Origin of the sequence: Brachybacterium sp. AOP24-D1-21 (assembly GCF_052378665.1) — a bacterium.
GTDB lineage: Bacteria > Actinomycetota > Actinomycetes > Actinomycetales > Dermabacteraceae > Brachybacterium.
In genome coordinates this window covers 2430762-2487499 of sequence record NZ_JBQSXX010000001.1, presented here as the reverse complement: position 1 = coordinate 2487499, position 56738 = coordinate 2430762, and the positions used below count along the sequence as shown (strand labels likewise).

General features: G+C 70.9%; 50 protein-coding genes (2 of these 50 cut by a window edge). 21 read left to right on the top strand and 29 right to left on the bottom strand.

Features of this window, described 5'->3' with window-relative positions; all coding sequences use genetic code 11:
• The 3 genes in view from ACT3UF_RS11095 to ACT3UF_RS11085 are tightly spaced (each overlapping or abutting the next) and all read left to right on the top strand, a layout consistent with a single transcriptional unit that may run on beyond the window.
• Positions 1-305, top strand: partial view of a substrate-binding periplasmic protein gene (locus tag ACT3UF_RS11095; protein WP_442332664.1) — the 3' portion only. It extends 736 nt beyond the left edge of the window; only the last 305 of its 1041 coding nucleotides appear in the window; its start codon lies off the left edge, out of view; the stop codon is at positions 303-305.
• Positions 298-1629, top strand: a complete 1332-nt coding sequence (locus tag ACT3UF_RS11090; RefSeq protein WP_444599610.1) for a hypothetical protein — start codon at positions 298-300, stop codon at positions 1627-1629. The genes ACT3UF_RS11095 and ACT3UF_RS11090 overlap by 8 nt, the downstream gene beginning before the upstream one ends.
• On the top strand, positions 1626-2810 hold the full coding sequence (locus ACT3UF_RS11085) for an MFS transporter (RefSeq protein ID WP_442332662.1): 1185 nt from the start codon (positions 1626-1628) through the stop codon (positions 2808-2810). The genes ACT3UF_RS11090 and ACT3UF_RS11085 overlap by 4 nt, the downstream gene beginning before the upstream one ends.
• 33 nt (positions 2811-2843) lie before the next feature.
• On the opposite strand, the gene ACT3UF_RS11080 is transcribed toward ACT3UF_RS11085, so the two are convergent.
• Positions 2844-3785, bottom strand: a complete 942-nt coding sequence (locus ACT3UF_RS11080; protein WP_444502489.1) for a phosphoglycerate dehydrogenase — start codon at positions 3783-3785, stop codon at positions 2844-2846.
• A 104-nt stretch (positions 3786-3889) separates the two neighbouring features.
• Between ACT3UF_RS11080 and ACT3UF_RS11075 the strand changes: the two genes are divergently transcribed.
• Positions 3890-5695, top strand: a complete 1806-nt coding sequence (locus ACT3UF_RS11075; RefSeq protein ID WP_444502488.1) for an alpha/beta hydrolase — start codon at positions 3890-3892, stop codon at positions 5693-5695.
• A gap of 45 nt (positions 5696-5740) precedes the next feature.
• On the opposite strand, the gene ACT3UF_RS11070 is transcribed toward ACT3UF_RS11075, so the two are convergent.
• Complete coding sequence (locus tag ACT3UF_RS11070) at positions 5741-6589, bottom strand: sulfurtransferase (RefSeq protein WP_444502487.1); 849 nt, start codon at positions 6587-6589, stop codon at positions 5741-5743.
• 65 nt (positions 6590-6654) lie between these two features.
• Positions 6655-7875, bottom strand: coding sequence for an endonuclease/exonuclease/phosphatase family protein (locus ACT3UF_RS11065; RefSeq protein WP_442332659.1), 1221 nt, complete (start codon positions 7873-7875; stop codon positions 6655-6657).
• A gap of 111 nt (positions 7876-7986) precedes the next feature.
• On the opposite strand from ACT3UF_RS11065, the gene ACT3UF_RS11060 reads away from it, so the two are divergent.
• Complete coding sequence (locus ACT3UF_RS11060; RefSeq protein WP_442332658.1) at positions 7987-8853, top strand: NAD(P)-dependent oxidoreductase; 867 nt, start codon at positions 7987-7989, stop codon at positions 8851-8853.
• A 32-nt stretch (positions 8854-8885) separates the two neighbouring features.
• Here ACT3UF_RS11060 and ACT3UF_RS11055 read toward each other — a convergent pair whose 3' ends face one another.
• The 5 genes from ACT3UF_RS11055 to ACT3UF_RS11035 all read right to left on the bottom strand — a co-directional run bounded on the left by ACT3UF_RS11055 (position 8886) and on the right by ACT3UF_RS11035 (position 14257).
• Complete coding sequence (locus ACT3UF_RS11055; RefSeq protein ID WP_444608330.1) at positions 8886-9428, bottom strand: AAA family ATPase; 543 nt, start codon at positions 9426-9428, stop codon at positions 8886-8888.
• A 9-nt stretch (positions 9429-9437) separates the two neighbouring features.
• The gene (locus ACT3UF_RS11050) at positions 9438-11141 is read right to left on the bottom strand and encodes an FAD-binding dehydrogenase (RefSeq protein ID WP_444592430.1); all 1704 of its coding nucleotides are present in this window, start codon (positions 11139-11141) and stop codon (positions 9438-9440) included.
• A gap of 1 nt (position 11142) precedes the next feature.
• Positions 11143-11463 (bottom strand): hypothetical protein, encoded by a 321-nt coding sequence (locus ACT3UF_RS11045; RefSeq protein ID WP_345080905.1) that lies wholly within the window; start codon positions 11461-11463, stop codon positions 11143-11145.
• A gap of 51 nt (positions 11464-11514) precedes the next feature.
• Complete coding sequence (locus tag ACT3UF_RS11040) at positions 11515-12831, bottom strand: TFIIB-type zinc ribbon-containing protein (protein ID WP_444599608.1); 1317 nt, start codon at positions 12829-12831, stop codon at positions 11515-11517.
• A gap of 211 nt (positions 12832-13042) precedes the next feature.
• Positions 13043-14257: an SHOCT domain-containing protein gene (locus tag ACT3UF_RS11035; protein ID WP_444599607.1), complete on the bottom strand. Its 1215-nt coding sequence runs from the start codon at positions 14255-14257 to the stop codon at positions 13043-13045.
• A 96-nt stretch (positions 14258-14353) separates the two neighbouring features.
• Here ACT3UF_RS11035 and ACT3UF_RS11030 point away from each other — a divergent pair, with 96 nt between their 5' ends.
• Positions 14354-15313 carry an arsenic resistance protein gene (locus tag ACT3UF_RS11030; RefSeq protein WP_442332862.1) on the top strand — a complete coding sequence of 320 codons (960 nt, stop codon included), beginning with the start codon at positions 14354-14356 and terminating at the stop codon, positions 15311-15313.
• Here ACT3UF_RS11030 and ACT3UF_RS11025 read toward each other — a convergent pair.
• The 8 genes from ACT3UF_RS11025 to ACT3UF_RS10990 form a co-directional block, all read right to left on the bottom strand.
• The gene (locus ACT3UF_RS11025) at positions 15279-15989 is read right to left on the bottom strand and encodes a class I SAM-dependent methyltransferase (RefSeq protein WP_441445293.1); all 711 of its coding nucleotides are present in this window, start codon (positions 15987-15989) and stop codon (positions 15279-15281) included. The genes ACT3UF_RS11030 and ACT3UF_RS11025 overlap by 35 nt on opposite strands.
• A 74-nt stretch (positions 15990-16063) precedes the next feature.
• Entirely contained in the window at positions 16064-16636 is a 573-nt protein-coding gene (locus ACT3UF_RS11020; RefSeq protein ID WP_444599606.1) for a GrpB family protein, read from the bottom strand.
• A 34-nt stretch (positions 16637-16670) separates the two neighbouring features.
• Positions 16671-18575, bottom strand: a complete 1905-nt coding sequence (locus tag ACT3UF_RS11015; protein WP_444599605.1) for an ABC transporter ATP-binding protein — start codon at positions 18573-18575, stop codon at positions 16671-16673.
• A 144-nt stretch (positions 18576-18719) separates the two neighbouring features.
• Complete coding sequence (locus ACT3UF_RS11010) at positions 18720-19658, bottom strand: Na+-dependent transporter (RefSeq protein WP_442332891.1); 939 nt, start codon at positions 19656-19658, stop codon at positions 18720-18722.
• A gap of 33 nt (positions 19659-19691) precedes the next feature.
• Complete coding sequence (locus tag ACT3UF_RS11005) at positions 19692-20327, bottom strand: response regulator (RefSeq protein ID WP_442332890.1); 636 nt, start codon at positions 20325-20327, stop codon at positions 19692-19694.
• Positions 20324-21478, bottom strand: coding sequence for a sensor histidine kinase (locus ACT3UF_RS11000; protein ID WP_442332889.1), 1155 nt, complete (start codon positions 21476-21478; stop codon positions 20324-20326). The genes ACT3UF_RS11005 and ACT3UF_RS11000 overlap by 4 nt, the downstream gene beginning before the upstream one ends.
• Before the next feature lie 13 nt (positions 21479-21491).
• On the bottom strand, positions 21492-22313 hold the full coding sequence (locus ACT3UF_RS10995; RefSeq protein WP_441445262.1) for an ABC transporter permease: 822 nt from the start codon (positions 22311-22313) through the stop codon (positions 21492-21494).
• Positions 22314-22369: 56 nt separating this feature from the next.
• Complete coding sequence (locus tag ACT3UF_RS10990; protein WP_442332852.1) at positions 22370-23338, bottom strand: ABC transporter ATP-binding protein; 969 nt, start codon at positions 23336-23338, stop codon at positions 22370-22372.
• Positions 23339-23435: 97 nt separating this feature from the next.
• On the opposite strand from ACT3UF_RS10990, the gene ACT3UF_RS10985 reads away from it, so the two are divergent.
• Positions 23436-24953, top strand: coding sequence for an amidohydrolase (locus ACT3UF_RS10985; RefSeq protein WP_442332853.1), 1518 nt, complete (start codon positions 23436-23438; stop codon positions 24951-24953).
• A 74-nt stretch (positions 24954-25027) separates the two neighbouring features.
• Positions 25028-25327: a hypothetical protein gene (locus ACT3UF_RS10980; RefSeq protein WP_442332858.1), complete on the top strand. Its 300-nt coding sequence runs from the start codon at positions 25028-25030 to the stop codon at positions 25325-25327.
• 9 nt (positions 25328-25336) lie between these two features.
• Here ACT3UF_RS10980 and ACT3UF_RS10975 read toward each other — a convergent pair whose 3' ends face one another.
• The 5 genes from ACT3UF_RS10975 to ACT3UF_RS10955 form a co-directional block, all read right to left on the bottom strand.
• Positions 25337-26131, bottom strand: coding sequence for an MFS transporter (locus ACT3UF_RS10975; protein WP_442332854.1), 795 nt, complete (start codon positions 26129-26131; stop codon positions 25337-25339).
• Positions 26132-26158: 27 nt separating this feature from the next.
• Positions 26159-26572: a hypothetical protein gene (locus tag ACT3UF_RS10970; RefSeq protein WP_444502482.1), complete on the bottom strand. Its 414-nt coding sequence runs from the start codon at positions 26570-26572 to the stop codon at positions 26159-26161.
• Between the two features lie 8 nt (positions 26573-26580).
• The gene (locus ACT3UF_RS10965; protein WP_444502481.1) at positions 26581-26943 is read right to left on the bottom strand and encodes a DoxX family protein; all 363 of its coding nucleotides are present in this window, start codon (positions 26941-26943) and stop codon (positions 26581-26583) included.
• Positions 26940-29288 carry a hypothetical protein gene (locus ACT3UF_RS10960; RefSeq protein ID WP_444502480.1) on the bottom strand — a complete coding sequence of 783 codons (2349 nt, stop codon included), beginning with the start codon at positions 29286-29288 and terminating at the stop codon, positions 26940-26942. Before ACT3UF_RS10960 ends, ACT3UF_RS10965 begins: the two co-directional genes overlap by 4 nt.
• Before the next feature lie 88 nt (positions 29289-29376).
• Positions 29377-29556 carry a hypothetical protein gene (locus ACT3UF_RS10955; protein WP_441445256.1) on the bottom strand — a complete coding sequence of 60 codons (180 nt, stop codon included), beginning with the start codon at positions 29554-29556 and terminating at the stop codon, positions 29377-29379.
• Between the two features lie 313 nt (positions 29557-29869).
• On the opposite strand from ACT3UF_RS10955, the gene ACT3UF_RS10950 reads away from it, so the two are divergent.
• Positions 29870-30763 (top strand): serine protein kinase RIO, encoded by an 894-nt coding sequence (locus ACT3UF_RS10950; protein ID WP_444502479.1) that lies wholly within the window; start codon positions 29870-29872, stop codon positions 30761-30763.
• A gap of 58 nt (positions 30764-30821) precedes the next feature.
• On the opposite strand, the gene ACT3UF_RS10945 is transcribed toward ACT3UF_RS10950, so the two are convergent.
• From ACT3UF_RS10945 to ACT3UF_RS10930, 4 genes are all read right to left on the bottom strand, one after another.
• Entirely contained in the window at positions 30822-31319 is a 498-nt protein-coding gene (locus tag ACT3UF_RS10945) for a J-domain-containing protein (protein ID WP_441445254.1), read from the bottom strand.
• A 62-nt stretch (positions 31320-31381) separates the two neighbouring features.
• Positions 31382-31849: an SRPBCC family protein gene (locus ACT3UF_RS10940; RefSeq protein ID WP_441445253.1), complete on the bottom strand. Its 468-nt coding sequence runs from the start codon at positions 31847-31849 to the stop codon at positions 31382-31384.
• 14 nt (positions 31850-31863) lie between these two features.
• Positions 31864-33081, bottom strand: a complete 1218-nt coding sequence (locus tag ACT3UF_RS10935) for a YncE family protein (protein ID WP_441445252.1) — start codon at positions 33079-33081, stop codon at positions 31864-31866.
• A 90-nt stretch (positions 33082-33171) separates the two neighbouring features.
• Complete coding sequence (locus ACT3UF_RS10930; RefSeq protein WP_442332697.1) at positions 33172-34203, bottom strand: GNAT family N-acetyltransferase; 1032 nt, start codon at positions 34201-34203, stop codon at positions 33172-33174.
• Positions 34204-34358: 155 nt separating this feature from the next.
• Here ACT3UF_RS10930 and ACT3UF_RS10925 point away from each other — a divergent pair, with 155 nt between their 5' ends.
• Positions 34359-35462 (top strand): MerR family transcriptional regulator, encoded by a 1104-nt coding sequence (locus ACT3UF_RS10925; protein ID WP_441445250.1) that lies wholly within the window; start codon positions 34359-34361, stop codon positions 35460-35462.
• A gap of 10 nt (positions 35463-35472) precedes the next feature.
• On the opposite strand, the gene ACT3UF_RS10920 is transcribed toward ACT3UF_RS10925, so the two are convergent.
• Both ACT3UF_RS10920 and ACT3UF_RS10915 read right to left on the bottom strand, forming a co-directional pair.
• Positions 35473-35970: a DUF1648 domain-containing protein gene (locus ACT3UF_RS10920; protein WP_441445249.1), complete on the bottom strand. Its 498-nt coding sequence runs from the start codon at positions 35968-35970 to the stop codon at positions 35473-35475.
• A 44-nt stretch (positions 35971-36014) separates the two neighbouring features.
• Complete coding sequence (locus ACT3UF_RS10915; protein ID WP_441445248.1) at positions 36015-37226, bottom strand: ATP-binding protein; 1212 nt, start codon at positions 37224-37226, stop codon at positions 36015-36017.
• A gap of 647 nt (positions 37227-37873) precedes the next feature.
• On the opposite strand from ACT3UF_RS10915, the gene ACT3UF_RS10910 reads away from it, so the two are divergent.
• Positions 37874-39598 carry an HNH endonuclease signature motif containing protein gene (locus ACT3UF_RS10910; RefSeq protein WP_444608329.1) on the top strand — a complete coding sequence of 575 codons (1725 nt, stop codon included), beginning with the start codon at positions 37874-37876 and terminating at the stop codon, positions 39596-39598.
• A 1-nt stretch (position 39599) separates the two neighbouring features.
• Here the strand turns inward: ACT3UF_RS10910 and ACT3UF_RS10905 are convergent, their stop codons facing one another.
• Positions 39600-40217, bottom strand: a complete 618-nt coding sequence (locus ACT3UF_RS10905) for an isochorismatase family protein (RefSeq protein ID WP_441443819.1) — start codon at positions 40215-40217, stop codon at positions 39600-39602.
• A 91-nt stretch (positions 40218-40308) separates the two neighbouring features.
• Between ACT3UF_RS10905 and ACT3UF_RS10900 the strand changes: the two genes are divergently transcribed.
• Positions 40309-42372 carry an oxidoreductase gene (locus ACT3UF_RS10900; RefSeq protein WP_444502752.1) on the top strand — a complete coding sequence of 688 codons (2064 nt, stop codon included), beginning with the start codon at positions 40309-40311 and terminating at the stop codon, positions 42370-42372.
• Here ACT3UF_RS10900 and ACT3UF_RS10895 read toward each other — a convergent pair whose 3' ends face one another.
• On the bottom strand, positions 42373-44250 hold the full coding sequence (locus ACT3UF_RS10895) for a penicillin-binding transpeptidase domain-containing protein (RefSeq protein ID WP_444502751.1): 1878 nt from the start codon (positions 44248-44250) through the stop codon (positions 42373-42375).
• Between the two features lie 30 nt (positions 44251-44280).
• Between ACT3UF_RS10895 and ACT3UF_RS10890 the strand changes: the two genes are divergently transcribed.
• The 9 genes from ACT3UF_RS10890 to ACT3UF_RS10850 all read left to right on the top strand — a co-directional run.
• Positions 44281-45192, top strand: a complete 912-nt coding sequence (locus tag ACT3UF_RS10890) for a PfkB family carbohydrate kinase (protein ID WP_441443816.1) — start codon at positions 44281-44283, stop codon at positions 45190-45192.
• A gap of 79 nt (positions 45193-45271) precedes the next feature.
• On the top strand, positions 45272-45763 hold the full coding sequence (locus tag ACT3UF_RS10885) for a glutathione peroxidase (protein ID WP_441443815.1): 492 nt from the start codon (positions 45272-45274) through the stop codon (positions 45761-45763).
• Positions 45764-45813: 50 nt separating this feature from the next.
• A complete protein-coding gene (locus tag ACT3UF_RS10880; protein WP_441443814.1) occupies positions 45814-46983 on the top strand; it encodes an SPFH domain-containing protein in 1170 nt (389 codons plus the stop codon).
• 146 nt (positions 46984-47129) lie between these two features.
• Complete coding sequence (locus ACT3UF_RS10875; protein WP_441443813.1) at positions 47130-48107, top strand: zinc-binding dehydrogenase; 978 nt, start codon at positions 47130-47132, stop codon at positions 48105-48107.
• A gap of 75 nt (positions 48108-48182) precedes the next feature.
• Positions 48183-49241, top strand: coding sequence for a hypothetical protein (locus tag ACT3UF_RS10870; protein ID WP_441443812.1), 1059 nt, complete (start codon positions 48183-48185; stop codon positions 49239-49241).
• A 104-nt stretch (positions 49242-49345) separates the two neighbouring features.
• Positions 49346-50365, top strand: a complete 1020-nt coding sequence (gene glsA, locus ACT3UF_RS10865) for a glutaminase A (protein WP_441443811.1) — start codon at positions 49346-49348, stop codon at positions 50363-50365.
• An 87-nt stretch (positions 50366-50452) separates the two neighbouring features.
• The gene (locus tag ACT3UF_RS10860) at positions 50453-53200 is read left to right on the top strand and encodes a PD-(D/E)XK nuclease family protein (RefSeq protein WP_441443810.1); all 2748 of its coding nucleotides are present in this window, start codon (positions 50453-50455) and stop codon (positions 53198-53200) included.
• A complete protein-coding gene (locus ACT3UF_RS10855; RefSeq protein WP_444502749.1) occupies positions 53197-56484 on the top strand; it encodes a UvrD-helicase domain-containing protein in 3288 nt (1095 codons plus the stop codon). Before ACT3UF_RS10860 ends, ACT3UF_RS10855 begins: the two co-directional genes overlap by 4 nt.
• Positions 56474-56738: the 5' portion of a hypothetical protein gene (locus ACT3UF_RS10850; protein ID WP_444608328.1), read on the top strand. It continues 227 nt past the right edge of the window; 265 of the gene's 492 nt are visible here — the first part of the coding sequence; it begins with the start codon at positions 56474-56476; the stop codon falls past the right edge of the window. The genes ACT3UF_RS10855 and ACT3UF_RS10850 overlap by 11 nt, the downstream gene beginning before the upstream one ends.

Here is a 56738-nt window from a genome sequence, read left to right as displayed (position 1 = left end):
ACTTCAATACCTCGCTCGCCGCCTACCGGGAGACCTCTGAGTACACGGATCAGCTGCTCTCGCTCGAGCAGACCTCCGCCGCGGTGACGCTGCAGGGCGGGACCGCAGGCATCGAGCTCTTCGACGACGACGACCCCGGGCTGCGGCTCGGCGTGACCCCACCGGGCACCCATGGCACGGTCCTGGGATGGCCGGAAGCACCGGACGATGAGGAGGCACGGGTGCAGGTGAAGCTCCTGGACGGACCATGGCAGGGCAAGATCGTCAGCGTACGGCTGGGGGACGTGGTGATCGCTGATGCATGAGTTCCGCTGGTTGGCTCCGGCACTGATCGGGGTGACATCGGTGCCCGGCATCCGGGACCGCGAACCCACCCGTGATCGCGCCTTCTGGGCCCGTGTCGCACGTGACTTCCCGGGCGAGACCTGGAAGTTCCCCAGAACCCAGGAGTTCGACGGCGAGCTCGAGTACTCCGAGGCCACCGGGGACCGGCTCCCCCAGCCGCTCGAGCTGGTGGAGGCGCAGATGGATCCCGCCACCCTGGCCGGGCTGGTCACCGAGGAGGGGATGGCGCCCACCGCGCTGAAGTGGACTCTGTTCGACCATGGCGTGGTGCTCTTCGAGGGAGTCCTGAGTGCAGAGATGCTGCCCGGGGAGCGCACCTCCGAGGCGGCGAAGCGGCTTGAGGTCTCGGTGCAGGCGATCGCCAAGCGCTTGTCCCGGAAGATCCTCGAGGAGGATCTGACGCGGTTGACGGACGTGCTCGACACCGCCCCGGACTCCGCCGAGCATGTGGTGATCGATCGGAACGAGGAGGCGGCCTCCGAGCTCAGCCGCGGGCTCTGGGAGGGGCCGCTGTGGGTGGCTCGGGCACTGCGATTCACCGGCCTGGACACCGCCAAGGTGGAGTTCGCCCGGGCGTGGATCGCCGGGATCGGCGAACACGCCAGCGATTACATCGGTGAGCTCCTGGCCGGGGAACGCACAAACGTCACCGAGTGGATGAACTACGTCTACGCCGAGAACGATTCCACCGAGGTGCTGTGGGAGGCGCTGCGGCGCGCCCAGTACTTCTACGCCGCGATGAGGGGCGTGGACTCGACGCTGCGCAACATCCTCTCCTGGTCCATGGCCGAGCGTTCCGAGGTCTCGCTGACGTTGCTGCGCTCCCAGCTCGAGGACTCGATGAACCAGGCCCAGGAGCTGCTGCTGGTCCAGGCCGAGGTCGGTAAATATGCCAACCGGATCGGCCGCACCGAGATGAAACGGATCCTCGCGGGCTGGGACTATGACGAGATCCTCGGCGCGCCGGTGCGCGAGAAGCTGCGGATCTGCCGCGAGCGTCTGGACTCGCTCGCGGAGGACCGATCCGCCCGCAGCGCGATGTTCACCGACGTCATCCTGATGACCATCGGTGTCACGTCGGTGCTGGCCACCGCGATCGAGATGGTGCAGTTCGGCCGCGCTGCCAGCTCCGATCCCGGCCAGTCCGCCTTCGACCTCGGGCGCGGCCGGATCACCTACTGGTTCTCGTCCCAGTCGATCGACACCATAGTCCTGGTCAGTGCGATCATCTCGCTGGTGCTGGTGCTCGTCTTCGTCTGGAAACGGCGCCAGAGCATCTCATGAGTCCGCTGGTCCGTCTGGGCGCGGTCAGGCTCCTGCTCGATGTCCAGTTCTGGTTCCCGGTCTGGCTGATCCTGCTGCTGGACCGGGGCTTCAGTCTCGGCGAGGCGGCACTCGTGGATGGCCTGTTCCGGGTGGTGGTGGTCGCCGCCGAGCTGCCGATGGGCAAGTTCGCGGACCGGCTCGGGCGCAAGCGCACCGTGATCCTGGTCTGTCTGGCCACCAGCGTCGTGTTCACGGCGATCGGCCTGGTCAACACCCTGCCGGTGCTCGTCATCACCTGGATCGCGTGGGGCCTGCTGTGGGCGCTCGCGTCCGGGGTGGACACCGCCTACTCCTGGGAGCTGGCCCAGCAGGAGCGGCCCGGTCACGCCCAGCGCTACCTGGGCAGGACCCGTGCGATCACCGGCACCGCCGGCGTGATCTCCCTGCTGACGGCTGGCTGGCTGTACGACATCGCACCCGGGCTGCCGTTCTGGGCAACCGCCGCCCTGGCGGCGCTGGCACTGCTGATCGCGCTCACCCTGCCGGACATCGATCCGGAGCGCGTGGGCACTGCGGCCGCCACCGCCACCTCGAGCCTGCGCATGGCGCTGAGCGACCCGTCCCTGCGCAACGCGGTGGCCCTCGCCGCCGTCGTGCTCGCGACGGGCTGGTCGCTGCAGATCCTGGTGCAGCCGCTGGCCCTGCAGCTCGGGCTGGCCCCTGCCTCCACCGGCGTGGTCTATGCGGTGTTCGCGGTGGCCGGTGGGCTGGGCGGGGTGCTCGGTGCCCGCTCGGCGCGGGTCTCCCAGCCATGGGTGCCGCTGTCGATGCTCGGCCTCGCCCTGGCCTGCGTCGGGATCGGGCTGCTGATCCGTTCGGAGCTCGCGATCCTGTCGATCGTGGTGCTGCTGCCGATCATCGGCATCCTCCACGCCCTCGCCAAGACGGTCACCGACATCTGGGTCGCGCAGATCTCGGGGCCGCGGGTGCTGGCCTCCGTGTTCTCCGTGGTCTCGCTGATCGGTGGGCTGGTGATCGCCGTCGCCCGGCCCGGGCTGGTGGTGCTGTCCGGGGTGATCGGCGCCGGCGAGGCCTTCGCCGTCTGGGGCGCGGTGAGCATGGCCGGGATGGCTGCCTGCCTGCTGCTGTGGCGGCGGCGGGCCCGGGCCGCCGTCGCGGCATCGCACCCGTACGGCTGAGCGGACCCGGCGACCCAGCTCCACCGCACGGGCTCAGCGCTCCGTCGAGTGCAGGATCTCCGTTCCCGCCGCGAGCGCTCCGAGGTTCTCGCTGATCCGTTCGTCGGCACCCACCGGACGCCCACCTGCGGCGTGCGGGGTGATCAGCAGGCGCGGGGCGTCCCACAGCGGATCCTCTGCGGGCAGCGGCTCCGGATCGGTGACGTCCACGGCGGCGCCGCCGAGGGTTCCGGCCTCGAGCGCCTCACGCAGTGCGACCTGGTCCACGGTGGCGCCCCGGCCCACGTTGATCAGCAGCGCATGGTCGGGCAGCGCGGCCAGCACCTCGCGGCCCACGATCCCGGCGGTCTGCTCCGTCGCGGGCAGGATGTTGATCAGCACATCCACCTCGGGCAGTGCGGCGAGCACCGTCTCCTCGGCGATCACCTCGAAGCCTGCCCGGGTGCCGGCGCTGCGGGCGGCTCCCCGCACCTCGGCGCCGAGCGCCTGCAGGGTGGGGGCGAGGGTCTGCCCGATCTGTCCGAAGCCCCAGATCAGCACCCGGGCACCGATCAGGGTGGTGAGTCGGCCCTCGGGGTGGAGCGGCTGCAGGCCACCGAGCTCGGTGGACCACTCGTGGCGCTGCTGCGCCTCGCGGCTCTCCGGCAGGCGCCTCACCAGGCTCAGCAGCAGGGCGAGGGCGTGCTCGCTGACCGTGAGGGAGTGCAGCCCAGCCCCCGCGGCGATCACCACGTCCTCCTTGAAGCCGGCGGCGAGGATACCATCCACCCCCGCTGAGAGCGACTGCACCAGCTTCAGATCTGGCAGCTGCTCCGCCGCGGAGGCGAGATGGCGGCGGGAGGCTCCCCAGACCACCAGCACGTCCGCATCATGATGTGCGGCCGGGATCTCGGCACGGGCGTCGATCGTCACCGCCTCCCAGCCCTCGGGCAGAGTGGGGTCCAGCGGGACGGTGTCGGGCAGCAGGATCTTCATGACCCCAGACTACGGATCCGTGCTGCTCCCGGCGCCGCACCGCCGCTCTCCGGACCGACGATTTCCGGATGCCGTGCTGGGGGCTGGTCCGATAGCCTGCGGGCATGCGTTCCGGCCCCGCACGATCCCTGTTCAGCTTGACCAGACTGGCGGGCGGTGCCCGCGCGATGCTGCGCTCGGCGACCCGCGGTACGGGGCAGCGGGCCCGCCGGGTCGCGGTCGCGGCTCCGCTGGACACCGGTGGCTTCCTCGGCGCGTCGGTCGCCGCCTGGATCTCCACCTCCCCGAGCCTGCTGCCGCGCACCTGGTGGATGTGGGGCGTGAACATCGGGCTGTCCGAGGTCTACGGCTACGCGAGCGGCGTGCTGGCGAGGAAGCTGGTGCGTCGGATCGCCAGCGAGATCGGTCTGCAGGTGCAGATCGCTCCCGGTCATCGCGTCCGGGCTCGCTGGGCCGGAGCGGCCGCACTGGTGGGCATCTCGTCCTACTCCTGGGTGCGAGGGGTGCTGCGTCAGCGGGAGATCAGCCATCGGGTGCAGCAGGAGCCGAAGAACCTCGCGACCCACGTGGTGGGCAGCGCGGCTGGCCTCGGCGCCTCTCTCGGCGCACTGGTGCTGGCCCGCTCGGTGATCGCGACCGCGCACCTGTACCGCGCGATGCTGCGTCCCTACCTCCCACCCCGGACCGTGCGCGTGCTCTCCCTGCTGCTCACTGCGGCGACCGTCGCGGTGGTCACCGACCGGCTGCTCCGCGGCCGTGTGCTGGAGAACATGCTGGAGCGGGCCGAGGCCGCGAACCTGCTGATCTCCCCGGATGTCCCCCGCCCCACCTCGCCGCTGCGCTCGGGTGGTCCCCAGTCGCTCGAGACCTGGCAGTCGCTCGGTGCACCCGGCCGCAAGATCGTCGCCGGCGGCGCGGACCGCCGCCTGATCACCCGGACCGTCGGCCGGGAGGCGCTCGAGCCGATCCGCGTCTACGCCGCGAGTTCCACCTCCCGTTCGCTCGAGGACACCACCGCCGCGTTGATCGCTGAGCTGGACCGCACAGGGGCCTGGGACCGCAAGGTGCTGGTGCTGTTCACCGGCACCGGCACCGGCTGGCTGCAGGAATGGTCGCTCTCGGCGATCGAGTTCCTCACCGCCGGGAACTGCGCCACCGCCTCGATCCAGTACTCGTTCTACCCCAGCCCGCTGACGTATCTGGTGGACCGTCGTTCCCCCCAGCGGGCCGGGCGCCTGCTGCTCGAAGCGGTCCGTCGCCGGCTGGCCGAGCTCCCAGCGGATCGTCGGCCCGCGCTCTATGTGGCCGGGGAATCCCTGGGCTCCTATGGTGGCCAGGCCGCCTTCCGGGACGTCCCGGAGATGCTCTCCACGGTCGACGGCGCGGTCTGGACCGGGACCCCGAGCATCACGCCGCTCTGGCAGCAGCTCACCGCGCACTCCCGTCCCGGCTCCCCCGCCGTCGCCCCGATCATCGACAGCGGGCGCAACATCCGTGTGGTCACCCGGCCGCGGGACCTGGTGCGCAACTACTGGGGCGGCCTCTACGCGCCGTGGGAGCATCCGCGGGTGGTCTACGCCCAGCACCCCTCCGACCCGGTGGTCTGGATGGATCTCTCGCTGCTCTGGCGGGAACCTGCCTGGCTGCGGGAACGGGTGGGGCACGATGTCACCCCCGCGATGCGCTGGTTCCCCTGGATCACCTTCTGGCAGATCGCGGCGGACATGCCGCTGTCGATCAAGGTCAGAGGAGGTCACGGCCACTCCTATCACGAGGAGATGGTGCCGATCTGGGCCGCGGTGCTGGGCCAGGACGGCGCCGGGACCGGCACCGAGGCGCAGCAGATGGCGCAGCGGCGCAGGCTCCGCGCGATCGTCGACGCGATCCGCGAGATCACCCCACAGCCGTGAGAGCAGCCGTGAGCGGTGCTCCTGTGTGCAGGAGACCGCGGCCGCTCAGGGAAGGGGGCCGACGGCCACGGGACGGGAGGCCTCCGCGCTCCACTGCGACCACGATCCCGGGAACAGGCGCACCCGGGTGAAGCCTGCACGCTCCAGAGCCAGCAGGTCATGGGTCGCGGTGACGCCCGAGCCGCAGTACACGATGGTCTCGCGGTCCTCGCGCACCCCAGCGGCCTCGAAGCGGCGACGCAGCTGGTGCGGGGACAGGAAGCGACCCTCCGGATCCAGGTTCTCGGCAAAGGGCAGGTTCACGGCGCCCGGGATGTGCCCGGCGCGGGGGTCGATCGGCTCGACCTCCCCGCGGTAGCGCTCGGCGGCGCGGGCATCGATCACCAGGGCCGCCCCGGCGGCGACCTCGTCAGCGGTGGCGATGCGGCTCGCGGGCCAGTCCCGCACCGGCACGTCACCGGCTGCGGGACGCACGTCCGTCGTCTCCAGCGGCCCGTCCCAGGCATCCAGACCGCCGCTGAGCACCGCGGCGTCGTGCCCCAGCGCTCGCAGCATCCACACCAGGCGACCGGCCGGGGCCCCGTTGCTGTCGTCGTACGCGACCACGGTGGAGCCTTCCGTGATGCCGGCGCTGCGCAGCGACGCCGCGAAGTCTGCCGCCGCAGGAAGGGGGTGGCGCCCCGCCTCGGGCCGGGCGGGGGCGGCCAGCTCGGTGTCGAGGTCGAGGTAGACCGCACCCGGCAGATGACCCTCGAGATAGGTGTGATGGCCCTTGGAACCATCCAGCGCCCAGCGCACGTCGAGCAGCTGGACCTGGCTGTCCCCCGCAGCGGCTCCCGTGAGCAGCGTCTGCAGGTGGGCGATGTCGATGATCGGAGGCAGTGCGGAGGTCATGTCAGAAGCCTACGACTCCACAGAGCGACACCACAGCACGACTCCACAGTGCGTTTACGCGGCGCTCAGGACTTGAGCTGGAGGTCCACCCGCACCAGGCGATGATCGGAGGTCGGGAACGGGTACACGCCGGTCAGCTCGCTGCCGGGGTGTCCCTGCGACGGCCAGAACACCGCGGAGGAGACCACCTGGAGCGGCCGAGAGGGGAGCACATAGTCCACCCGGAGGTTGCCCGGGGCGGGATCGTCGCCGAAGTCGGCGGTGTCGAACTGGGGGTCCCCGAGATGTTCGCGGTTCGCCGCCCCCTGCGTGGTCGCAGCCTCCACCGCGCCCGAGCTGCGGGGCTTGGTGTCCTGCACCCGCGCATGGGAGAGCAGCCGATCGATAGCACCGGGCCATGAGTCGCCGTCGAGCGGATCGGAGTTGTAGTCGCCCAGGATCACGAACTGCTCCTGGGGTGCGAGCCCTCCGCGAATGCCGGCATCATCGACGATCCAGCTCGAGCGTCGGCCGGGACTGAGGTAGTCGGCCCACAGGCGGATCTCGTCGCTGTTGCGGCGCTGGTTGCGCTTCTCGGGCCCGTCGAAGCTCGGCGGGGTGGGATGCGCGGCCAGCACATGCAGGGTGCTCGGACCGACCTGCACCGGCACATCCCAGTGCGACTTCGAGCTCAGGCGCAGCCGGGCCGCGATCTCCGGGCCGTAGAACTCGGTGGGCAGCAGGTTGCTGGGCATGTCCGCCCAGAGCAGGTTCTGGAAGGTGCGCACCTGATCCGTGAGGATGGGGAAGCGGGAGAGGATCGCCATCCCGTACTGGCCGGGGAACTCCCCGAAGCCCCAGGCATCATCCGGCCCGCCCACGGTCCCATCACGGTTCAGATCCATCCCGCTGGGCACCCCGGTGTTCACCGGGGCGGTGAAGACGTAGGGGTAGAAGACCGCGCTCTTGCCGTTCTGCGGCACCTCGAGGTACTTCTCGCGGAAGAGGTCCAGGCCGGCACCGGCCTCGTCGTGGTCGAACTCGTTCAGCAGCAGCACGTCGGGGTTGTTGATCTGGATGACCTCGGCGACCGCGCGGATCTGCGGGTCCTCACCGGTGGCGAGGTCCTCGAGCAGCTGCCCGGCCCGGCCCCGATTGAGCGAGGCGTTGAAGGTCGCGACTCGCAGGTTCTGGAAGCGGCCGCTGTGACGAGCAGGTGCCGGGGCGGCCTCCGCCACGGCGGGCAGACCGAAACCGGCGGCAGCAGCCGCGACGAGTGCTCGACGACGGGTTACGCGAGGAGTCATACCCCCATTGTGCACTCTCCGGAGAGCGCACGACAGTTCGCTGTGGACGGCCCGCCTGCACCCCCTCCCGTGAGCCGCGCCAGATGCGCGCCAGATGACAGACTGGGGAGCATGAGAATCGCATTCCTGGGAACCGGCCGCATGGGCACCGAGCTCGCCCTTCACCTGGTCAAGGACCATGAGCTGACAGTCTGGAACCGCACCGCGGAGCGCACCGCGCGGCTGGCCGACGCGGGTGCCGCGGTCGCCGCCACCGCCGCTGCGGCCGTCGACGGTGCCGAACTGGTCATCACCTCCCTGTTCGGACCCGACGCGGTGCGCGAGACGGTCATCGCGCCCGCGCTGATCCCCGGGGGCATCCCCTGGGTGGACACCACGACCGTCTCCCCCGCCGATGCGGACGAGTTCGCCGCCGCAGTCCCCACCTATGTGGGTGTGCCGGTGGTCGGCTCGCTGGGCCCCGCCCGCCACAGCGCGCTCGGCGTCTACGTCGGCACCCCTGACGCCGCCCTGCGGGCCCGGGTGATGGAGCTGGTGGCCCCCTGGGCCGATCCGACGCGGCTGATCGGGGTGGATTCCGGCCGGAAGGCCGCCGTCGGGAAGCTGCTTGCGAACCTGGCCCTTGCGATCAGCGCGCAGGGCCTGCGCGAGGCGCTCGCCCTCGGCGAGGCGACCGGCGCCTCCGCCGAGGAGACCCTCGAGATGCTCGGCGGGACCGGTCTCGCCTTCATCGCCACGATGAAGGGCCCCTTCGTCCGCGGCGAGCGCACGACCGAGGGCGGAGACTTCACGGCGAATGCGATCGCGAAGGATGCCCGGCTGATGATCGACAGCGTTGAGGGCACGGCGCGTCCGGGTGCTGACCTGCCCGCCCTGCATGGCGCGCTGGCCTCGTTGGATGCTGAGATCGAGGCGGGTCACGGCGAGCATGACTTCTCGACGATGCTGCTGCCGGGAGCCGAGCCGACGACCCGCTGAGAGGCTGACTCCCTCCGCTCGCCGCTTCGGGGTCAGATACCGACGGCGGCGAGCACGGCGCGCGCGGTGGCCTGCGGGTCAGCTCCGACCTCGACCTGGACGTCCTCGACCGCCGCGGCGTCGAGGATCGCAGTGAGCTCGCCGAAACGGTCCAGGTGCCAGGCGAGTCCTGTTGGGTCGTGCTCGTGCCGACGGCGCAGACGGGCGCGCACCAGATCCCGCGGGGCGCTCAACCGCACCACGGTGAGCGGGCTGCCGAGCGCCGCCTGGTACTCCTGCCGCACTGTGCGCTCCTCGAGCACCCCAGCCGCGACCAGCACCCGGGCGCCGGCCGCGCGATAGTTCGCCGCGACGGCGGTGAGGTTCCGGTGTTCGAGGGCGGAGTGGAACCTGTCGCCTGCGGGGGCCGGCCAGGCCAGACGCAGCTGGTCCAGATCGATCACCGCACCGGGGATGTCCCGCGCCCGGAGCTCGTCACCGATCGCGTGCGCGGTGGTGGTCTTGCCGACGCCGACCGCGCCGCTGAGCAGCAGCGCGTGCGGCGACGCTCCGAGGTCATCAGCCCAGTTCATCATCAGCCCCGCTCACCGCAGGTCCACCAGGATTCCGCGGGCCGCCTGGCGTCCGGAGAAGAGGCAACCGCCGAGGAAGGTGCCTTCGAGGGCGTTGTGCCCGTGCACGCCGCCGCCCCCGAACCCGCTCGCCTCCCCGGCCGCGTACAGCCCGGCCAACGGCTCGGTTCCCGCGACCTCTGTGCCAGCGGCCGTACCCGCCTCGCGCTGCACTCTCCCGCCGAGATCGGTCTCGAGACCGCCGAGGGTCTTGCGCAGCAGCACGTGCAGGCGCACCGCGATCAGCGGACCGGCCTTCGCATCCAGCAGCCGATGCGGGGCGGCAGTGCGGATCAGCCGGTCACCCACGTACTTCCGCGTTCCGCGCAGGGCCGTGATCTGAGCGTCCTTCGAGAACGGGTTCCGCACCTCTGCGTCCCGGGCGCGGATCACGCGCTCGAGCTCCTCAGCCTCGATCAGCTCCTCACCTGTCAGCGCGTTCATCTGGCGGACCAGGTCGGGAACGGAATCCGCCTGCAGGAAGTCCTCGCCGTGGTCGAGGAAGGCCTGCACCGGGCCGGGCGCGCCGGGCTTGACGCGGGAGAGCACCTGGCGCACGTCCCTGCCGGTGAGGTCCGGGTTCTGCTCGCTGCCGGAGAGCGCGAGCTCCTTCTCGATGATCTTCCGGGTGAGCACGAACCAGGAGTGATCATGGCCGGTGGTGCGCAGGTGGCGCAGCGTCGAGGTGGTGTCGAAACCGGGATAGGCGGGCGCCGGCAGCCGGTTACCGCGGGCATCGATCCAGAGCGAGGACGGACCGGGCAGGATCCGGATCCCGTGCCCCCGCCAGACGGGGTCCCAGTTGCGGATCCCCTCCGTGTAATGCCACATCCGATCCTGGTGGATCCAGTGGCCGCCGGCCCGCGCCGCGGCGAGCATCCCCGTCCCGTCGACGCTCGTCGGCACCCCGTGCACGAACTGCTCCGGCATGGTCCCCAGCTCGGCGGGCCACAGCTGACGCACCAGCTCCTCGTTGCCGCCGATGCCACCGGTGGCGACCAGCACCGCGGCAGCCCGCTCCTCGAACTCCCCGGCCACCTCGCGGCTCGAGCCGACGCCGCGCGGGGTGGCGTCGGCCGCGAGCACACTGCCGCGCACCCCGGTGACGCGCCCGCCCTCGACCAGCAGCTCCTCCACCGCGTGCCGGGTGCGCAGCACGATACGACCGGCCGCGCGATGTGCGGCGAGCTTCTTCACGAAGGGCTCCACGATCCCCGGACCGGTGCCCCAGGTGATGTGGAAGCGCGGCACCGAGTTGCCGTGCCCCTCGGCGCGGCCGTCACCCCGCTCCGCCCAGCCCACCACCGGAAAGCTGCGGTGGCCGAGCCGGTGCAGCCAGTCCCGCTTCTCGCCCGCGGCGAACTGCAGGTATGCCTCAGCCCAGCGGCGTGGCCAGTGGTCGGCGGGACTGTCGAAGGCCGCGGAACCCAACCAGTCCTGGCGGGCCAGGTCCAGGCTGTCGCGGATCCCCAGTCGGCGCTGCTCCGGGGAGTCGATGAAGAACAGCCCGCCGAAGCTCCACCAGGCCTGGCCGCCGAGATCCTGCTCCCCCTCGCGCTCGAGCAGGAGCACACGTCGGCCGCCGTCGGCGATCTCGGTGGCGGCGACCAGCCCCGCAAGGCCCGCGCCGATGACGATCGCGTCCTGGCCACCGGCGGAGCTCGAGCGGGCGGTCATCTCACTGGACTTTGATGCGGCGCACGCGCTGGAGGTGCTCGGTGCTGTTGCGCCCGGACATGGAGCGGCTCTTCTGGCGGTTGTTGGAGCCGACCTTCCGGTCGCCCTGACGGAGGTTGCCGACGGCGACCTCCGTCTCCTTCTCGTACTCGTGGCGCTTGTCGGTGTTGCGGTAGTAGCGGTAGATCCCGCCGTAGACCGCCGCGAACACCGCCGGACCGGCGATGAAGGGGAAGGCGATGCCGATGGCACCGGAGTCGGAATCGGCCAGCAGCATCGTGGTCGTCGGATCGGCGGCCAGCTCAGCGAGCAGCGGGAGCATCGCATCCTCCTCGGGGGCGGGGATCACAGATCAGGGGCGTCATCGCGGGTCTCATCCGGCCAGGAACCAGCCGAAGCCGACGACGGCCCCGATCACGGCCGCCACGGACCCTGCAGCGCAGGCCACGGCGAAGATCTTCGGATGGGAGACGGGGACCGAGCCCATGGTGTTGCCGTTGCGGGCGTTGACCGCGATGTAGTGCACGAGGGAGCCCTCGCCCTTCGCGGAGTCGGCATAGCTGTACAGCCACACCGGCACGTACACCGAGACCCAGCGGGTGCCGCGGACGGCGACCCCCTCTTCCTCCCAGCGCACCCCGCGGTCGTAGCGGCCGATGGTGGGGCCGGCCTTCGCGCGGGCGATCGCCAGGAATCGGTTCTCGACCTCGTCGTCCACGTCGCGCACGTTCAGGTCACGGCGCTCCGAGGTGAAGTTCTTGAGGTAGTTCGAGTTGTAGGCGACGGCGTTCTGGGTGTCATACGGCTGCACCGCATTGAGGATGTTGTTCGTGGCCTGCTTGTTGTCCTTGACATCGAAGCGCTCGGCGGACTCCACGGTGAGGTCGTCCACCAGCAGGTCGAAGGCACGCTGGACGGAGTAGACGTCCGCGTCGTAATAGGTCTCGGTGACGTAGTTGTCCTTCCCGACCTTCCGCCGCACCGTGTACTGGCGGGTGGTGACCTCACCGGTGCCCTGGAGGACGGCATGCATGTTCCCGTCCACCACCATGTACGGGATGTACACGCCCATCACGTTGTCGGGGACGAACTCCGATTTGAAGCGGGCGTGCGCGAAGGCTTTGCGCTTGCCCGCGAAAGCACTGATGCGCTCGATCGCCTCTTCGCGGGTGAGCTGGAAGGGCAGCACCGCATCGGGGATCGCGCCGTTGGGGATCTGGGTGTTGATCGAGAGGGTCTGCCGACACCAGTGGCAACGGGCCTGCAGCTGCTGCTCGACGTTGATGACCACCTCGGCGCCGCAGCCCTGGCACTTCAGGGTCACGGTGGTGAGGTCCTCGCGGATGTCCGCTGTGCCCGAGGCCAGGGTGTGGCCGCGCAGCTCCGCGATCGAGGAGTCCAGCCCGAAGGCCCGCTCCGCGTTCTCCTCGTTCCAGGTGTGTCGGCAGTAGGAGCAGAACAGCGCCTTCGCGCTCAGCGAATAGTGGATGTCCGAACCACCGCAGCGGGGACACTTGTTCAGCCCGTCGTCCTTGCCCGAGCTGGTGTCGATGATCCGGTTCGAGGAGTGCTTCAGCGCCGCCTCTGCCGCGCCGGAGACCGCCTCATCGCCGAGCATCTGCTCCGGGGGCTGCTGGCTGCCGCCCTGCTGGGCACCACCCTGCTGAGCGCCGCCGGGCCACTGGGGCATCGCCTGCGGCCCAGCGCTCGGAGCGCCCGACGGGGTGAACCGGGGGTCCCCGGCGGACGGGTCCCCCTGTCCGGGCTGTCCGGGACGCAGCGGCTGCCCGGTCGGGGCGGGCGGGACCGGCCCGCCAGGCTGAGAAGGCCTGGCGGGCTGGTCCGGTCGCGCCCACGGCGGGCGCTCAGGAGGCACTGTCATCGCTTTGCGGGGTGCCGGCTCAGAGGCCGAGGGCGGCCTTCTTCGCCGCCTCGTAGTCCTCGTCGGAGATCAGGCCCTGATCCAGCATCTGCTTGTACTGGGCGAGCTTGGCCACCGGGTCGTCCTGCGCCGGCGCCGCCTGCTGCTGAGGTGCACCCTGCTGAGGCGCGGCCTGCTGCGGGGCGCCCTGCTGGCCCGGCGGGGCCCAGGGCTGGACGGGGTTGACCATGCCGCCGGCCGCACCCATACCCGCCCCGAACATCGCCAGACCCGCACCGCCACCGGTCTCCCCGGCGGCCTGCACGCCGCGCGCGGCGGCCTGATTCATGAACGACTGCGAGCGGGCGCCGGAGAGGGCATCGGCCTTCTGCACGTCCTTGAGCAGCTCACGGGTGTGCTGGTCGTACTCGATCGAGACGATCGCGGTCTTCACGATCGCGAGGCCGCGGTCGCTGGACCAGCGGTAACCCTCTTCGACGGCGGCGGAGAGCGACTGGGCGAAGCCCACCGAGTCGCCCTGGATCTTGGAGATCCGGTTGCCCTTGTCGGGATCGTTCGTGTAGCGGGAGAACGCCTGTGCGAGGGAGCCGACGACCTCCTGGAACAGCTGGCTGCCAGCCTTGTTGTCGACATCGGCGAAGTCGAACACCGGGGCGTTCGCGGAGATGAAGGTGGCCGGCACGAAGTTATGGACGAACAGCAGCGGGTCGATGATCCGCAGCGTGTACGAGCCGCGGCACACGGCGCCGACCTGCGAGTTGAGGTACGCGTCGTCCCAGTAGATCTCCGACTGGGTGCCGAAGCGGTTGTCCGGGATCTCCTTGAGGCTCACGTAGAAGGCGAGCTGCTGCGAGGAGGGGCGGCCGCCGAACTTGAACCGCTCCCAGGAGGTGCCGACGGTGGAGGCGAGGATGTCGTCACCGGCGAAGACGGAGCGGGAATCCGGGGAGGAGTCGTTGAACTCGTAGCCGCCGGCCTCCGTGATCAGGCCGGTCGCACGGCCGTCGACCACGGTGATCAGGCCGTAGCCCTGGGGCACCAGGATCTTCGACCCGTTGGAGATGACGTTCTCGCTGCCGCGGGTGTTCGAGCCGCGACCGGCGTTGGTGCCCTGGGGGACCGCCGGGAACAGAGCCGCCGTCTGCGGCAGACCGTTCGGAACGGTGAGGAAGTCCTTCCACTGATCGGCGAGCATCCCGCCGACCGCGCCCTTGAATGCCTGGATGAATCCCATGTCAGCTCCTTCGTTCCCCCGCGACTGTGTGATCGGAGCCATGCTATCGCGAAGCACCCGAATGCTCGCTGGATCCGCGGGCTACCGTCGCTGGGTATGGAGCGTGAGCAGAGCCGGCGGTGGGCCGAGCGTCATCAGGTCGCGATCTACCTGCTGGCGATCGGGGCGGGCGCGGTGCTCGGGGCGCTCCTGCCCGGGGCGGCACCGGCCCTCGAGCTCGCGGTGGAACCGGCGATCGCCGCCCTGCTGCTGGTGACCTTTCTCGGGGTGCCGCTGCGCGGGATCGGGGCGGCGCTGGCGGATCGCCGTTTCCTGCTGGCCCTCTTGGCAGTCAACCTCCTGGCAGTCCCCCTGATCGTCTGGGCTCTCACCCGGCCGCTCGCCGACTCCCCTGAACTGCTGATCGGCGCCCTGCTGGTGCTGCTGGCCCCCTGCATCGACTACGTCATCGTGTTCACCGCGCTCGCGGGCGGCGCTCACCAACGGCTGCTCGCGGCGACGCCGCTGCTCATGCTCGCCCAGATGCTGGCCCTGCCGGTGCTGGTGCCGCTGCTGAGCGGCGGCGGGGCGGCGGGGCTCATCGACCCGGTCCCGTTCCTGCGCGCGCTGGTGCTGCTGGTGCTGCTCCCCCTGCTGGTGGCCGCCCTGATCCAACGCTTCGCCCCGCGGTGGGACCTCTCCCCCGCGATGGTGCCGCTGATGGTGCTGGTGCTGGTCACGGTGGTGGCGTCCCAGACTCCGCGCGTGCTCGGCGCGGGCACGGCGCTGCTGGCCCTGGTGCCGATCTACGCCGGATTCCTGGTCCTGGCGACGGCCGCCGGGATCCTCGTCTCCCGGCTCGCGAAGCTCGGGGTCGGTGAATCCCGCGCCCTGACCTTCTCTGCGGCGACCCGCAACTCCCTCGTCGTGCTGCCGCTAGCTCTCGCGATGCCGTCCCCGCTCGTCCCGGCCGCCGTCGTCACCCAGACCCTTGTCGAGCTGCTCGGCATGGTGGTGCTGGTGCGGATCCTGCCTCGGCTGCTCAGGGACGGACCGCAACCACCAGCACTGCGGTGACCGGGAAGGTGAGGACGCCGCCATCGGCGGAATAGTGCGCCCACAGCCCTCGTACCCGTTCCTCGATCTTCTCCCGCACCGCCTCCGTCTGCGCCTGATGGATTCGGCCGGGCCCTGCGATGCCACCGGCGATGCCGGCGAACAGATCGTCGGCTGTGACCCGCCAGGTCCAGTGCACCTCCCCCGCGTGCTCGGTGCGCAGCCCCGCGTCCTCTGCCAGCTCGGCGAGCCCCGCAGGGCTGCGCTCGAAGTCCCGCTCAGGAGCCAGCCGAGAGCTCGGAACTGGGACTGCGTCGGCTCCCTCAGCTGCGCTCGCATAAGCGGCGAGATGCGGCCCCGGAGATGCGGGCCAGATCGTCATCGCTACCCGGGCCGACGGTGCGGCCACCCGGGCAAGGTCACGGACGCTCGCGCGAGGATCGGACACATGGTTGATGACGAAATTCGCGGTGACGGCATCAACCGAGCTGTCGTCCAGCGGAAGTGACGGTGCTCCCGCGCCGAAGACATCGACGTCGAGTCCCGAGGTGCTCACTGCCCTGCGGGTCACGGCGACCATGTCCGGGTCTGGATCGACCGCGATGGCCCGTCGGCCCTGACGCGCAGCAGCGAGCGCGAGGCTACCTGTCCCGCACCCGACGTCGAGATGGACGTGCGCCGGCCCTGTCGCCTCCACAAGAGTGTCATCGGTCCCGGCACACAGAGTCGCGAAGGACCGTCGATATGCCTCCGCCACGCCGTTCCAGGTGCTCACTCAGCGACCCCACGGCGCTGGCGTGCACGGCTCAGAATCGCGGCGATCACCTCGGTCTTGGCGTCCGCGTAGTCGTTCATGTCCTCCCAGACCCTGGTGGCGAGCTCTCGCTTGGTCTCCTCGTAGAGCTGACGGTCTGCGGCGTCGGTCCGCAGCCGATCGCGCAGCAGGAGGTACGCCTCGATGCCCGGGTCACCCCGCTCGAGCAGATGGACATGGACGTCACGTTCCGGAGTGCGCACCAGACGATGCCCCGGCTCACGAACCCGCAGTTCGTAGCCGGCCCGCACGAGCGGCTCGGCATGGTCCTCCTCGGCGGTGATGTGCTCGACCACGACCAGGACGTCGAGGATCGGCTTCGCGGCGAGGCCGGGGACGGAGGTCGACCCGATGTGCTCGATCTGGATACCGGCGCCGGCGAGCGCGTCGCGGATCCGCTGCTCGTGGGCGAGATACCAGTCGGGCCAGCGCTCGTCATAGTCGACGATCTCGATGGTGCGCTTCTCCACGCCTCCGATGAGCTGGGTCTCCGTAACGTCCGGACGGACAGGGGCAGGGTGGGAGGTCATGAAGCGATCCTCTCACCGGTCAGCGACAACCGCCTCAGCCGGTGATGTCGAACGTCGCGAGCTTCTTCGTGTTCCCCGAGCTCTGCAGGTCCAGCAGCTGGGCGTAGATGCCACCGCTCGCGGCGAGCTCGGCCGGGGAGCCGATCTCGTCGATGCGCCCGTCGCTCAGGGTGATGATCCGATCCACCCCGGCGATTGTGGAGAGGCGGTGGGCGATGATCATCGAGGTGCGCCCGGTCATCAGCTCCTCGAGCCCCTTCTGCACCTGGATCTCGGCCTTGGTGTCCAGGGCGGAGGTGGCCTCGTCGAGCACGAGCACGGGGGCGTCCTTGAGCATCGCGCGGGCCACCGCGATCCGCTGGCGCTGCCCGCCGGAGAGCTTGAGCCCGCGCTCCCCGATCACCTGCTCGTAGCCGGCCGGGAAGCGGCGGATGAAGGTGTCGGCGTTCGCGCGACGGGCCGCGTCGACGACCTCCTCCTCGCTCGCCTCGGGCCGCCCGTAGGAGATGTTGTCGCGGATGCTGCCGGAGAACAGGGAGGCGTCCTGGAAGACCACCCCGATACGGGAGCGCAGCTGGTCCAGCGGCAGGTCCGCGCTCGGGTGGCCCACCACCTCGATGCTGCCCCGGCGCGGCTCGTAGAGACCCAGCAGCAGGTTCACGATGGTGGACTTGCCGCCGCCGGACTCCCCCACCAGGGCGATCTTCTCGCCGCGCTCGACCGCGAAGTCGATCTCGTGCAGCACATCCTCGCCGTCCTCATAGGCGAAGGACACCTCCCGGAAGGCGACCACGGGAGCGCCCGGCACCGACTCGATCTCCGGGGAGACGGTGAGCACGGGGGCGGGAGCGCTGTCGTCGGCTCGCTCCTCGACCCCCTCCTCGGCGGAGGCGGTGCCGCTCGCGTGGCCCGCATCCGCAGCATCCGTCGGCCGCGCCGCCATCACCGCGGCGGTGCGGGGATCCACGGGGGTCTCCATCACGCGGAAGTAGTCCTTGGAGCCGGCGATCGCGCGCTGGGCGGAGTCGATCACCCAGCTCATCGACTCCACCGGGGCCTTGGCCATGGCCATCAGCTGGATCAGCAGCACCATCTCGCCGAGGGTGAACTGCCCCTGGACGGTGCGCACGAAGATGATCACGTAGATGCCGAAGAAGATGAGGTTCAGGAACGCCCGACGGATCACGTCCATCCGGTGCCAGTGCGTGGACTGCGCACGCGTGGTGGCGTCGGTGGAGCGGAAGCGGCGGGAGAAGTCCGCGAGCTCCCCGCGCTCGCGCACGAAGGACTTCACCACCCGGATCTGCCCGACCACCTCGGCGAAGCGGCCCGAGGCGATGTCGATCTGCTCGTTCTTCTCCCCCTCCAGGCGCTGCCACTTCACCGAGGTCAGCGAGGTCAGCCACACGTAGACGGGGAACACGATCAGCAGCAGCACCGTGAGCGGCCAGGCGTAGTAGGCGCTGATCGCGAGCACCGCGGCGGTGGTGATCAGCATCGACGCGAAGGAGTTCGACATCATCTTCGTGAAGTTCGTGATCTCGGTGATCGAACGGTTCAGCCTCGCCACGATCGTGCCGGTGATCTCGCCGTCGAACCAGCGCTGCGGCAGGTGGAGCAGCTTGTCGTAGTAGCGCACCGAGAGGATCGTGCGCATCCGGTTGCTCATCACGTCGCCGAACCAGCCGCCGACGTTCGAGATCACGGTGACGGCCAGCTCGGCCACCAGCACCGCCACGGCGATGAGGATGACGGTGCGCACGGCGGTGCCGGTCGCGCCCTGCCCGCCCACGGCGCCCGCGACGGTGTCGGTCGCGTGACCGATCAGGAAGGGGACCGCGAGGCCCGCGACCGCGGTGAGCACGGAGCAGGCGATGATCGCGATGTACAGCGGGGCGAGAGCACGGGTGAAGCGGACGATGCGCAGCAGGGATGTCACCCGGTCAGCCTAGGCGGGGTCCCGAGCGCTGACCACGTGCTTCTGCTCTCCCCTTCCTCGCAGGTATCCCCTCTGAGCTGTCGCTGCGACCTCTCCCAGGCGACAGCTCAGAGGGGATACCGAGGAGTACGTGACCGCTCAGGCTCAGTCCGATTTCGGGCCCACCACGCCCAGCAGCACGCCGAGGGAGGTCCTCTCCCCCGCTCGCCGTCGTCGCAGCACGCCGCTTGCCAGCGCGTAGGGCACCAGCATCACGAAGCCGACGGCGCTGAGCAGCAGGATCGCGACCACGATCGAGCCGTCGCCGTCGGACCCTTCGGCGCCGGTGCGGGCCACCAGCAGGGCGGCGGCGATATTGCGCTGGGAGGTGAGGATCGCGGGTCCGTCATGGACGGTCAGGGTGTCCCCGGCGAGGTCTCCGGCGATGCGGCCGGTGAGGAAGGCGAGCGCCACCAGGCCTGCCGCGACCAGCAGCACCGGTGAGAGCAGCAGATCCAGCACCAGGTGGCTGTTGGCTCCGAAACCGGAGAGGAACATCAGCACCGCGGAGATCGCGGCGACGCCGCCGGCGGTGCGGGCGAACCGGTCGGCCCACCCCGGCCAGACGGCCGCGATGACAATGCCCGCGATCATCGGGGAGAGCATGGTGCCCAGCAGCAGCTGCGCCACCGCCCAGCCCTGCACGGTCACGTCCTGGAGCAGGAAGGGCACCACCAGCGGCATGAACAGGATCGAGCCGAGCAGCAGCACCGCCATCGGGCCAGCGGTCTCGCCATAGGGGATGCGGGCCATCGCGCCGAGCTGCAGCACGAAGGGGGCTCCGGCGGCGCACAGAGCGATGATGAAGCCCTCCCCGGTCTGGTGCGGAAGCAGGTCCTTCAGCAGCCAGATCAGCAGCGTGCCCACGGCGGGGACCACCACGAAGTTCGCGCCGAGCACCGCAAAGACGGTGCGGCGGTCCCGCAGCTGCTTGCGGAAGGCGCGCAGCGGGGTGCGCAGGCCCATCGACAGCATCGAGGCGATCGCGAAGATCGGCACGCTGATCTGGATCAGCAGGCCGAACAGGGATTCGATCGTGTGCACCCCGAAAGGCTACGCGGGCTGACTGGACAGGGGTCAGATCCAGCCGTTGTCCGAGGCGGTCCTCACGGCTTCGGCCCGGTTGGTGATCCCGAGCTTCCCGATCACGGCGGAGAGGTGGTTGCGCACGGTGCCCTCGGAGAGGAAGAGGCTCCGCGCGATCGACGCGGTGGTGCCGCCGGCGGCGACAGCCTGCAGCACCTCGGTCTCCTTGGCGGTCAACGGGCTCGCGCCGACGGCGAGGGATTGCGCGGCGAGCTCGGGGTCCACCACCCGCAGCCCCTGGTCCACGCGGCGCACCGCGTCGACGAGCTGCTCGACGCGGGTGTCCTTGACCATGAAGCCGTGTGCCCCGGCCTCCATGGTGCGGCGCAGGTAGCCGGCCCGGCCGAAGGTGGTCAGCACGATGATCCGCGGTGCGCCGTCGCTCCCCCGCAGAGCCTCGGCGACCTCGATCCCATCCGCGGGACCCTCCTCGCCCTCGGCCGTGACGCCGGCGGGCATCTGCACGTCCAGCAGCAGCACATCGGGGCGGTGCTCGGCCACCGCCGCGAGGGCGCCCGCCCCGTCGGCCGCCTCCCCCACCACCTCGAGGTCGCTCTCCAGGCGCAGCAGCGCGACCAGGCCCGAGCGCAGGATCGCCTGATCGTCGGCGACCACCAGGCGGATCATGCCGCCGCTCCCATGGTCGCGGTGAGGCGGGTCCCGGTCTCGGAGGAGCGGACCTCGAGGCGCCCGCCGGCGAGCGCGATCCGTGCCTCGAGGCCGCGCAGCCCGGAGCGGTCCGCTCCCTGGGGGATGCCGACGCCGTCATCCTCGATGCTCACGGAGTCCTCGCTGACGCTGATCTCGGCTCGGGTGGCGCGGGAGTGGCGCACGATGTTGGTGACCCCTTCGCGGATCACGTAGCCGAACAGTTCGGCGAGGTCGTCGTGCAGCGGGGGCAGGGCGGTGGGGACCTCGGCCTGGATGCCGACCGTGGACAGCACGGTGCGGGCCGACGCGATCTCGGTTGCGGCGCGGACGTGCTGCATGCCGGAGGCGGTGGCGCGGACATCGGCGAGGGCCTGGCGCACCGTGGTTTCGATGTGGACGAGCTGCTCGCGGGCCGCCTCGGGATCGGAGTCCAGGAGCCTGCGGGCGAGCTGCGCGGAGATGGTGAGGGAGGTCAGAGAGTGACCGACGAGGTCGTGCAGGTCACGGCCGATGCGTTCGCGCTCTGCAGCGACGGCGAGCACGGCGTTGCGGTGCTGGGCGGCCTCGAGCTGCCCTTGCAGGAGCTCCTGGCGGATGCCGTAGCCGATGCCCCAGGACATCAGCATGCCCGTCAGGGCGAGGCCGGCGGCCACGTACACCCCGGTGACGATCGCGAGCACCATGACGGCGAGGCTCATCGCCACCATCGTCGGCACCGCCCACTTCCACGGCAGCAGAAGCACATGCGTCATGGCCTGGAACATCACCATGAACAGCACGTTCAGGCCGAGGAACGGGATGAGCACGAGCAGCAGCCCGGTACACAGGGCGAACCAGGCCAGCCGCACCCGCAGCGGGTACAGGCTGATGCCGCAGCAGTACACGAAGACCACGGCGTAGACCAGCAGCAGCCCGGTGACGACGGCGGCTCCGGGGCCCGGGTTCTGGATCCAGGCGAAGGCGACCGGGATCGCGATGAACAGGACGGGGGCGAGGGCGTAGGTGAGCCCGCCGGATTCGAGCGCGGCCCGGTGGAGCGCACGCGGGGTGAGGAGACGGGACGCCGGATCCTGCTCCTGGCTGCCGCGCACGCCGGTGCCCCACGTCGTCGCCTCGAGAGTTCCCATGGCGGCCATTGTGTCAGCGACGCTTCAGCCCCACGGCGCGGCGCAAGCTGAACGCGCACAGCACGCCGAGCACCAGGGTCCAGGCGCCGATCACAAGCAGGCCGGTCGCCGGCAGCTCCCCGCCGTACATCGACCACTGCCCGAGTCGCGAGATCCAGTAGGTGGGCATGGCGTGCCCGATCTGCTGCATCCAGCTCGGGAACGTCTCCAGCGGCATCCACAGCCCGCCGAAGATCGCCATCGCCATCATGGTGACCACGCCTCCCGCCATCGCCGCGCCGCCCTTGAGGACCATGCCCAGCACAAGGCCGATGAGGATGGTGGGCAGCAGTCCCAGCCACAGCACCACCAGGGTGGTGAGGAAACTTCCGGGCGCCACCTCGACGCCGGTCGCGATCCCGACCACGCCCACCGCGAACAGCGCGGGGAGGATCACGGCGCTGGCAGCCATCACCGAGCCGGCCAGGAAGGAGCGCGGGGACAGCCCCGCGACGATCAGCTGACGCAGGAAGCCGTTGCGCTGGTCCTCCTGGATCTGGGTGCCGGCGGTGACGGCAGCGCCGAGCCCGCCGTAGGCGGCCATGTTGACCATGATCATCCCGCGGGCGGTCCCTTCGGCCTCATCGCCGAACATCATCCCGAACAGCAGGTACATCCCCACCGGCATCGCGATCGTGAACACCATGAACATGACGTTGGTGACGGTCATTCGCGTGGTGTGCAGCGCGTAGCGCACGGTGCGGGTCGCGGCCGACGGGGCGGCGGCGGTGCGCGGCGCTGGCATCCCGGCGGCGGCGGTGGAGGTGAGCGTGGTGGCGATGGTCGGCGAGGTCATGACGGAGCTCCGTTGATCGGTGATGGTTCGGGCGGCCGACGTGGCGGCGGCGTGGCTCATCGCTGGTCTCCCTCGTGGTCGGTGATGCGCAGGAAGGCTTCCTCGAGCCCGGGTGCGGAGACCAGGACCTCGTGGACATCGGCGGCGAGGGGCGAGGTGAACAGCGCCCTGAGCACGGCGTCGGAGTCGGAGCAGACGGCACGCACGCGGCGGGGATCCGTCTCGTCGGCCGTGGCGCTCTCGACGCCGGGCAGTGCGGCGATCTGTGCGGGCTCCGCACCGCGCAGGGTGATCACCCGGCCTGCGACGACGGCGCCGATCTCGGCGCCGGTGCCGTCGGCGACCACCCGGCCGCGGTCCATGACGATCACGCGGCGAGCCTCGCGCTCGGCCTCGTCGAGGTGGTGGGTGGCGAAGACGACGGTGCGACCGGTCGCGGCGACGTCCCGCATCTGGTCCCAGAAGGCGCGGCGAGCGCCGACGTCCATCCCGACGGTCGGTTCGTCCAGCAGCAGCACCTGCGGGTCTCCGAGCAGCGCGATCGCGAAGCGGACCCGCTGAGCCTGCCCGCCGGAAAGCGCCCCCATCTTGCGCTTCACCAGGTCTTGGATGTCGGCCTGGGCGATCACCTCGGCCATGGGCATCGGGTGGGCCTGCAGGGAGTGGAGCATCCGCAGCATCGAGCGGACGGACTGGTCGGGCAGCAGCGCGCCGGCCTGGAGCATGGTGCCGATCAGTCCGGTGCGGGTGGCGGTCGCGGGTTCGGTGCCGAGCACGCCCACGGTGCCGGCGTCGGGCGTGGCGAGGCCGACCATCATCTCCATCGCCGTGGACTTGCCGGCGCCGTTGGGGCCCAGCAGGGCGACGATCTCCCCGGGTTGGATCTCGAGGTCGAGGCCGTCGAGAGCGCGGACGCGCCCGTAGTGCTTGGTGAGCCCGCGCAGGCTGATCGCAGCGGTGGCGGCAGCGGCGGGGGTGGTGGAGGCGGGTTCGGCAGCCGTGGCGGAGGCGGTGGTCGTGGTCATGGCTCCAGGCTTCCGCAGCGGCGGCCCCCGCCCCAGTCCCCGCGGTCATGACCGGGCCATGACAGTCGTCATGACCTCGTGCGGCTAGTCTGGATCGGTGCTGATCAGACAGGTGCGGCCCTTCAACGCCGCCACGGGAGAGGCGCCGGCCCGCCCGGTGGACCTGCGGCTTCGCGACGGGGTGATCACCGAGCTCGCCACCGACCTCCGAGCTGCTCCCGGCGAGGAGATCCACGAGGCCGCCGGCGCCCTCGCGATCCCCGGCCTGTGGGACCAGCATGTCCATTCCGGCCAGCTCGCCCAGGCCCATGCCCGCCTGGACACCTCCGGGGCGGGCAGCGTGGGCGTGATCCTCGAACTGGTGCGGGCCGAGCTCGCCGCACGTCGTGACTCCGCCCTCGATCCCGCGCAGGCGCTGATCGGCTTCGGGCACCGCCTGGTGGACTTCGCGGTGCAGCCGACGGTGCCGGCGCTCGATGAGGCCACCGGCGCGGTGCCGACCGTGCTGATCGGCGGGGATGCGCACCATGCCTGGCTGAACTCCGCCGCGCTGCGTGCCCTGGGGATGCCGCCGCGGGACGGGATCGTCGCGGAGGAGGAGTGGTTCGTGATCGCCCCGCGCCTGCCCGAGCTGCCAGGGGTCGCCGAGTCGGTGGCCACGGGCGCGGCGATGCTGCAGCGTCAAGCCCTGCAGCGCGGCGTGGTGGGCATGACGGACATGGAGTGGGGCCGGCCGTGGGAGGAATGGCTGCACCGCGCAGCCCGGATGCGGATCCGCACTGCCGTCTACCCCGAGGAGCTCGCTGCGGCACCCGGCCCGACGGGCACGGTGCTCGATGAACTGGGCCTGGTGACGATGGGGCCGCTCAAGGTGATCGTGGATGGTGCCCTCGGCTCGCATTCGGCCTACACCCGTGACGCCTACACCGACGGCCACGGCTATGCGGGGCGCGGTGTCCTCAGCGTCGGCCCCGAGGCGCTCCGCGAGGTGCTGACCAGGGCGACGTCGCAGGGTCTAGCCGCCGCGGTCCATGCGATCGGGGACGCCGCCGCGCAGGTCGCGCTCGATGCGATCAGGAGCGTCGGCGTCGAGCGCGCCCGGATCGAACATGCGCAGATGCTCACCGATGACGACATCGACGCGATGGCCGCGCTAGGCGTAATCGCCTCCGTCCAGCCCGCGCATCTGCTGGACGACCGGGACGCGACCGAGGCGATCTGGCCCGGGCACGGCACCCAGGCCTTCCGGCTGCGGGACCTGCTGGACGCCGGAGTGCCGCTCGCCCTCGGCTCCGATGCGCCCGTCGCACCGCTGGATCCCTGGCTCGCGATGGCCGCCGCCGTGCACCGCAGCGCAGACGAGCGCCCGGGCTGGCATCCCGGCCAGCAGCTGCAGCCCCGCGAGGCCCTCGCCGCCTCCACCGACGGGATCACGTCCCTGCAGGTGGGCGGCCCAGGAGACATCGTGCTGCTCGAGCACTCACCCTTCGCCGACGTCCCACTCGGCGCCGACGGGCTGATGGTCGACGCCGCCGCTCGAGAGGCCTCCGAGCTGTTGCAGGAGACCACGGTGCTCGCGACGATCGTGGCAGGACGGCTCGAGTCCCAACTCTGAACCGCCGGGAGGTCACCTCCGCGCGATCACTGCCCGATCAGCATCGCGGCGGCCAGCAGTAGGTCGACACTGTCATCCTGGTCGGCTACATGACCAACAACTGCATCCTCGCCTCCGCCGTGGAGGGTGAGGGCCTCGGGTTCACCACCGAGGTGCTGTCCGACGCCACCAGCGCGATCAATATCGCCAACGACGCGGGCTTCGCCTCCGCCGAGACGGTGCACCGCACGATCATGGCGGTGCTGAACTCGAACCTGGCCGCGGTCGTGACCACCGAGGCCTGGACCGAGGCGCTCTCCGCTCAGCAGCCGCTGCCCAACAGCGACCTGGGCACCTCCGCCGTCATGGGCGCCCAGCAGGCCGCCGGCGCCTGAGCCCTTCGCTCAGCGGCGCCTCCGCAGCTGGTCCGCGGTCACGATCACCACCGGCACCAGCAGGACCAGTGCCAGGCCCGAGAATCCGATCCCGGCGAGGATCAGCCCGGCGAGCGCGCCGCCGGTCGCCCCGGCAAGGTTCATCAGCAGGTCCGAGGTGCCCTGCACGGCCGGGCGCTGCGCAGTGGGGACGGCGCCGCTGACCAGGGTCGACCCGGCCACGTTCGACGCGGACCAGCCGAGGCCCAGCAGTGTGAGCGCGACCGCGACCAGCGCGTTGCTCTCCGCGCCGACCGCCGCGATGAGCATCGCGGCGGCGAGCATGGCCTGACCGCCGAGGATCACGGCACGCCCGCCGATCTTGTCGGTGAGGATCCCGAACACGGGCGAGAGCCCGAACATCCCCGCGACGTGGAGGCTGATCGTGATGCCGACGATCGACAGGGACCCGCCGTGGCCCATGAGGTGGATCGGCGTCATCCCCATCAGTGCCACCATCACGGCGTGACCGAGGGCGACGGCGAGCACGGCGCTGCGGGCGGTCGGGTTGGCGCGCAGAATCGCGAGACCGCGCGCCGCCCGACGCTCCGGCCCGGCGGGCACCACTCGGTGCGGGCCGAGCGCCAGCAGCAGCGGATCCGGCCGCAGCGCGATCGCATACAGCAGCGCACCCGCCAGCTGAGCTGCAGCGGCGATGACGAACCCTCCGCTGAGCGCAGGCAGCCCGAGGGCGATGCCGAGGGCGTCGCTGGGCTCGGCGAGGTTCGGGCCGATCACCGCGCCGAGGGTCGTGGACCAGACCACGAGGGACAGGTCCCGGCCGCGGGTCGCCTAGGTCGCGAGGTCGGTCGCGGCGAAGCGCGACTGGAAGTTCAGGGCGGAGCCGATGCCCATCACGGCCATGCTGAGCAGCAGCAGGGCCGGGCTGTCGAGCGCCGCGGCGACGGTGACTGCGAGGGCGCCGAGCGCGGCGAACAGGGCGCCCGTGGTCAGCGAAACCCGTCGGCCGCGACGGCGCGCGAGCATCGCGAGCGGGATCGCGAAGACCGCGGCGCCGAGGGTGTTCATGGTCGCGGCCATCCCGGACCAGGCCTCGCTCCCGGTCACCGCGGCGACCAGCAGCGCGCCCATGCTGAACGCCGCGCCGACACCGAGGCCGGAGACGATCTGTCCCGCGATGAGGATCGCGAGAGTGCGCCGCTGGACCCGGCAGCGCTCGAGATCATCGAGGATGGCTGCGGGCACAGGTGCCGTCATCGCGCCACGTGCCGCGCCTGCGCGATGAGCACCGCCTGCAGCGGCAGGCGACCCCACGCGATCGCCCGCTTCCGCGGCCGGGCGTGGCGCCAGTCGTAGGCCATCTGCAGGTTCGCGGGGAACACCGCGACGAACAGCGCCGCTGCGGCGATGCCGCCCAGCCGTCGGGTGCGCGGCACGGCGAGCAGGCCGGCGACGGCGAGCTCTGCCACCCCGGAGGCGCAGGTGTAGGTCCGCGCCGGGCCGGGCAGCACCGGTGGGACGATGCTGTCGAAGGGCTCGGGCCGGGCCAGGTGCAGGATCCCCGCTCCGCCGAGCAGCGTCGCCAGGAATCCGGCGGTCTTCCTCGCGTGGGTCACCCTTCAGATCCTGTGTCCGGCAGGACGGCCTTCTGCGCACCGATGATCTTGAAGCCCACTGGAGCATCGTCATGCCCCGCGATGACCACGACGTCCTCCCCGTCTCGGGCGAGGTCGACGCGGGGGAACCGGCCCTCATGCTCGGGGAGCACCGTCGCCGCCCACGTCTCGCCGCCGTCTCGGCTCGCCCACACGCACGCCCCGAAGGCCGAGGCGGTCCGGCTCCACCCTGAGGCGAGCAGCGCCCCGCCGCCGAGGTCGGTGAGCATATCGCGCTGTTCCTGGTCCGAGGACAGATAGGTCCGTGTGCAGCTCCCGTCCGCAGCGAGGACACCGTGATACACCCTGTCATAGCCTGCCGCTAACACATGCACGGTGTCCCCGACCAGGTAGGGGAAGCCGAAGTTGAGGCCCGGCGGGATGTCTTCGATCACCCGCGGCGTCCAGACGCCGACCGTGAGGACGAATGTCGCGGCACGATTCGGACCGTCCTCGGCCACTGCCGTCCCCAGGCCGATCAGCACTCCGTCGACAGAGGCGACGGTCGTGATGTATCCACCTCCGCCGAAGGCGGGATCCTCCGAAGGCGAGTCGGGGCCCGATCCGACCTGTTCCCAGGTGAGCCCGTCCGAGGAGGAGAGGACCTTGACCCCGCCCAGGGCTGATCCGTCCTGGTCCGCGATGGTGCCAGCACCGGACAAGTAGCTGGTCTCGTCGACGATGGAGGTGCTTCCCAGCATGTAGAGCCCGGGGATCTCGAGCCCTTCGGTGTCGACCCACTCGCCGTCGCCCCGGGCCAGGGAGAGGAGTTGTCCGTTGCCGTCCTCGTCCTCTTCCCGGCCGGACAGGATCTCCACCCCGTCCGGCAGCCGATGGACCCGGCCCCAGTCCCATTCCTCCACCTGCTGGGGGAAGTCCTCGGCGAGGACGAATCCGCCATCGCGGATGCTCACTCCGAGGTTGCTGGCGACGGAGGTCGAGCTATGTGTGCTCGACTTGTCGACGAAGCTCCGGTAGCCCTGGATCACGGCATCGATACCGTTGTGCACATCGTGTATCAGTCGGATGTAATTCCGACCGATTGTGAAGGGCAGCCCCAGTGCGAGGGATCCGCCACCGCCCTCACGGGCGTAGGTGCTCGTCTCACCCAGCAGGATCTGGCTGTCGGGGGTCGCCGCGCCGTGGGTGAGGGTGTGCCCGACGAAGTCGCCCATGTCTGAGACCGTCCACGTCCCCTCAGCGGACCGGGTCGCGCAGCGGCAGTCGTCTTCGAGGATGGCCGCGAAATGGACAGTCCCGGTCTTCGCGTCGACCACCGCCGGGGACGCACCGAATGACCCCCAGTCGATGGGATCGTCCACGGGGATCTTCTCGCCGCTCCTCGTCCATCCGTCCAGGCCGAACGCCGGTAATGGGATCTCCTCCTGCGTGAAGGAGGTGCCGTCGGGGCTCACCCAGGCCGTCGGTCTCATATACGCGCCGTCATCCGATGCCGGCTCGTGGCTCCCGATCACCACGAAGCCCTCGCCGAGGGGAGAGACCGACATGGCGACGGCGTCCTTCCCGTCGTCGGGAAGCACCTGAGGCTCTGCCCAGGTGGCGCCGGAGTCCTGAGAGGCCAGGATCGCGGGCGCCTCCGTGCCGGCGGCGTCCCTCGCGGTCACCAGCAGCACGATCGCCGCGTTGTTCCGTGCGACGTCCAGCACCTCCCACTCAACACCCTCGGGCACCTCCAGTGCGGTGAGAGCGGCAGCCGTGCCGTCGGCGGGCAGCTCCCAGACGGCGACGGTGCGCCCGTTGACGGCGGAGGCCACGATCCCGCCGCCGAAGGCCGCGATCTCCCGGTCGATGCCGGTGACCTCGACCGCTGTCCAGTCGGCGAGGTCCGCGGAGCTCCACAGCTGCTGCCGATGCTCGGCGTCCACGACGGTCGAGGCGAGGACTCCGACCGTGGCCGCGTGGCGGTCGACGGCGAGCCCCGTCGTCGCCGGATCGATCGGGACCGCGATGCCTCTCGGCTGCTCGCGCGTGATCACGAAGAGATCCCGCTCCTGGGCGAGAGTCCGGCTCACGAGCACCGCCAGAGGGTGTTCGTCCGTCGGCGAGATGTTCCAGGAGTCCTCGAGCATGGGCTGCTCGGGCAGGAGCTTCTCGTCGCTCGTCATCGGCTCGAAGTTCAGGGTGGGCGCGGACAGCTCCTCGGGAGGACCGTCCCGCTCCGGGTCGCATCCTGCCAGTCCGAGCGGCACCAGGAGAGCGCCGGAGAGCAGCACGGAGCGGCGAGCGGGGCGGAGCGGGACGGTGCGGGGCGGGACGGTGCGGAGCGTGGAGCGCGAGGCGGTCATCCTGAAATCTGACCACATTCGTCCGGCGATCGGGACAGCTTCTGGTGAATCGCATCATGACTGTGACGGCCGACGGCTGCCCCTCGATTCACTCCCCGGCCCTGAGCACTTCTGACCTGGCCCCGACGATTCGGTATCCCCGGGGCACGTCCTGCTCGATGGCGAGCACCACCACGTCCTCGCCGTCCTCGGCGAGATGGACCCCGGGGAAGCGGCCCTCGCCGTCAGGCAGGAGCGTCGCGGTCCAGGTCCCGGCTCTTACGGGCACCGTGGGCAGCAGGGCCTCGGAGATGGTCAGCGGCGCCAGCGTGACCGTCGCGCGCGGAGGCGGTTCCTCCTCGGCACCCTGCCCTCTCTCCGGGCGACGAGAGTTTTCCCCAATCCACTGGTCACCACGCCTTTTCCTCGCTTGCCGAATATTCGCTCGCACTCCGCCGACGTCCCGTCATACGCTGTCCCCGGTTCCGCGTGGAGCCCTGAGGGAAGGAGGAGCTGATGGTTGTCACCGTGCTGACCCCTGCAGTCCTCCCTTCCGCCACGACCTGCTGAGCATCTCGCAGGTCCTCCCTCAGGAGACCCCTATGGCCACGTCCTTCGACCAGGACGCCTTCTTCGCCCACGCCATGTTCACCGCCACCATCGCCGAGCTCGACGAGGATCAGCGCTGGTCCACCTGGCCCGAGACCGCCCGCACCATCGACCGTGGCCCGCAGCCCTTCCCCGACTGGGTCGTCCAGCACGACGGGGCGATCGACACCGAGCTCGGAATCCTCAAGACCGGCAAGGAGGCCGACGCCTTCCTCCTCGAACGCGCCCTGCCCGAGGAGCTCCTGAGCGGTGCTCCCGGCGAGGCAGTGCTGATGGTCGCCAAGCGGTACCGCTCCCCCGACCACACCACCTTCCACCGCGGCAGCGCCTACACCGACGGCCGTCGCACCAAGGACACCCGCGAGGCCCGCGCGATGGCCAAGGGCACCGCCTTCGGCAAGCAGGTCGCCGCCGCGCAGTGGGCCCGCACCGAGTTCGACATGCTCTGCCGGCTGTGGGAGGCCGGGCTGCCGGTGCCCTACCCGATCCAGCTCGTCGGCACCGAGGTGCTGATGGAATTCATCGGCACCGACGACGAGCACGGCACGGTCGCCGCCCCGCGCCTGCAGGAGACCACGCCTGATCCACGCACGATCGAGCGCTGGGCCCACCTGCTGCGGGGCGCGGTCCTGGATCTCGCCCTCCTGGGCCTGGTCCACGGCGACCTCTCCCCGTACAACATCCTCGTCGACTCTCGGCAGAACGAGCCCGATCCGGTGATCATCGACGTCCCGCAGGTGATCGACCTGATCGCGAACCCGAATGGCACAGAGTTCCTGCGCCGTGACTGCGTCAATGTGTGCACCTGGCTGCGGGCGAACGGGGCGCCGACGGCGCTGAGCGATCCCGAGGAGTGGTGCGCCGCCGCCGGGCAGGCACTGCGCTGACCGAGCCGTAGGAAACGTGCGCCACCGAGCCCGGAACAGCACAGTTCCTACGTCTCGATCAGCCCCGTCGGCGCGGCTGCCACCAGCGCCGCCGGCGGGGCTGCCACCAGCGCCGCCGGCGGGGCTCGGCCACCGACTCCTGCGGAGCTGTCGGCTCCGCCACCGATGTCGGCGCTGCCGCCCGCAGCTCCCGCCACCGCTGCGCCGCGTCGTCCGGATCCCAGGCCGGGGCGAGCATCCGCTGGAAGGGGTTCTCACGCCGGTCGCGGTGGACCCGCTCGGTGAAATCCTCGGCGTAGGCGCGGGCCGCGCGCTCGTCCGTCAGCGCGGCGAGTGTCTCCGCGCGCTGCTCGAACTCCTTGCGCAGCAGCACCACCACCGGCAGCAGGGCCTGGCTGTCGATCTCGCCGCTGGCCAGGCGCTGGTTGATCCACCAGTCCGGATCGTGGGTGGCCGGCAGGTTCAGCGGCTTCCCGGCGCCGGGGAGGTTGTCGAAGTCCCCGCGCCGCGCGGCCTGCTCGATCGCAGATTCGACGCGCGCGACGTCGGGCGCCATCACCGGCCCGAGGGTCCTCGGGTCGACGGGCTCAGGGTCGACGGGCCCCTCCGGTGCCGAGCTCAGGACTGCCCGCCCTCCTCGGCGAGCCGGACGAGGCGGTCGATCGAGGCCATCAGTCTCTCCGCAGTCATCAGGCGAGCCTTGGCCAGGCGCTTCTCCTGCTCGGGGGGCAGCGCGGTGAAGTCGTAGGTGTGGGTGACGCGCGTGCGACCGTCCTCGAGCGGCTCGAGCTCCCAGCCCCACTGGTGGCCGGCCGGCTGCTCGCCGTGCGGTGCCGGGCGCCAGGCGATCTCGCGCCCCTCGGCGAAGGCGACGATGTGGTTGTCGCGCACCCCGCCGTTCTTATTGGTCATCACGAAGAGCTCGCCCACGGCATGGACCCGCTGGCCGGGCGCGGCCTCGGCGAGGTTGTCGTTGCCGTCCCAGCGGGGCTGCTGCGAGGGATCGGCGATCAGCGCGAAGATCGCGCTGGCCGGTGCGTCGATCTCACGGGTCGCGGTGACGATGCCTTCGAGGTCCTGGCTCATGGCTCCATCGTGCCTCATGGCTCGAGCGTGCCGCCAGAGGAGGTGGTGTCGTCGAAGACGTCGATCGAACCGGCGTAGTTCGCGACCCAGACCCGGCGCTGGGTGGGCTCGTAGGTGATGCCGATGGGGTTCTTGCCCACCTCGACGCTCTGGATCTCCTCCAGGGTCGCGGTGTCGAACTTGGAGACGGTGTTCGCGTAGTAGTTCACGACGTACAGCGCGAGGCCGTCCGGGGAGATCGCCATAGTGCGCGGCTCGCGGCCGGTCGGCGCGGTGCGCAGCACCTCGCCGGTGGCGGCGTCGAGCTCGAGCAGCTCATCGCTGCCGGAGACGGTGAGGTACATGCGCGTCGCGTCGGGCGAGAGCACCAGATGGCGGGGCTTGCGCCCGGTCTCGAGCACCAGCTCGCTCTGCCCGGTCTCGAGGTCGACCTTGTACAGCTCATCGGCGTACATCGCGGTGACATAGGCGGTGCGGTTGTCCGGCAGGATCACGCTGCCGCGCGGAGCGGCGTCCACCGGGATCTCCCGGACCTCCTCCCCCGCCTCGAGGTCGAGCACGGAGACGGTCTCATCGCACCAGTTCGAGACCAGCGCGGTGCTGCCGTCGGCGGAGAGGGAGATGAACTTCGGGACCCGTCCCACCTCGATCACCTGGTCCCACTCACCGGCGGCGATGTCGAGGCGGAACACTGCGGAGCGCCCGATCTCTTCACCACCTGCGCAGTCGTCGGTGGCAGCGGCTCCTTCGCCGGGGCCGCGCAGGCGGTACTGGGAGACGTAGGCGTACTTCCCGTCGAGAGAGAACACCGCCTCCACGGGCGCTCCCTCCGTCGTCCCGGCGCGGTCCGGATACCCGAACTCGGCGAGATCCACGGTGTCGGCCACGGTGTTCGTGAGCTCGAGGGATTCGGCGTCGTAGAGCGTCGAGGAGTGGCTGTACATCATGTTGTTCGCGATGACGGTGCCGGCCGGGCTCGCGACCACGGACTTCGGGGTGATGTCCCCGGTGATCCTGTCCAGGTGGGTCAGGCGGGTGGTGTTCGAGGGTTCGCCGGGCGGCAGCTCGGAGCCTGCGGCCGATGTCCCGCCGTCGGGCCCCGCGACGCTGGTCACCAGCCCTGCGACCATGCCCCCGGCCATCACCAACGACAGGATCGCGATGGCGATCGTGAACTGGTGATGCGGTCGCTCGCGCCGGGGCCTCCTGCGGTGCTTCGCCTGCACGCTCATCGATCGTCCGCTCCCATGCGGCCGAACCTAGCCCGACAGCCGCCGCCGAGCGGGAGGCGGCGCGGCGTGTCGGAGGTTCGGGGCTCAGACTCAGAGCGCGGGACGCCCCTGCAGCACCAGCTCCCGATAGAGGGCGCGGTAGCCGAGCTTCTCGTTGATCTGGATCATCCAGGGATTCACGTGCGAGTTCCAGGTGACCAGGCTCCGCAGCTGCGGCGCGCGCTCGCCCAGCTGACGGTGGGTGGCGACCTTGAGCGCGAGGCCCAGCCGGTGCCCGCGGTGCTCGGGCATCACCAGGGTGTTCTCCTGCCAGCCGAGGGTGCTGTCCGCAGCGGTGTGCACGTGGACCTCGGAGTTCCCGGCGAAGCTGCCGTCGGGTGCGATGGCCACTGCGGTGATCCGTAGCGTCCCCGCCTCGCGCATGCGGCGCTCGCTCTCGCGGATCCGCTCCGGGGTGTACTCGGGTGCCTCGTGCTCGACGTCCTCGTCGGGTTCATCGAGCTCGAGCTGGCGCAGCAGCAGGCCGTAGGTCTCGAGGTGCTCCTCGGGGATCTCCCCGTCCCACACCTCGACCCGGTACTGGCCGATCTTCTCCGCAGCCTCGGCCTGCAGCATCTCCAGCAGGGAGGCCTCGAGCGGCAGTGCCAGCGCCCGGCAGACGGCGAGGTTCTTGCGGGTGATCCCGAGCCGGCGGGCGAGCCGGTTCACGGGCTCCTCGGGGCTGTCGGGGTCGCCCTCGGATGGGACCTCGCCATAGCCCTCGACCAGGGTGCGGCCGGACTCGCGGATCGCAGGCAGCAGCACCTCCTCGACCAGCGCAGTCGCGATCCCCTGACCGCGGAAGGCGGGATGCACCGAGACCCCGACGGAGATGGTCTCGAGGTTCTCCTGCAGCGGCATGAAGGTGTTCGCTCGGCCGACGAGCAGCTCGCCGCCCTCGATCACCTCGGCGATCGCCACCCAGCGCCGCACCATCCAGTACGGCGACTCGCTGAACTGCGCCCGCAGCTGCTCCCGGGTGAGGGCCTGACTGCCGCCGTAGGTGTGCTCGTCCAGCGCCCTCCCGAGCGCGAGGTACTGGTCGAGCTCGAGATCGGAGGTGGGGTCCAGGGGTCGGATCATCACATGCATGCGGAAAGCAGACCACACCAGATCCGTGCTGGTCGACGGAATATTCTCGGCAGCGCTTGACTCTCCCCCTGGGACAATCCGGAACGTGGTGCTCACCGGGAGAGACCCGGAGCCCGGGGACCGGGCGAGAGATGACGGAGGATGGCATGGACGAGACGCTGCTGAGCATCGGGGAGCTGGCCGCCGCGAGCGGGCTGAGCCCCAAGGCGCTGCGCCTCTACGCCGAATCGGGACTGCTCGTGCCCCGACGCGTCGACCCCTTCACCGGCTACCGCTCCTACGGCGGTGACCAGGTCGAGCGGGCGCGGCTGATCGCCGCGCTGCGCGGCCTCGGGATGGGGCTCGCGCGCATCGGCGTGCTGTGCGATCTGGACAGCGATGCCGCTGCCGCGGAGCTGCGCTCCTGGTGGCGGCAGGAGGAGGCCGACGCCCTCTCCCGTGCCGCGTCCGTCCGCTCACTCGCCCGTGACCTCGGGGAACGTCCGACGGAGGACATCATGACCACTTCCACCCTCACCCCTCGCACCGCCTCGGCGCTCCATCAGGGCCTCGTCCGAGGCGCTCAGCAGGACGCCGTGCTGGTCCGTGAGCTGCCGGGCGGCCGCACCCTACTCGCCGTCGCCGATGGCTTCGGCAGCACTGATGGTCTCGGCAGCGCAGATGGCCTCGCCTCACAGATCCTCGCCGCGTTCGCGGCGGCGCTCTCGTCGGCCCTCGAGGCCGATCCGTCGGCCGCGCCGCTGGCTGCCCTCGAGACCGCCTGGGCCGCCGCCGAAGCCCTGGTGCCGGCCGACGGCGACGCCGGCTCGACCCTGACCGCGGCGCTGATCGACGGCGAGAAGCTCCACATCGCGCATCTCGGCGACACCCGGGTGGTGCTGGTGCGCGGCGAGCAGGTCGACGTGGTCACGCAGGATCACACCCGTCTGCGCTCGCTGGTCGAGGCGGGCAGGCTCTCCCCCGAGGAGGTCGCCGCGCATCCGGATCGCGCAGTGCTGAACCGGGCGCTGGCCGCGGGCGCTCCCACCGCGCCAGATCTGCTGGTACGCCGCCTCGCCCCGGGCGATCTGGTGCTGGTCGCGACCGACGGACTGCACGCCGTCGTCGACCCGTCGGCCCTGGCGGAGACGCTGGTGGAGGCGCTGGAGAACAGCCGCGACGACGTCGACGCGCTCTCCGCCCGGCTGGTCGACCTCGCCCTCACCGCCGGCGCCCCGGACAACATCGCCCTCGCGCTCGCACGGCTCTGACGGCGCCGATTCAGCGCCCGGCGCGGACCAGGCGGATCACCCCGACGACAACCGCCGCGACCATCACCGCAAGCCCCGCGGCGATCAGCGGCGCCCCACCGGTCTCCAGCACCGACCAGGCGATCCCCAGGTAGACCACCACCATCGCGAGCAGCGTCCAGACCATCATCCGCTCCCCTTCGCGGTAGATGGCCTGGGCGTTGCGCGTGGTGATCTCGAGCGGATAGTTGAAGGCCCGCGGCCGCGTCGACAGCGCGGCGAAGCCCAGCGACAGCAGCAGCATCACGCCGGCGAGCACGAGGATCGACCACTTCGGCCCCCAGTCGTCGGCCTCGCCGCGGGCGTCGAAATGGGTCGCCACCGTGTCCGGGAGGGAGGGGTAGCGCACGAGCAGCCAGGCCGTGATGCCGACCGTCGACAGCACCGCGAACCACCGCAGCGCCCTGGTGATGGGGCCGGTGGTGTAGGTACGGACGGGGCGCTGGGACTTACTGATGATCGTGCTCATGGTGCCCTTCACGCTACCGACGCCGTCCCGGCGCCCGCCTCCGCCTATCGTCGAGGGCTGCGCCGCGCACGGTGAGAGCGTCGGACCCCGCGATCTGGTTCGACATCCGCCCCCACCCCCTCCCGCGCCTCATGCCGCAGCGCATCGCCGAGGTAGGGCAGGGAGAACTCGACGAAGCCGCGCCCGGCGGGGCGGATCAGCTCCTCCTCGATGAGGCGCTCGCGGTAGGTGGACTGGTTGCGCGGGTCGATGCCCATCCGTGCCGCGATGTCGCCGACGGCGGAGGGCCCCTCGTCCGCGAGCATCGCGTGGAGGTACTCGCGCTTGCGGGGGCTCAGCCCGCGCAGCGCCGGGCCGTGGACGTTCTTGATCATCGCCGCGACCACGGCGTCGCGCCCGCCGCGCACGTCCTCGATCTCGATCGTGTCCGCCTCGCCGCTGTTCTGCCAGGCCTTCGAGCCGACGAGCTGGATCAGGTAGGGGTACCCCCGCGAGATCTCGCCGGCCAGCACTGCAGCCTCGGGGGTGATCGTCTTCGCGGTGTCGGCGACGGTCATGCGAATCGCCTCCGCCGCGGTGCCCACATCCACGCTGCCCACCTCGATCCGGTGGGCGCGGCGCAGGAAGGTGGTGCGCTCATGGTCCAGCAGCGCATCGACCCCCGGCCTCACCCCGGCAGCGATGAAGGCGACGGCATGGCCGGACCCGATGAGGTCCTGCACGTGCTGGGTGAGGGCATGCAGCTGATCACGCTCGACCGACTGCAGCTCATCGAGGGTGATCAGCAGCCCTCCGCCATCCTCATCGGTGAGCTGGGCCAGTCGGTCGAGCACCGTGGAGAGCACCTCCCCCTCCCCCTCGTAGCGCTGGATGACGTCGCGCGAGGCGTTGACGTTGAAGGCCCCGGCGGAGGTCAGCCGCGAGGTCTCTGCGTCAGGGTCCATCTCCCTCAGGTGCGCGATGGCCTGGCCCCGCAGCTCCTCGACCAGGGAGGTCGAGGAGGTGTGCAGCCGCAGATCCGTCCATCCGGCGTCGAGGGCCAGCTCCCGGAACTCGGTGAGCAGCACGGTCTTGCCCGAGCCGCGCGCACCCGAGATGAGGATCGCCCTCGCCTCGGGCACGTTCCCGGCCAGCGCCGCGGTGAACTCCTCGATCGCGAGGTCGCGCCCGGCGAGGATCATCGGGGTGAGCCCGAAGCCGGGGGTGAAGGGGTTCGCGGAGGTCGCACGGATCGACGGGGGCGTGGAGCGGTTCATCGGATGGGGTTCATCGGGTGGGGCGTCGCCATGGAGCCATCGTGCGCTGTATGTCGCTGTATGTACAGGGGTCGGGTCATCCCCAGAGGATTGGGTCGCGAGCGCTCGTCGCTGGCGGTGCGCGACAGCGTGCTCCCGGATCTCGCCCTCGCCCTCGGCCTCGCCCTCGCCCTCGGCGTCACCGGAGCGATTCACATAGAGCCTGGCCGCACCATTCCCCCCTAACGCGAGTTATCCACATTTACGCGGCCCGTCTTGACAAATCCATTTCTCTCCGAGAAGTTCCGGAACTTTTTTGAGCTCAGCGCAATCCCACTTACCGTGCGCGGTCCCGCCCGCTCTATGCCGTTCCGCCCCCACAATATGGGCCCGTGAGCACAGAGAAATCCCGACCGCCGAGAACAGTTTCTGCAGGCCACGCTGCCAGAATCGTCGATGGGCGCAGCCCTTGCGACCCAGCATGTCAGCCACGGGAGAGACCGCCCGCCGCACCACCGCTCGCGACCGTTCCTCCACACATATGGGTTATCCACAGGTTCATCCCCATTTCGTGCTGACCCTTCAGTAGGCAGGGCTTGGGAATTAGTATTGGGGAATATCGCAGACGTGGTTCGTGGGGTTTCTGGTGTGTGGGTGGAGGGGTTTCGGTGGGTGAGTTCGAGGAGGACCGGTTCGCTGACGCGGACGCGGCGGGCGAGCCGCCGGCCGGGATCCCTCCGCGCGAGGATGCCCTTGCCGGTGACCCGCCTGCCGGGTCGGGTGTCGGGCAGTCGTCTTCGGCCAGTCGTGGTGTGGCGCCGGAGGGGCTGCCGCAGTGGGAGGTGCGGGCGCGGCGGGTGCTGGATGAGGAGTACATCCTGGAGGAAGCGGCCCCCGGGAGTCTCGACGCGGGGCGGATGCTGGGGCTGCATCGCACGATGCGGACCCGGGCGAGTCTGCACGCGCATCTGCTGCGTCAGCTCTCCACGTTCTTCTGTGAGGACCCCGAGGTGCGGGGCCTGCTCGATGACGCGGATGTGACCGCGTTGAAGATCGCCGCGGGGCTGCGTTGCACCTACCCCCAAGCACACGGCAAGGTTCGTGACGCGTATCTGGCGGTGCAGTGGATGCCGGTGACGTTCACGTACCTGCGTCGCGGGGATCTGCCCGAGCAGTGGCATCACTACCTGATCCGCCACACCCGGCGCCTGAGCGAGGAGCAGGCCCGGGACGTGGATGCGCATATGGCCACGATCGAGATTCCCTCGATCTCGCAGGACACGTTCGAGAAGCATGTACGGCTCGCGGTCGCCCTCGCCACCGCCGGGACTCTCCCGGCGCCGCCGTCCCGGTCACGGGACGTGGAGATCGTGGGGATCGATACCGAGACGGGAACCGCATCGTTGTTGGTGACGGGCCCGATCCCGGAGATCCAGGCCCTCGCCCACCGGCTCGATGTCGCGGCCCGCACCGTCCAGAAAGCCCAGCGCACCGCGTTAGAAGCAGGTGCCGAGGGGCCGTTGCCGTTCGATATTGATCGGGACCTCGCCGAGCGGGGCACCGCGTTGTCGCTGCGGACGCTGCGGTACGCGATCTTGACCCACTCGGTCCTGGACATCGACCCCGTCGAAGAAACTGCCAGGCCCTACAAGATCCTCGTCACCGTCCCGGCACTGACCCTGCTGGGCCAGAGTGACGCGCCCGCGATGCTGGAGGGGATGACGCCGCTACCCGCAGAGCTCGCCCGGGAACTCGCAGCCGGGGAGAGCACCTGGCAGCGGATCCTCACCGACCCGATCACCGGCGCGTACCTGCCCGTGACCGCGCAGACCTATCAGCCCACCGCTCAGATGCGGCTCCAGCTGAGGCTGCGTCACCCGGTCTGTGCGGTGCCGGGCTGTACCCGGGCCACGGTCCTCGCGGCAGAGGATGACCACATCATCGAATACGACCATGACCACCCCGACCAGGGCGGGCAAACCTCGCTGTGGAACCTCCACCGCCTCTGCTGGCTCCACCACAAACAAAAAACCGCGGGACTGATCGACCCCGCCCGTGACCCGGTCGAGGATCCCGCCCGTGGTGACGGGACCACCACCGCCGGGCCATTGGAGACGACCTGGGATATCGGCCGGGACATTCGGATACGAGCCAGTGAGAACACCGACCTGCTCACCCCACGACTGGCGAAGATCCTCCAACGGGACTGGCGTGCCTACGAACGCGCCCACGAAGACGCGCTACGTCTCCACGCCGAAGAGAACACCAGACCCCGTCAGGAACGAGCCGCCGAGCAGCGCCGTGCCGCATGGGCAAAGGCCTACTCCCACCGCGGAGGACGCCGGATCATCCCACCCAACCCCACCCACGACGAAACCGAACCACCGTTCTAGATCAGGCAGTACGGCCCGGCGCGACGATGACATCGACCCCGGCGCTGGACAGCTCCTCCTCGAGGGCAGGGATCCGCGCCGGGTGCACCGCCGCAGTGAGATCCCGCAGCACCCGCACCGGTGCACCGGACTCTGCCGCGCCGAGTGCCGTGGCACGTACGCAGAAGTCGTACGCCAATCCCACCACGTCGATCCGCTCCCATTCCGCCTCGGCAATCAGCGGAGCCACGTGCTCCCCCGTCGCGACGACCATCCCCTCGAGCACGCTGTACGACGGGATCCCCTGCCCCTTCCGCACGATCTCGAGCCGCTCCCCCAGCTCGGCAGCGAGCGCCGCGACCTCCGGATGCAGCGCCGCACCCTCGGTGTCCGCGACGCAGTGCACTGGCCAGGTCTCGGAGAAATCCGGCTCTGCGGGCGGCACCGCGAAGTGCCCGCCATTGTCCGTGTCCCCGCGATGCCAGTCCTGGCTGACGAGGATGCGGTCATACCCGGCACCATGGACCCGCACCTGCTCGGCGATCTTCCGTGCGACCTCGACACCCCCGTCGACGCCGAGCGCACCGCCCTCGCAGAAGTCGTTCTGGACATCGACGATGATCAGCATGCGCGACGACATGGCACTCCTCGCTCCGGTGACAGGGGGTCCGCCCAGCGTACGCAGTGCCCCGTTGAACCCCATCTCCTCGGAGCCTGGCACAATCGCTCGCATGTCAGCGTCGCTTCCCCACCCGATCGCGCCCCGCACCTACCCCCGGCTGCTCTCGCCGCTGGATCTGGGTCCGTTCGAGGTGCGCAACCGCATCGTGATGGGCTCGATGCACGTCGGCCTCGAGGACCGCCCGGGCGACGTCAAGAAGCTCGCCGCCTATCTCGGCGAGCGCGCCCGAGGTGGTGCCGGGCTGATCGTGACCGGCGGCTTCTCCCCCGACCGCACCGGTCGGCTCACCCCGCGCGGAGCCCAGGCCGACACGCGCACCCTGCGCGGCCACCGCGTGATCACCCGCGAGGTCCATGAGGCCGACGGTCGGATCATCCTGCAGCTGCTGCACGCGGGTCGCTACGCCTTCCATCCCCTCGCCGCGTCCTCTGCCTCCGGGAAGTCGCCGCTGTCCCCGTTCCGGTCCCGGCGCCTGACCCGGCGCGGGGTGGGCCGCACCGTGGAGCATTTCGCCGAGGCTGCACGGCGGGCGGTCGAAGCGGGCTACGACGGCGTCGAGATCATGGGCTCCGAGGGGTATCTCCTGAACCAGTTCCTGGCACCGGTCACCAACCGGCGGCGGGACCGCTGGGGCCGCGGCGCCGAGGGTCGACGTGCCCTGCCGCTCGCCGTGGCCGCCGCCGTGCGCGAGGCGATCGGGGACGCGTCCCTGCTCAGCTACCGCCTCTCCCTGCTGGACCTGGTGCCGGGCGGCCAGACCTGGGACGAGACGACCGCGCTCGCCCAGGGCCTCGTCGAGCGCGGGGTGGATGTGCTGTCCTCCGGGATCGGCTGGCACGAGGCGCGGGTGCCCACGATCGTCACCTCGGTGCCACGAGCGGCGTTCGCCGAGAACACCGCCGCGCTGCGGGAGCTGGTGGACGTGCCGGTGATCGCCTCGAACCGGATCCACGCCCCCGCCGTCGCCGAGCAGGTCCTCGCCGACGGCCAGGCGGACCTGGTCTCGATGGCACGGCCGTTGCTGGCGGACCCGCAGCTGCCGAACAAGCTCGCCGACGGCCGCGCGAACCAGGTCGTCGCCTGCATCTCCTGCAACCAGGCCTGCCTGGACAAGGTGTTCGACGGCAAGCGGGCCAGCTGCCTGGTGAATCCACGGGCCGGGTACGAGACCGAGCTGGTGCTGAAGCCCGTGATCGAGCGCCGCGCCCGCAAGGTCGCCGTGGTCGGCGCGGGGCCCGCCGGGCTCGAGGCCGCTCTCGCCGCCGCCGAGCGCGGCCACATCGTGACCCTCTTCGAGGCGACCTCGGAGATCGGCGGGCAGCTGCGTCTGGCCGCGCGCATCCCCGGCAAGGAGGACTACGCACAGGCGCTGCAGTCCTGGCGGATGCGGCTGGCAGCGGCCGGGGTCGGGATCCGGCTGGAGACGCGGCCGACGGGTCGCGATCTGCTCGGCTTCAACGACGTCATCGTCGCCACCGGGGTCACCCCGCGCGAGATCGAGCTGCCGGCGACGGGTGGGCCGCAGGTGATCAGCTACGCCGATCTGCTCGAGGGGCGGGCCGAGGCCGGGGACCGGGTCGCGATCATCGGTGCCGGCGGGATCGGGGTCGACGTCGCCGAGTTCCTCAGCGCACCACGTCCCTCCCCCACGCTCGATGTGGCCACCTGGAAGCGGCACTGGGGTGTGGTGGAGGCCGACGAGGAGCATCGCGGCGGCGTCACCGCCCGGCCCGCCGAGGAGCCGCGGCGCGAGGTCCACCTGCTGCAGCGCAAGGAGACCCGGATCGGGGCCGGGCTCGGCCGCACCACCGGCTGGGTGCACCGCGCGGAGCTGCGCCACGCCGGCGTGATCCAGCACCGCGGCGTCACCTACCGCCACGTCGATGAGCAGGGCCTGCACATCCTCGAGGGGGAGGAGGCCCGGGTGCTCGAGGTGGACACCGTGGTGGTCTGCGCCGGGCAGGTCAGCGTCAACGTCCTGGCCGACGAGATCGCCGCCGCGCGCAAGGGTCGCTCACCCCGCGTGCACGTGATCGGCGGGGCCGACGTCGCCGCGGAGCTCGACGCCGAGCGCGCGATCCGTCAGGCTGTCGAGGTCGCCGCTGGGCTCTAGCTAGGCGCCCTCGAGCACCTCACGGGCGATCGGCCCGGCGGTGACGGAGCCGTAGCTGCCGTCCTCGACGAAGGCTGCGACGACGAGGTCGCCCTGGGCGACGATCACCCAGGAGTGGAGCTTCAGCTCGCCCTCCGCGTTGGTCCATTCCGCGGTGCCGGTCTTGCCGATGACCGGCTCGCCGGGCAGGCCCGCGAAGTCGCGGAGGCTGCCGTCGGTGACCACGCCGCGCAGCATCTCCTGCATCTGCGAGGTCTCCTCGGCCGTCAACGGATGCGGCACCTCAGTGGTCATCGGATCGACGTCGGCGAGGATCCGCGGGGCCACCGTGGCGCCGTTCTGGACGCTCCCGAGCACCACCGCCATGGACAGCGGCGAGGTGAGCACCCGGCCCTGGCCCATCATCGCGGCGGCATGCTCGGTGCCCGTGTCCTCCGGATCCACGGATCCCATGAACGCCTCCAGGCCCTCCGGCGCCTCCTGCCCGATCCCCAGAGTGGTGGCGGCGTCGGCGAGCGCAGGCTGGTCCACCGTGTCGTGCTGCAGCAGCAGGGCCGTGTTACAGGAATGCGCGATGACGCTGCGCAGCGGCATCGTGCCGAACAGGGACGGGTTCATCGAGTCGGCGTTCTTGAAGCTCGCGCCGTCGATGGTCGCCGTCTCAGGGCACTCCAGCTCGCTGTCCGGGGTCAGGCCCGCCCGCAGCAGCGAGAGGGCGGTGACCGCTTTGAAGGTGGACCCGGGGGCGTACTGGCCGACGAGACCCACCGGATAGGACTGGCCGGTGGGCCCGAGGGCGGAGGCCAGGACGTCGCCGGTGGAGGGCTGCAGCACGATCACCGCGGCCGGCGACTCCGCATCGGCGATCGCCGCCGTGGCCCGGCTCTGCAGACCGGAGTCGAGAGTCGTGGGGACCGCCACCCCGTCGAGCGGATCGACCCGGTGCAGGGAGCGCTGCTCACCGCCGTCGTCGGCCACCGCGACCACCTCGGAGCCGTCGGTGCCGACGAGCGCGTCGTGCCGGGCGGCGACCACGCCGCCGCTGGCGACCAGATCCCCGGCGACGAGCTCGCCCTCGGACTTCTCGATGTCCTCGGCGCTCGCCTCACGCAGGGAGCCGAGCACCCCGGGGGCGACGTCGCGCTCGACGGCGAGGGGTCGGTTCTGCTCGAGCGCGCGGAAGCCGGTGATCTGCGCGGCGTCCTCCAGCGGGTACTCCCCCTCGGCCTCGACGCGGATCGTGAGGGCGGGGACGAAGGCCTCGGGGCCGTTGTCGGCGACTGCCTGGGCGTAGCGGTCGGGGTCGGTGCCCAGCAGCCCGGCGAGATCGCGGGCCGCGCCCTCCTGCTCGTCCTCCTCGAGCTGGGTCTTGTCCAGGCCCAGCACCTTCACCGGGAGCTCCCCGTACAGCATGTCGCCGTCACGATCGGTGACGGTGCCGAGCTTCGCCTGCACCGTCACGAGGTCCAGATGCTCCTGCCCGCCCAGGCCCGGGGCATACACCTCGGGGCGGAGCTCCGCCGCCCAGCCGTCCTCGCCGCGGCGCAGGGTCGCCTCGGTGGTGTATTCCCAGGTGCCGGCGTCGTCCGGGAGGGTCCAGGTCCAGGCGAGAGTCGCAGTGCGCGCCCCGTCCTCCGCCGTCCCGGCGTCGACGAGCTCGACCTGCGGGGCGGCACCGCTCGCCTCGATGAGCGGGCCGAGGATGCGCTGATGCTCGGGGGCATCGGCCCGGGCGAGTGCGGCGGCGAGCGCCTCCGCCTCCTCCTCGCCCCCGCCGAGCCGGTCGCGCCAGAGCAGACCGGCCACCACGAGGGCGGCGATCGCGAGCACGGCGATCACGATGAGCAGGGGGGCTCGGCGGGTCGAAGAGGAGGCCATGGGCCCATGCTCCCACCTACACTCGTGCGCATGCCCCGAGTGCTCCACACCGCCCAAGCGCTCGTCGACGTCATCCTGGAGATCGACGAGCTGCCCCCACGCGGCGGCAACGCCAATGCCCGCAGCGAGCGCTGGTACGCCGGAGGCGCGGTGACCACGCTGATCGCCGCCGCCCGCACCGGCGCGGTCGCGGTGCACGGCGGAGCCCACGGCACCGGCCCGCACGGCGACCTGATCCGCGAGTCGCTCGCACGAGACGGCGTGACCCTCTCGGACGCGATCCGTCCCGAGGCGGATACCGGCTACTGCACGGTGCTGCTCGAACCGTCGGCCGAACGCACCTTCCTCACCGTGTACGGGGCAGAGCGGCAGATCACCGCTGAGTCCCTGGCGACGCTGGACCCGCAGGCCGGAGACCTGGTGTGCGTCTCGGGATACAGCCTGTTCGAGCCGACCCGCGATCCGCTGCTCGAGTTCCTCGACGCCCTGCCTGACGGGGTGGATGTGGTGCTCGACCCGGGCGACCCCTTCGCGAGCTTCCCCCGTGAGATCCAGCGGCGGATGCTGGCGCGCACCACGGTGTGGACCTCGAATGCCGACGAGGCGCGGGCGCTCACCGATCTCGACGACCTCGAGGACACCCCGGAGGCGATCCGTCGACGTCTCGCCCCCGGTGCGGTGGTGGTGGTGCGGGACGGTGATCGCGGCTGCCTGGTGTTCCACCACGGCCGGGGCACCCAGATCCCCGCCTTCCCGCAGAAGGCGGTGGACACCAATGGTGCGGGCGACACCCATACCGGGGTGATGCTGGCCGAGCGGGCGCTCGGCGCCGACTGGGAGTCCGCGACGACCCGGGCCAACGCCGCCGCCGCGATCGCGGTGACCCGCCACGGCACGGAGAGCTGCCCCACCCGGGCCGAGGTCGATGCGTTCCTCTCCTGAGCGCTAAGTCCCTGCTTCTGATCAGGGTCCGGATCTAGGATGGAGGCGCACATCACCCTCTGATCCGAGTCAGGAGACCATGGCCGACCCGACCTTCCACGATTTCACGGCGCTCACCATCGACGGCGAGCTCCGGGCGATGAGTGAGTACCGCGGGCGCCTGGTCCTCGTCGTCAACACGGCCACGCTGTGCGCCTTCACGCCGCAGCTGACCGGTCTGCAGGAGCTGCATGACCGCTTCTCCGCGCACGGCTTCACCGTGCTCGGCTTCCCCTCGGACCAGTTCCATCAGGAGCCCGGGGCCGATGACGAGATCCAGGAGATCTGCACCTCGAGCTACGAGGTCACCTTCCCGCTGTTCTCGAAGATCGATGTCAACGGCCCGTCCGCTCATCCTCTGTGGCAGTGGATGTGCACGCAGAAGGCCGGGGTGATCGGCGGGCGCATCGCCTGGAACTTCACCAAGTTCCTCATAGACGGCGAGGGGAAGGTGCTGCGCCGCTACGCTCCGCCGGTGCCGCCCTCGCGCATCGCCCGGCGCATCGAGGCCGAACTGGGCCAGCGCCCATGAAGGGTTGGTAGCGTGGGTCACAACCCACCACCTACCTGAAAGGTGCCCTCATGGAAGGCGTCATCCTCTTCCTCGTCCTCGGCTTCGGCTTCCTGATCTTCCTCGTGATCGTGGGGGCGCTGCTGTTCGGCGGTCTGCGCACCTCGCTGATGTTCACGGTGCATACGCAGGAAGCCGTCATCGTCGAGCGCTTCGGCAAGTTCAAGCGCGTCGCGCACGCCGGCCTGAACTTCAAGACCCCCTTCATCGACAACATCACCAAGCCGGTCTCGCTGCGCGTGCAGCAGCTCGAGGTGAACATCGAGTCCAAGACCAAGGACAACGTGTTCGTCAACGTGCCGGTCGCGGTCCAGTACCAGATCGAGAAGGACCAGGTCGTCGCGGCGTACTACGAGCTGTCGAACCCCGAGGCGCAGATCCGCTCGTACGTCTTCGACACGGTGCGCTCGGCGCTGTCCGGTCTCGAGCTGGATCAGGCCTTCGAGTCCAAGGACGACATCGCCAGCAGCGTAGAGCGGACCCTCGCGACCTCGATGCAGAAGTTCGGCTTCAACATCATCAACACCCTGGTCCAGGACATCTCCCCGGACCAGCGGGTGCGCGACTCGATGAACTCCATCAACGCCGCCCAGCGCGACCGGGTCGCCGCCCAGTCCCTCGCCGAGGCGGACAAGATCAAGCGCGTCACCCAGGCTGAGGCCGAAGCCGAGTCCAAGCGCCTCCAGGGTGAGGGCGTCGCCGCCCAGCGCAAGGCGATCGCCCTCGGCATCGCCGAGCAGTACGAGATGCTCCGCAAGGTCGGCATCGAGAACTCCGCCGAGCAGCTGCTGCTGATGACGCAGTACTTCGACACCATGCAGGACGTGGCGCGCAACGCCCGCTCCAACGTGCTCTACCTGCCCTCGAACCCGGGCGCCGTGGGCACCATGGGCGACGAGATCCGCACCGCGATGCTGCAGTCGCAGGCAGCGGCCGCGGCCAGCCAGGACGCCGATGTCGCCGACGCCGACTCCCGCAAGCGCATTTCCGCCGAGCAGCTCCGGGAGCAGGAGCAGCAGCGGGCCGAGCGAGCCCGGGCGCAGGCCGAGCAGCGTGCCCGTGAGGCGAGGCAGCAGGCCCAGCAGGCCCAGCAGGCTCAGCCGCCTCGGCAGGCCCCGAACGGCTACCCCGGTGGGAGCGTCCCGCCGTGGACGCACCCGGGCAGCGCGAACCAGGGCTGACCGATCGCTCTCTGGAGGGGGTCGCCGCGCTGGACGGGCGCGAGGGTTCGCACAGCTCTGAGCTGCAGCGTCCCGTCCGCCGCGGGACCTATGGCCCGACACGTGATTGAAAGTTCATGTAGATTCGAGAGCATCAACGTCGACGCATGAAGGAGCGATTCACGATGAAGGCATGGCAGTTCACCGGTACCGGAAAGCCTCTTGAGCTGAACGAGGTCGAGGAGCCCACGGCGGGCCCCGGAGAGGTCGTCGTGGACGTCAAGGCCACGGGCGTGTGCCACTCCGACGTGGCCGCGCTCGATGACGAGGGCTGGATGGCGCTGTTCCAGCAGGGCCTCCCCCGCACCATGGGCCACGAATCCGCCGGCGTCATCAGCCAGGTGGGCGAGGGCATGGAGCAGTGGAAGGTCGGCGACCGGGTGGGCCTGGCGCCGATGATGTCCGACGGCACCGCGCTCGGCTACGGCCCCTGGGACGGCGGCTTCGGTCCGAAGCTCCGAGCGACCGAGGACAACCTCGTGAGGCTCCCCGACGCCGTCTCCTTCGACCTAGGAGCGATGGCCACCGATGCGGGCCTGACCGCGTACCACGCGATCATGACCCTCGGCGGCGCGACGCCCGGCATGAAGGTCGGTGTGATCGGCCTGGGCGGGCTCGGGTACATCGGTGCCCGCGTCGCCGCACTCGCCGGGGCCGAGGTGTACGGCGCCGAGATCAACCCCGAGACCCGCGAGCTCGCCGACGAGATCGGCCTGGCCGGGGTCGCCGAGTCGATCACCGAGTTCTCGGACCTGGGCCTCGAGCTGGTCGTGGACTATGCCGGCTTCGGCACCACCACCGCGCAGGGCCTCGAGGCACTCGCCAAGTTCGGCACCTTCGTGCAGGTGGGCATGGGGAAGCTCGAAGCACCCCTGAACACCTATGAGCTGATCACCAAGCAGCTCACGATCAAGGGCTCGAACTCCGGCACCAAGGAAGATCTCGAGGGACTCTACGAGCTGATGGCCTCCGGGGAGCTGAACCCGCCGATCAACCACATCACCCACGCGGAGATCCCCGCGGCGATCGACAAGCTCCGCGCAGGCGGCGTGATCGGGCGATACGTGGCGAGCTACGAGGGCTGATCTCCTCCGAAAGTCGTATCGGGCCCACCCCACGGGAGCTTCCTGCGGGGTCGGCCTCTGCGATGAGCTGGGGGCATGAACGATTCTGCCGCCTCCCCTGCGGGTACCGCCGACTACTCCGCCGAGAAGCGGCTGGCCCGCACCGCCGCCGTGACCCTGGGCTGGTGGGCGCACGGCAGCGTGCGTCTGCTGCTCGCGGCGGCGATGCTCTACTACGGCTACGCGAAGCTCGTGCTCGGTCAGTTCGGGGTCGCCGATATGGGCGATGCGCTGATCACCCAGGGTGAGATGAGCCCGATGGGGATGTTGTGGAGGCTGGTCGCCTTCTCCCCGCTGTTCCAGTTCCTGGGGGGCCTGGCCGAATGGGGCGCCGCGATCGCTCTGCTGTGGCGGCGCTCGGTGCCGCTGGGAGCGGCGATCTCCGCCGGATCGATGGCGCTGGTGCTGGTGCTGAACCTCGGCTACGACGTCCCCGTCAAACAGATCGCCCTCGCGCTGCTGGTGATGGCGCTGCTCGTGCTGATCCCCTGGATGCCGCGACTGGCCAAGGCGTTCCTGGGCCACGGGGAGATCGGGAAGGGCCCGCTGCCCACGCTGGTGCCGTGGCGCCCCGCCGCCCGGATCACGAACATCGCCGGCCCGATCGCCGCGCTCGCGCTGGTGGTCGTGCTGGGCTGGGGTGTCAGCGCGATGTATCCCGAGCGGAGCGTCGACGAGTCCTCACCGGCCGGGGTGTGGACCGTGCAGGAGGATGCCGCCGAACCCGCCGCGCAGCTGCACGAGGACACACGATGGAGCGCACTCGCCTTCGGCGAGGTGGAGTACGACGGCCGCTCCGCGGTGCAGCTCCGCCAGGCGAACGGTGAGCTGCTGACCGGCAGCTACCAGCGCACCGGGCCGGACACCGTCGAGCTGTCGCTCGGTCCGCTGCGCGAGCAGGGCACACCGCTGCAGGAGCATTCCGCGATCGAGCCCGTCGCGCTCACGCTGACGCTCGAGGAGCAGGCCGACGGCACGCTGCGCGTGAGCGGCGAGGGGCAGGACCTGGTGCTCGCTCCGGACGACTCCGCGATGGTGCTCTATGAGCGCGGGTTCAGCTGGGGCGTGCGCGCGGACGATCCGTTCAACCGCTGACAGCCGCTGACGGACTCGGGGTTGCGGTTCCCTTCGCGTATCCGCACGCGTAGTGTCGTGGTCCGAGCGCTGTTCACTGCGGCGCGCCGATGAAGAGGGCAGCTGTGTTCGAGACCGATGCGCTCGATGTTCCGCAGCGAGCGCTGACCGGCGACCTGCCCGCCGAGTCCCGCGTCGCCGGCCTCCTCCTCGAGGCCCATGAGCGCTACGCGGGCGAGCAGGCCGGGGTCGTCGCGGACTACATCCCCGCCCTCGCGGAGGCGGATCCCGCACTGTTCGGCCTCTCGCTCACCGAGGTCGACGGCACCGTGCACCGCGTCGGGGATTCGCAGGTCCCCTTCTCGATCCAGTCGATCTCGAAGGCCTTCGTGCTCGCGCTGGTGTGCGAGGAGATCGGCCACGAGGAGGTGCATCGGATCGTCGGCGTCAACAACACCGGCCTCCCCTTCAGCTCGGTGATCGCCCTCGAGCTCAACCACGGCAGCCCGATGAACCCCATGGTCAATGCCGGAGCTATCGCCACCACTGCACTGATGCCCGGGGACAGCGCCGAGGAGAAGTGGGAGGCGGTGCGGGAGGGGCTCAGCCGCTTCGCCGGGCGTCGGCTCGAGCTGGATGAGCGCGTGCTCGCGTCTGAATCCGCGTCGAACCACCGCAATCAGGGAATCGCGGATCTGCTGACCTCCTACGGACGGCTCCTGGGGGACCCGGCCGAGATCGTCGACGTCTACACGCGGCAGTGCTCGCTGCTGGTCACGGCCGATGACCTCGCGGTGATGGGCGCGACCCTCGCTGACGGCGGCGTCAATCCCGTCACCGGGCAGCGCGTGGTCTCGGCGGAGGTCTGCCGGGACACCCTGTCGGTGCTCGCCGCCTGCGGCATGTACGAGACCTCCGGGGAATGGCTGTTCGAGATCGGGCTGCCCGCGAAGTCCGGAGTCTCCGGCGGCATCGTCGCGATCGCCCCCGGCAAGGGCGCGCTCGGCACCTTCTCCCCGCCCCTGGATGCTGCGGGCAACAGCGTCCGCGGGCAGCGAGCCTGCGCCTTCCTCTCCCGGGCTCTCGGTCTGAACCTCTTCGCCTCGCTCCCACACCCGGTCAAGGGCGCCGCGACTCGCGAGTGACGCCGCCGCCCGGACGTCGGCACCCTCCCTTAAGGTGGGAGCGCGGTCGCCACCGGAGCCCGCCACCTGCGACGGAGGAGCATCTGCATGCGGATCGAGTTCGGCTGGTCCCTCGACGGCGCCTCCTGGGCCGACGCCGCCTCCGGCGGGATGACCGGGCAGGTGAGGATCGGGCCGCGCGGGCTGCTCGGGCTTCTGCAGACCAGGCTCGGGCTGACCCGGCCCGCCGTCGATCAGGCGGTGCGGATCGCGCAGTACCTGCGGCTCATCGAGCAATGTATCGAGTCGCCCACCGACAAGGCGCAGTTCTGGCCTGCTCGCTCCTTCGCCCTGGACCCGTGGAGCACCGCCCGGCAGCTGCTGCGCTGGCGCGACGCCGCGGTGGAGGCCGGCTGGAGTCCGGATCCGAAGGGCACCATCCTGCCGCCGCGGCTCGCGGCACTGGCCACGATCGAGCGCCGTGCGGTGGTGGGGATGGTCGGCACGACCGACGCCGCGGGGAATCCCGCCACGCTCGCCCCGGGCGCGGCCGACGACCTCGCCGAGATGGTGGCCGAGCTCGAGCTCGGGGCCGTCGGCTGGCCGCTGGGGATCCAGCAGCTGGTGGCGCAGGAGGACCCTGCAGCCCTGCCCGGCCTGTGGCCGCGGCTGCTCGAGCTGCTGGGCAGGGCCGGGGTCGGGGTCACCCGGGCGGAAGCCCGAGCGGGTGGGCGGCCCGAGGTGGTCGTGGTCCAGTGCCGCGATGAGTGGACCGCGGCGGATGTCGCCGCCCGCTACCTCTCCGCCGGGCCGCGGGAGGGGCTGCACCTGCTGGCCACCACGGACACCGCCGTGCTCGACGCCGCCCTGCACCGCCGGGGCCTGCCCGCCGTCGGCGCCGTGGAGAGCTCGACCGACCGTGCCTCTCACCAGGTGCTGGGGCTGTACCTCGACGTCGCGATCGCCCCGGTGGACGTCCATCAGCTCGCCGCGCTGCTGGATCTGCGGGTACTGCCCGCGCTCGAGCCCGAGGGAGATCCGATCGGGCTGGTGCCGGCCCCGGTGCGCCGGGCCCTGCTGCGCGCACTGGCGAGCGAGCCCGGAGTGGGCGGTCCGGCCTGGCGGGCGGCCCTCGCCCGGCTCGAGGAGCGCGAGGATGCGGCGAAGGTGATGGTCTCCGCCCGCGAGATCGACCGCCTGGTGAGCGACCCGCTCCCGGCCGAGGCCCTGCGCCCCGAAGCGCTGTCCACCCGCCTGGGCTGGCTCGCGGACAGGCTGCGTGCCGTTGGCCACCGCGACAGCGATCTGCGGGCGAGCCTCACCCAGGTGCAGACGCTGCGCCAGGTGCTCGGGATGCTCGACCCCTCCACCACGCTCAGCCGCCGCACCCTGCAGCAGGTCATCGATGCCTGCGGTGGCGGAGGCGGTTCGAGCCTCGCCCGCCGCGAGGTCGCGGAATGGACCGTGACCACCCGCCCCGCCCAGCTGCCCGCCACCGGCGGCACCGTGCTGTGGTGGGGACCGGAGGCGGACGAGGTCACGCCGCCGGTGGTCTGGGATCAGGGGGAGGCCGCCGCGCTGACCGCTGCCGGGGCTCATCTGCTCGCGCCCGAGGCCCTCGCCGCCCTGCGGGTCGAGGCCGGGTCCGCGGGAATGGCCGGGGCGGGCACTGTGGTCGCGGTGCTGCCGGGGCGGCGGCTCGAGGAGGCCGGGCGGCCCAGCAGCCTGCTCGCGCGCCTCGAGACCGACGCCGGGCGCACCGAGGGTGACCGGCTCACCCCGGAGTCGCTGGTCAGCGGGGACCGCTGGTCGCTTACGGGCCGCAGCCTCGAGGTGCAGGTCCCCGCCGAGGAGCATCCCTCCCCCGACACCTCCGCAGAGCGCTCGGCCGGGGACCTCACCCACCTGCTGCCTAGCCGCGTCTCCTACAGCCAGCTCGACACGCTCATCGCCTGCCCGCACCGCTGGGTGCTCGAGTATGCGCTGAAGATCCGCCCGGCCTCCGTCGCGGCCCTGCCCACCGGCCCACGGATGATCGGCACCCTGGTCCATGCGGTGGTGGAGACCCTCGTCCAGGAGCGTGGCCGCTCGCTGACGCCCCCGTCGGGTGAGCGCATCGAGGAGGTGTTCGACCAGCTCGTCCCGCAGCTCGCCTCCGAGCTGGACCTGCCCGGGCGCTCCGCCGAGCGCGCCGAGATCCGCGGCCGGGCCCGCCGTTCCCTCGCCGAGCTGTTCGGGCGCACCGCCGCCGCGGGGCTGCAGATCACCGGTACCGAGACCCGCTTCGAGCTGCCGCTCGAGCTGCCGCTGAAGACTGGGCCGCATCCGGTGGTGATCGCCGGCTCGCGGGACGTCGACGCCCTCGACGCCGTCGGGAACCCCCTGATCCTAGATCTCAAATGGACCAGCAGCCTGCGGCGCTACGCCGATCTGTACGACAGCGGTGACGCGATCCAGCTCGCCACCTACGCCTGGTCTCTCGCCCAGGAGGGCGTGGGTGCTGGGGAGTCGGCGGAGGTCGGCTACTTCCTGCTGCGCAGCGGGGAGTTCGTCGCCGCGGACCGGGCCCTGGATCCGCACCGTCGTGCTCCGATGGATGTCGGTGACGCCTGGGAGCGGATGCTCGCGAGCGCCTCCGAGGCGCTCGACGAGATCGCCACGGGGCAGGTGCGGCTCGGCTGTCGGAGCCTGCTCGACGGAGCAGGCCTGGACACCGACGCCCCCTATGCCAAGCGCCGCACTGCGATCGGGAAGGCCCGTGAGGCGGCCCGAGGGCGCGGGCGGGTGCTGGTCGAGGACCACTGCGGCATCGGAGACTACGCCCAGCTGTGCGGGCTGATCGGAGACGGACGATGAGCTTCACCCTGATCAACGCCTCGGCGGGTTCCGGCAAGACCCACCGGCTCACCCACGAGATCGCGGGCCGCATCCGGGATGGCCTGCATCCCTCCCAGCTGATCGCGACCACCTTCACCCGCAAGGCCGCATCCGAGCTGGTCGACCGCGTGCACCGCACCCTGCTGGAGCAGCACCGCTTCGATGACGCCCAGGGCATCGGCAGCGCGCTGATCGGCACCGTCAACTCGGTGGCGGGTCGCCTGGTGCGCGAGTTCGCCCTGGATCTCGGGATCTCGCCCGACGTGCAGGAGCTCGACGACGTGCGCCAGAGGGCCGCGTTCTCCGCCGCGATCGACGAGGCCGCGGCCGAGGCCGGCTCCCTCGCGAGCGATCTGCTGGCCCGGACCGAGCACGACGGTGAGGAGGACCCGGCCTTCACCTTTGGCAGCTCGCCGTCCTGGCGGGCTCATGTGCGCACCCTCGCGGAGAAGGCCCGCACCAACGGCATCGACGCCCAGCAGCTGCGCGGTGCGGCAGACGCCGCCTGGCAGGAGTACCGCGAGGCAGCCGGGTTCCAGGGGCAAAGGCTCGAGGAGGGCGCCGACCGTCGCGCCGCCTGGCTCAGCGGCCTGGACACCGCGATCCGCGGGCTGAAGGACGATCTCGCCGCCTCGGAGGATCCCGCGCCCGGTGCCGGGAAGCCACCGATCGCCAAGGGGTCGCTGAACTCGGTGCGCAAGGGGATCGACGCCCTGGAGTCACTGCGCCGCACCCTGGAGCGCCGCGACCGGGCGCCCTGGTCGCAGTGGGCGAAGCTCGCCGCAGTCACCGCGTCCAAAGCCGTCGGCGGCGAGAAGGGGTACGTCTACGGCAAGGACACCGACACCGCTCTGGCGGGCCTCGCGCTGCAGATCGAGGCCGAGCTGCCCTCGAATCCGCAGCTGCTGGCCGACGTCCGCTCGCTGATCACCCTGGTCATGTCCACCGCCGCGACCTCTCTGGACGCCTACGCGCGGTACAAGGACGAGCTGGGGCTGATGGACTTCGTCGACCAGGAGGTCCTCGCGCTGGAGGTGCTGCGCCGCAGCGAGCGGGCCCGGACCGCCGTCCGTTCCCGGTTCCGGCTGCTCGCGGTCGACGAGTTCCAGGACACCTCCCCCATCCAGCTCGCCCTGTTCCTGGCGCTCGGTGAGCTCATCGAGGACCTGATCTGGGTGGGCGACCCCAAGCAGGCGATCTACAGCTTCCGCGATGCGGACCCGGACCTCATGCTCGGCGTGCTCAGGGAGATCCGCGCCGGCTCCTCCACGCTCGGCGAGGGCACGGTCGATGATCTCAAGCACTCCTGGCGCTCCCAGGATCCGGTGCTCGAGCTGGTCAACCAGGTGTTCCCCCAGATCTTCCCGAAGCTCCCGCGGGAGCAGGTGGTGCTCACCGCGGCGCCCGCCGCCGCGCAGACGCGAGCCCGGCGCGGTCACCCGGAGGGAAGGCTCGAGGCCTGGACCCCGCAGTACAGCGGTCGGCCCTCGCAGGCCAAGCACGCCCGCGGAGTGGCCGACGGGGTGCTCGCGCTGCTGGGCGATGACGGGGTGGGGCCCGAGGATGTGGCCGTGCTGGTGCGCTCGAACGCCCAGGCCGCGGAGGTGGTCGGGGCGCTCACCGCCCGTGGCATCCCCGCCTCCGGCGAGGGTGTGCCACTCCTCGTCTCCCGGGAGGGTCGGATCCTGCGCGCCGCGCTCGCGGTGACCCTCGACGGCAGCGACACCCTGGCCCTCACCGAGCTGGTGGATCTGCTGACGGGGCATCCTGCGCATGGTCGGTGGTTCTCCGAGCTCACCGCCGCGCCCGATGATGACGCTCGAGCCCAGGTGTTCCGTGAGTGGTGGCAGGCCGATGTGCTCGGCGGGCTGCGGAGCCTGCGCGAGGAGTGCATCTCACTCACCCCCATCGAGATGATCACGGCGCTGGCCGACGCCCTCGATCTGCCCGAGCTGATCCGCTCCTGGTCCACCCCGGACCAGCGCCTGCGCACCCTGGACGCTGCGCGCAAGGTCGCCAAGGAGTACGCGGATCAGGCTCGCTCGGCCTCCGCCCCGATCACGCTGACCGGGCTGCGGGCCGCGCTCGACGACAGCGACCGCGGGCCCGATCTGGCCGGCACCCCGGGCACCGTCTGGGTGGGCACGATCCACGGCGCGAAGGGCCTGGAGTGGCCCCGAGTGGTGGTGATGCAGCAGGACGCCAAGGAACACGCCGCCACCAGCGGGGTGTTCGTGGTCCCGGCGGAGGAGCTGGACGTGATGCAGCCTCTGGCCGGCCGCTCCCTGCGCTACTGGCCGAAGGTGCTCCCCCGCTTCGCACCCCTGCAGGAGCGGCTCGCCGGTTCCGCGCATGCGCTGCGCAGCGCCGCGACGGATCGGGACGAGGCCGGGCGGCTGCAGTACGTGGCGCTCACCCGGGCGCGGGACGTCACCGTGCTCAGCGGCCATGGCTCCGCCCCAGTGCTGGACGCGCTGCTGCCGGAGGCGCGAGAGGAGCCGCTGCTCAGCTGGGAGGTGGGCGCCGAGGAGCTCCGGGTAGGGCCGGTGACGCTGCCCGCCGTGATCCGGGGGACGGCGACGGAGACGGACGAGGACTCGCCCTCCTATCATTCGGGGCGCAGCCCGCTGGCGGCGACCGACCTGTCCCCGCAGCGGCCCGTCGCTGCCGGGGGCGTCTCGGCACGCTTCCAGGCCTCCGGGGTCGAATCCCGTGAGAAGCTGGGAGAGGTGCGCGAGCCGGTGCGGATCGGGCCGCGGTTGGTCCCTGCGGGCGGTCAGGGCTGGGAGCGGGTGGGCGAGGCCGTGCACGGCTACCTCGCCCTGCCCCTGCGCTCCCTCGACGCGGAGCAGCGGGAGCGTGCCGCAGCACGGCTGGTGCAGCGGTGGAGCGTGGAGCGCACGCTCGGTGCCGAGGCGCTGATCGGCGCGGGGCAGGCCTGGCTGGACCACATCGATGCCCTCTTCCCGGGAGCGGAGGAGCTCACCGAGCAGCCGATCAGCTGGTGGAACGAGGACGACCAGGTGATGGAGGGCTGGATCGACACCCTGCTGCGCCTGCCCTCGGGGGAGATCGTGCTGGTGGATCACAAGTCCTATCCGGGAGATGACCCGGTCACGAAGGTGCGCGAGGAGTACCTGGGCCAGATGGCGACCTATTCACAGGCGCTGGCCGCGGCGGGTCGGGTACCGGATCGGATCCTCATGCACCTGCCGCTGCGGGGCGAGGTGCTCGAGATCGAGCTGGCTGCACATGCCCGCTGAGCTGAGCGCCGAGCAGGCGGTCGACGCCGCGCGTGCGCTGCTGGATGAGGCGCTGCGCAGCGGCGGGCGGCGACTGCTCGGGATCGCGGGCGCGCCCGGGGCCGGGAAGTCCTCCCTCACCGCACTGCTGGCCGAGCAGCTGCCGGCGGGGTCCTGTGTGGTGGTGCCGATGGATGGATTCCATCTGGCAGATGTCGCGCTCGCGCGGCTGGGTCGTGCCGAGCGGAAAGGGGCCCCGGACACCTTCGACGCCA

What these genes read in the sequence shown, in the direction of transcription:
- ACT3UF_RS11090 (WP_444599610.1), top strand. Translation starts at nt 298, where the DNA reads ATGCATGAGTTCCGCTGGTTGGCTCCGGCACTGATCGGGGTGACATCG.
- ACT3UF_RS11085 (WP_442332662.1), top strand. Translation starts at nt 1,626, where the DNA reads ATGAGTCCGCTGGTCCGTCTGGGCGCGGTCAGGCTCCTGCTCGATGTC.
- ACT3UF_RS11080 (WP_444502489.1), bottom strand. Translation starts at nt 3,785, where the DNA reads ATGAAGATCCTGCTGCCCGACACCGTCCCGCTGGACCCCACTCTGCCC.
- ACT3UF_RS11075 (WP_444502488.1), top strand. Translation starts at nt 3,890, where the DNA reads ATGCGTTCCGGCCCCGCACGATCCCTGTTCAGCTTGACCAGACTGGCG.
- ACT3UF_RS11070 (WP_444502487.1), bottom strand. Translation starts at nt 6,589, where the DNA reads ATGACCTCCGCACTGCCTCCGATCATCGACATCGCCCACCTGCAGACG.
- ACT3UF_RS11065 (WP_442332659.1), bottom strand. Translation starts at nt 7,875, where the DNA reads ATGACTCCTCGCGTAACCCGTCGTCGAGCACTCGTCGCGGCTGCTGCC.
- ACT3UF_RS11060 (WP_442332658.1), top strand. Translation starts at nt 7,987, where the DNA reads ATGAGAATCGCATTCCTGGGAACCGGCCGCATGGGCACCGAGCTCGCC.
- ACT3UF_RS11055 (WP_444608330.1), bottom strand. Translation starts at nt 9,428, where the DNA reads ATGATGAACTGGGCTGATGACCTCGGAGCGTCGCCGCACGCGCTGCTG.
- ACT3UF_RS11050 (WP_444592430.1), bottom strand. Translation starts at nt 11,141, where the DNA reads ATGACCGCCCGCTCGAGCTCCGCCGGTGGCCAGGACGCGATCGTCATC.
- ACT3UF_RS11045 (WP_345080905.1), bottom strand. Translation starts at nt 11,463, where the DNA reads ATGCTCCCGCTGCTCGCTGAGCTGGCCGCCGATCCGACGACCACGATG.
- ACT3UF_RS11040 (WP_444599608.1), bottom strand. Translation starts at nt 12,831, where the DNA reads ATGCCCCAGTGGCCCGGCGGCGCTCAGCAGGGTGGTGCCCAGCAGGGC.
- ACT3UF_RS11035 (WP_444599607.1), bottom strand. Translation starts at nt 14,257, where the DNA reads ATGGGATTCATCCAGGCATTCAAGGGCGCGGTCGGCGGGATGCTCGCC.
- ACT3UF_RS11030 (WP_442332862.1), top strand. Translation starts at nt 14,354, where the DNA reads ATGGAGCGTGAGCAGAGCCGGCGGTGGGCCGAGCGTCATCAGGTCGCG.
- ACT3UF_RS11020 (WP_444599606.1), bottom strand. Translation starts at nt 16,636, where the DNA reads ATGACCTCCCACCCTGCCCCTGTCCGTCCGGACGTTACGGAGACCCAG.
- ACT3UF_RS11005 (WP_442332890.1), bottom strand. Translation starts at nt 20,327, where the DNA reads ATGATCCGCCTGGTGGTCGCCGACGATCAGGCGATCCTGCGCTCGGGC.
- ACT3UF_RS11000 (WP_442332889.1), bottom strand. Translation starts at nt 21,478, where the DNA reads ATGGGAACTCTCGAGGCGACGACGTGGGGCACCGGCGTGCGCGGCAGC.
- ACT3UF_RS10995 (WP_441445262.1), bottom strand. Translation starts at nt 22,313, where the DNA reads ATGACCTCGCCGACCATCGCCACCACGCTCACCTCCACCGCCGCCGCC.
- ACT3UF_RS10990 (WP_442332852.1), bottom strand. Translation starts at nt 23,338, where the DNA reads ATGACCACGACCACCGCCTCCGCCACGGCTGCCGAACCCGCCTCCACC.
- ACT3UF_RS10960 (WP_444502480.1), bottom strand. Translation starts at nt 29,288, where the DNA reads ATGACCGCCTCGCGCTCCACGCTCCGCACCGTCCCGCCCCGCACCGTC.
- ACT3UF_RS10950 (WP_444502479.1), top strand. Translation starts at nt 29,870, where the DNA reads ATGGCCACGTCCTTCGACCAGGACGCCTTCTTCGCCCACGCCATGTTC.
- ACT3UF_RS10945 (WP_441445254.1), bottom strand. Translation starts at nt 31,319, where the DNA reads ATGGCGCCCGACGTCGCGCGCGTCGAATCTGCGATCGAGCAGGCCGCG.
- ACT3UF_RS10940 (WP_441445253.1), bottom strand. Translation starts at nt 31,849, where the DNA reads ATGAGCCAGGACCTCGAAGGCATCGTCACCGCGACCCGTGAGATCGAC.
- ACT3UF_RS10935 (WP_441445252.1), bottom strand. Translation starts at nt 33,081, where the DNA reads ATGAGCGTGCAGGCGAAGCACCGCAGGAGGCCCCGGCGCGAGCGACCG.
- ACT3UF_RS10930 (WP_442332697.1), bottom strand. Translation starts at nt 34,203, where the DNA reads ATGATCCGACCCCTGGACCCCACCTCCGATCTCGAGCTCGACCAGTAC.
- ACT3UF_RS10925 (WP_441445250.1), top strand. Translation starts at nt 34,359, where the DNA reads ATGGACGAGACGCTGCTGAGCATCGGGGAGCTGGCCGCCGCGAGCGGG.
- ACT3UF_RS10920 (WP_441445249.1), bottom strand. Translation starts at nt 35,970, where the DNA reads ATGAGCACGATCATCAGTAAGTCCCAGCGCCCCGTCCGTACCTACACC.
- ACT3UF_RS10915 (WP_441445248.1), bottom strand. Translation starts at nt 37,226, where the DNA reads ATGAACCGCTCCACGCCCCCGTCGATCCGTGCGACCTCCGCGAACCCC.
- ACT3UF_RS10905 (WP_441443819.1), bottom strand. Translation starts at nt 40,217, where the DNA reads ATGTCGTCGCGCATGCTGATCATCGTCGATGTCCAGAACGACTTCTGC.
- ACT3UF_RS10900 (WP_444502752.1), top strand. Translation starts at nt 40,309, where the DNA reads ATGTCAGCGTCGCTTCCCCACCCGATCGCGCCCCGCACCTACCCCCGG.
- ACT3UF_RS10895 (WP_444502751.1), bottom strand. Translation starts at nt 44,250, where the DNA reads ATGGCCTCCTCTTCGACCCGCCGAGCCCCCCTGCTCATCGTGATCGCC.
- ACT3UF_RS10890 (WP_441443816.1), top strand. Translation starts at nt 44,281, where the DNA reads ATGCCCCGAGTGCTCCACACCGCCCAAGCGCTCGTCGACGTCATCCTG.
- ACT3UF_RS10885 (WP_441443815.1), top strand. Translation starts at nt 45,272, where the DNA reads ATGGCCGACCCGACCTTCCACGATTTCACGGCGCTCACCATCGACGGC.
- ACT3UF_RS10880 (WP_441443814.1), top strand. Translation starts at nt 45,814, where the DNA reads ATGGAAGGCGTCATCCTCTTCCTCGTCCTCGGCTTCGGCTTCCTGATC.
- ACT3UF_RS10875 (WP_441443813.1), top strand. Translation starts at nt 47,130, where the DNA reads ATGAAGGAGCGATTCACGATGAAGGCATGGCAGTTCACCGGTACCGGA.
- ACT3UF_RS10870 (WP_441443812.1), top strand. Translation starts at nt 48,183, where the DNA reads ATGAACGATTCTGCCGCCTCCCCTGCGGGTACCGCCGACTACTCCGCC.
- ACT3UF_RS10860 (WP_441443810.1), top strand. Translation starts at nt 50,453, where the DNA reads ATGCGGATCGAGTTCGGCTGGTCCCTCGACGGCGCCTCCTGGGCCGAC.
- ACT3UF_RS10855 (WP_444502749.1), top strand. Translation starts at nt 53,197, where the DNA reads ATGAGCTTCACCCTGATCAACGCCTCGGCGGGTTCCGGCAAGACCCAC.